General features: G+C 63.3%; 54 protein-coding genes and 1 tRNA gene (1 of these 55 cut by a window edge). 22 read left to right on the forward strand and 33 right to left on the reverse strand.

Going from position 1 to position 52,568, the window contains the following annotated elements:
- Positions 1 to 548 carry the 5' portion of a transcriptional regulator GcvA gene (locus XH80_RS14510; RefSeq protein ID WP_271599142.1) on the reverse strand. Its footprint begins 352 nt before the window's first position, so the window shows 548 of its 900 coding nt (coding positions 1–548); it begins with the start codon at positions 546 to 548; its stop codon lies beyond the left edge, outside the window.
- Between the two features lie 110 nt (positions 549 to 658).
- Here XH80_RS14510 and XH80_RS14515 point away from each other — a divergent pair, with 110 nt between their 5' ends.
- Both XH80_RS14515 and XH80_RS14520 read left to right on the forward strand, forming a co-directional pair.
- A complete protein-coding gene (locus XH80_RS14515) occupies positions 659 to 862 on the forward strand; it encodes a DUF1127 domain-containing protein (RefSeq protein WP_128954290.1) in 204 nt (67 codons plus the stop codon).
- Between the two features lie 68 nt (positions 863 to 930).
- Positions 931 to 1,554: a GNAT family N-acetyltransferase gene (locus tag XH80_RS14520; RefSeq protein ID WP_271599143.1), complete on the forward strand. Its 624-nt coding sequence runs from the start codon at positions 931 to 933 to the stop codon at positions 1,552 to 1,554.
- 208 nt (positions 1,555 to 1,762) lie between these two features.
- On the opposite strand, the gene XH80_RS14525 is transcribed toward XH80_RS14520, so the two are convergent.
- Positions 1,763 to 2,593, reverse strand: a complete 831-nt coding sequence (locus XH80_RS14525; RefSeq protein ID WP_271599144.1) for an enoyl-CoA hydratase — start codon at positions 2,591 to 2,593, stop codon at positions 1,763 to 1,765.
- A 133-nt stretch (positions 2,594 to 2,726) separates the two neighbouring features.
- Complete coding sequence (locus XH80_RS14530) at positions 2,727 to 3,428, reverse strand: SDR family NAD(P)-dependent oxidoreductase (protein WP_271599145.1); 702 nt, start codon at positions 3,426 to 3,428, stop codon at positions 2,727 to 2,729.
- A 234-nt stretch (positions 3,429 to 3,662) separates the two neighbouring features.
- On the opposite strand from XH80_RS14530, the gene XH80_RS14535 reads away from it, so the two are divergent.
- On the forward strand, positions 3,663 to 5,447 hold the full coding sequence (locus tag XH80_RS14535; RefSeq protein WP_271599146.1) for an acyl-CoA dehydrogenase family protein: 1,785 nt from the start codon (positions 3,663 to 3,665) through the stop codon (positions 5,445 to 5,447).
- A 44-nt stretch (positions 5,448 to 5,491) separates the two neighbouring features.
- Positions 5,492 to 6,580, forward strand: a complete 1,089-nt coding sequence (locus XH80_RS14540) for a Zn-dependent alcohol dehydrogenase (RefSeq protein WP_271599147.1) — start codon at positions 5,492 to 5,494, stop codon at positions 6,578 to 6,580.
- Positions 6,581 to 6,748: 168 nt separating this feature from the next.
- On the opposite strand, the gene XH80_RS14545 is transcribed toward XH80_RS14540, so the two are convergent.
- From XH80_RS14545 to mbfA, 4 genes are all read right to left on the reverse strand, one after another.
- Complete coding sequence (locus tag XH80_RS14545; protein ID WP_271599148.1) at positions 6,749 to 7,102, reverse strand: nuclear transport factor 2 family protein; 354 nt, start codon at positions 7,100 to 7,102, stop codon at positions 6,749 to 6,751.
- Positions 7,103 to 7,292: 190 nt separating this feature from the next.
- Complete coding sequence (locus XH80_RS14550) at positions 7,293 to 8,765, reverse strand: amidase (protein WP_271599149.1); 1,473 nt, start codon at positions 8,763 to 8,765, stop codon at positions 7,293 to 7,295.
- 101 nt (positions 8,766 to 8,866) lie between these two features.
- A complete protein-coding gene (locus XH80_RS14555) occupies positions 8,867 to 9,397 on the reverse strand; it encodes a cytochrome b (protein ID WP_271599150.1) in 531 nt (176 codons plus the stop codon).
- A 185-nt stretch (positions 9,398 to 9,582) separates the two neighbouring features.
- Entirely contained in the window at positions 9,583 to 10,554 is a 972-nt protein-coding gene (gene mbfA / locus XH80_RS14560) for an iron exporter MbfA (RefSeq protein ID WP_057746251.1), read from the reverse strand.
- Between the two features lie 180 nt (positions 10,555 to 10,734).
- Here mbfA and XH80_RS14565 point away from each other — a divergent pair, with 180 nt between their 5' ends.
- On the forward strand, positions 10,735 to 11,457 hold the full coding sequence (locus XH80_RS14565; protein ID WP_271599189.1) for a hypothetical protein: 723 nt from the start codon (positions 10,735 to 10,737) through the stop codon (positions 11,455 to 11,457).
- 124 nt (positions 11,458 to 11,581) lie between these two features.
- Here XH80_RS14565 and XH80_RS14570 read toward each other — a convergent pair whose 3' ends face one another.
- The 6 genes from XH80_RS14570 to XH80_RS14595 form a co-directional block, all read right to left on the reverse strand.
- Entirely contained in the window at positions 11,582 to 11,959 is a 378-nt protein-coding gene (locus tag XH80_RS14570; protein WP_271599151.1) for a hypothetical protein, read from the reverse strand.
- Positions 11,960 to 12,069: 110 nt separating this feature from the next.
- Positions 12,070 to 13,227 carry an alpha/beta hydrolase gene (locus XH80_RS14575; protein WP_271599152.1) on the reverse strand — a complete coding sequence of 386 codons (1,158 nt, stop codon included), beginning with the start codon at positions 13,225 to 13,227 and terminating at the stop codon, positions 12,070 to 12,072.
- 24 nt (positions 13,228 to 13,251) lie between these two features.
- Positions 13,252 to 14,124, reverse strand: coding sequence for an MBL fold metallo-hydrolase (locus tag XH80_RS14580; RefSeq protein WP_271599153.1), 873 nt, complete (start codon positions 14,122 to 14,124; stop codon positions 13,252 to 13,254).
- Between the two features lie 15 nt (positions 14,125 to 14,139).
- Positions 14,140 to 14,751 (reverse strand): glutathione S-transferase family protein, encoded by a 612-nt coding sequence (locus XH80_RS14585; protein ID WP_220005511.1) that lies wholly within the window; start codon positions 14,749 to 14,751, stop codon positions 14,140 to 14,142.
- 185 nt (positions 14,752 to 14,936) lie between these two features.
- A complete protein-coding gene (locus tag XH80_RS14590) occupies positions 14,937 to 15,779 on the reverse strand; it encodes a fumarylacetoacetate hydrolase family protein (protein WP_271599154.1) in 843 nt (280 codons plus the stop codon).
- A 270-nt stretch (positions 15,780 to 16,049) separates the two neighbouring features.
- Positions 16,050 to 16,910 (reverse strand): MBL fold metallo-hydrolase, encoded by an 861-nt coding sequence (locus XH80_RS14595; protein ID WP_271599155.1) that lies wholly within the window; start codon positions 16,908 to 16,910, stop codon positions 16,050 to 16,052.
- Positions 16,911 to 17,036: 126 nt separating this feature from the next.
- On the opposite strand from XH80_RS14595, the gene XH80_RS14600 reads away from it, so the two are divergent.
- Positions 17,037 to 17,468, forward strand: coding sequence for a DUF3775 domain-containing protein (locus tag XH80_RS14600; protein ID WP_271599156.1), 432 nt, complete (start codon positions 17,037 to 17,039; stop codon positions 17,466 to 17,468).
- A gap of 81 nt (positions 17,469 to 17,549) precedes the next feature.
- On the opposite strand, the gene XH80_RS14605 is transcribed toward XH80_RS14600, so the two are convergent.
- The 3 genes from XH80_RS14605 to XH80_RS14615 all read right to left on the reverse strand — a co-directional run bounded on the left by XH80_RS14605 (position 17,550) and on the right by XH80_RS14615 (position 20,770).
- Complete coding sequence (locus XH80_RS14605) at positions 17,550 to 18,332, reverse strand: SDR family oxidoreductase (protein ID WP_057746273.1); 783 nt, start codon at positions 18,330 to 18,332, stop codon at positions 17,550 to 17,552.
- Positions 18,333 to 18,451: 119 nt separating this feature from the next.
- Positions 18,452 to 18,964: a CvpA family protein gene (locus XH80_RS14610; RefSeq protein ID WP_271599157.1), complete on the reverse strand. Its 513-nt coding sequence runs from the start codon at positions 18,962 to 18,964 to the stop codon at positions 18,452 to 18,454.
- A 219-nt stretch (positions 18,965 to 19,183) separates the two neighbouring features.
- The gene (locus tag XH80_RS14615; protein WP_271599158.1) at positions 19,184 to 20,770 is read right to left on the reverse strand and encodes a GMC family oxidoreductase; all 1,587 of its coding nucleotides are present in this window, start codon (positions 20,768 to 20,770) and stop codon (positions 19,184 to 19,186) included.
- 456 nt (positions 20,771 to 21,226) lie between these two features.
- Here XH80_RS14615 and XH80_RS14620 point away from each other — a divergent pair.
- Positions 21,227 to 21,303, forward strand: a tRNA-Met gene (locus XH80_RS14620).
- A 163-nt stretch (positions 21,304 to 21,466) separates the two neighbouring features.
- Here the strand turns inward: XH80_RS14620 and XH80_RS14625 are convergent.
- A complete protein-coding gene (locus XH80_RS14625; RefSeq protein WP_271599159.1) occupies positions 21,467 to 22,060 on the reverse strand; it encodes a DUF1349 domain-containing protein in 594 nt (197 codons plus the stop codon).
- Positions 22,061 to 22,395: 335 nt separating this feature from the next.
- Between XH80_RS14625 and XH80_RS14630 the strand changes: the two genes are divergently transcribed.
- The 3 genes from XH80_RS14630 to XH80_RS14640 all read left to right on the forward strand — a co-directional run bounded on the left by XH80_RS14630 (position 22,396) and on the right by XH80_RS14640 (position 25,578).
- Complete coding sequence (locus XH80_RS14630) at positions 22,396 to 22,632, forward strand: hypothetical protein (protein WP_271599160.1); 237 nt, start codon at positions 22,396 to 22,398, stop codon at positions 22,630 to 22,632.
- Positions 22,633 to 22,790: 158 nt separating this feature from the next.
- Complete coding sequence (locus XH80_RS14635; RefSeq protein ID WP_271599161.1) at positions 22,791 to 23,783, forward strand: ABC transporter substrate-binding protein; 993 nt, start codon at positions 22,791 to 22,793, stop codon at positions 23,781 to 23,783.
- Positions 23,784 to 23,979: 196 nt separating this feature from the next.
- Positions 23,980 to 25,578, forward strand: a complete 1,599-nt coding sequence (locus XH80_RS14640) for an MASE4 domain-containing protein (protein ID WP_271599162.1) — start codon at positions 23,980 to 23,982, stop codon at positions 25,576 to 25,578.
- Positions 25,579 to 25,712: 134 nt separating this feature from the next.
- Here the strand turns inward: XH80_RS14640 and XH80_RS14645 are convergent, their stop codons facing one another.
- Positions 25,713 to 26,024 carry an ArsR/SmtB family transcription factor gene (locus tag XH80_RS14645; RefSeq protein ID WP_057746303.1) on the reverse strand — a complete coding sequence of 104 codons (312 nt, stop codon included), beginning with the start codon at positions 26,022 to 26,024 and terminating at the stop codon, positions 25,713 to 25,715.
- A 95-nt stretch (positions 26,025 to 26,119) separates the two neighbouring features.
- Here XH80_RS14645 and XH80_RS14650 point away from each other — a divergent pair, with 95 nt between their 5' ends.
- The 3 genes from XH80_RS14650 (at position 26,120) to XH80_RS14660 (ending at position 29,075) form a co-directional block, all read left to right on the forward strand.
- Positions 26,120 to 26,872, forward strand: coding sequence for an SDR family NAD(P)-dependent oxidoreductase (locus tag XH80_RS14650; protein ID WP_271599163.1), 753 nt, complete (start codon positions 26,120 to 26,122; stop codon positions 26,870 to 26,872).
- Between the two features lie 484 nt (positions 26,873 to 27,356).
- Positions 27,357 to 28,574: an OpgC domain-containing protein gene (locus tag XH80_RS14655; RefSeq protein WP_271599164.1), complete on the forward strand. Its 1,218-nt coding sequence runs from the start codon at positions 27,357 to 27,359 to the stop codon at positions 28,572 to 28,574.
- A 12-nt stretch (positions 28,575 to 28,586) separates the two neighbouring features.
- Positions 28,587 to 29,075, forward strand: coding sequence for a DUF2059 domain-containing protein (locus tag XH80_RS14660; RefSeq protein ID WP_271599165.1), 489 nt, complete (start codon positions 28,587 to 28,589; stop codon positions 29,073 to 29,075).
- Positions 29,076 to 29,080: 5 nt separating this feature from the next.
- Here XH80_RS14660 and XH80_RS14665 read toward each other — a convergent pair whose 3' ends face one another.
- The 6 genes from XH80_RS14665 to XH80_RS14690 form a co-directional block, all read right to left on the reverse strand.
- Entirely contained in the window at positions 29,081 to 30,577 is a 1,497-nt protein-coding gene (locus XH80_RS14665; protein WP_271599166.1) for a sugar ABC transporter ATP-binding protein, read from the reverse strand.
- A complete protein-coding gene (locus tag XH80_RS14670; RefSeq protein ID WP_271599167.1) occupies positions 30,574 to 31,671 on the reverse strand; it encodes a hypothetical protein in 1,098 nt (365 codons plus the stop codon). The genes XH80_RS14665 and XH80_RS14670 overlap by 4 nt, the downstream gene beginning before the upstream one ends.
- The gene (locus XH80_RS14675; RefSeq protein ID WP_271599168.1) at positions 31,668 to 33,791 is read right to left on the reverse strand and encodes an ABC transporter permease; all 2,124 of its coding nucleotides are present in this window, start codon (positions 33,789 to 33,791) and stop codon (positions 31,668 to 31,670) included. The genes XH80_RS14670 and XH80_RS14675 overlap by 4 nt, the downstream gene beginning before the upstream one ends.
- A gap of 74 nt (positions 33,792 to 33,865) precedes the next feature.
- Entirely contained in the window at positions 33,866 to 34,882 is a 1,017-nt protein-coding gene (locus tag XH80_RS14680; protein ID WP_057746322.1) for a sugar ABC transporter substrate-binding protein, read from the reverse strand.
- Between the two features lie 40 nt (positions 34,883 to 34,922).
- Entirely contained in the window at positions 34,923 to 35,894 is a 972-nt protein-coding gene (locus XH80_RS14685) for an ABC transporter permease (RefSeq protein WP_271599169.1), read from the reverse strand.
- A 20-nt stretch (positions 35,895 to 35,914) separates the two neighbouring features.
- A complete protein-coding gene (locus XH80_RS14690) occupies positions 35,915 to 36,667 on the reverse strand; it encodes a TetR/AcrR family transcriptional regulator (protein WP_271599170.1) in 753 nt (250 codons plus the stop codon).
- 298 nt (positions 36,668 to 36,965) lie between these two features.
- Here XH80_RS14690 and XH80_RS14695 point away from each other — a divergent pair, with 298 nt between their 5' ends.
- Positions 36,966 to 38,579 (forward strand): acyl-CoA synthetase, encoded by a 1,614-nt coding sequence (locus tag XH80_RS14695; protein ID WP_271599171.1) that lies wholly within the window; start codon positions 36,966 to 36,968, stop codon positions 38,577 to 38,579.
- Between the two features lie 31 nt (positions 38,580 to 38,610).
- Here XH80_RS14695 and XH80_RS14700 read toward each other — a convergent pair whose 3' ends face one another.
- Positions 38,611 to 39,804: an MFS transporter gene (locus XH80_RS14700; protein WP_271599172.1), complete on the reverse strand. Its 1,194-nt coding sequence runs from the start codon at positions 39,802 to 39,804 to the stop codon at positions 38,611 to 38,613.
- Positions 39,805 to 39,984: 180 nt separating this feature from the next.
- Between XH80_RS14700 and XH80_RS14705 the strand changes: the two genes are divergently transcribed.
- The 3 genes from XH80_RS14705 to XH80_RS14715 all read left to right on the forward strand — a co-directional run bounded on the left by XH80_RS14705 (position 39,985) and on the right by XH80_RS14715 (position 42,929).
- Positions 39,985 to 40,788: an MBL fold metallo-hydrolase gene (locus XH80_RS14705; RefSeq protein ID WP_271599173.1), complete on the forward strand. Its 804-nt coding sequence runs from the start codon at positions 39,985 to 39,987 to the stop codon at positions 40,786 to 40,788.
- Between the two features lie 152 nt (positions 40,789 to 40,940).
- Entirely contained in the window at positions 40,941 to 41,960 is a 1,020-nt protein-coding gene (locus XH80_RS14710) for an alpha/beta fold hydrolase (RefSeq protein ID WP_271599174.1), read from the forward strand.
- 15 nt (positions 41,961 to 41,975) lie between these two features.
- On the forward strand, positions 41,976 to 42,929 hold the full coding sequence (locus XH80_RS14715) for a fatty acid desaturase (protein WP_271599175.1): 954 nt from the start codon (positions 41,976 to 41,978) through the stop codon (positions 42,927 to 42,929).
- Positions 42,930 to 42,986: 57 nt separating this feature from the next.
- Here XH80_RS14715 and XH80_RS14720 read toward each other — a convergent pair whose 3' ends face one another.
- On the reverse strand, positions 42,987 to 43,226 hold the full coding sequence (locus XH80_RS14720; protein ID WP_271599176.1) for a hypothetical protein: 240 nt from the start codon (positions 43,224 to 43,226) through the stop codon (positions 42,987 to 42,989).
- 137 nt (positions 43,227 to 43,363) lie between these two features.
- Positions 43,364 to 44,344 (reverse strand): helix-turn-helix transcriptional regulator, encoded by a 981-nt coding sequence (locus XH80_RS14725; RefSeq protein WP_271599177.1) that lies wholly within the window; start codon positions 44,342 to 44,344, stop codon positions 43,364 to 43,366.
- Between the two features lie 86 nt (positions 44,345 to 44,430).
- On the opposite strand from XH80_RS14725, the gene XH80_RS14730 reads away from it, so the two are divergent.
- The gene (locus XH80_RS14730) at positions 44,431 to 45,075 is read left to right on the forward strand and encodes a glutathione S-transferase family protein (RefSeq protein ID WP_271599178.1); all 645 of its coding nucleotides are present in this window, start codon (positions 44,431 to 44,433) and stop codon (positions 45,073 to 45,075) included.
- A 93-nt stretch (positions 45,076 to 45,168) separates the two neighbouring features.
- On the opposite strand, the gene XH80_RS14735 is transcribed toward XH80_RS14730, so the two are convergent.
- From XH80_RS14735 to XH80_RS14750, 4 genes are all read right to left on the reverse strand, one after another.
- On the reverse strand, positions 45,169 to 45,954 hold the full coding sequence (locus tag XH80_RS14735; protein WP_271599179.1) for an enoyl-CoA hydratase/isomerase family protein: 786 nt from the start codon (positions 45,952 to 45,954) through the stop codon (positions 45,169 to 45,171).
- 11 nt (positions 45,955 to 45,965) lie between these two features.
- On the reverse strand, positions 45,966 to 47,075 hold the full coding sequence (locus XH80_RS14740) for a cyclic nucleotide-gated ion channel (RefSeq protein ID WP_057746353.1): 1,110 nt from the start codon (positions 47,073 to 47,075) through the stop codon (positions 45,966 to 45,968).
- A gap of 135 nt (positions 47,076 to 47,210) precedes the next feature.
- On the reverse strand, positions 47,211 to 47,429 hold the full coding sequence (locus XH80_RS14745; protein WP_271599180.1) for a hypothetical protein: 219 nt from the start codon (positions 47,427 to 47,429) through the stop codon (positions 47,211 to 47,213).
- 121 nt (positions 47,430 to 47,550) lie between these two features.
- Positions 47,551 to 48,999, reverse strand: coding sequence for a TAXI family TRAP transporter solute-binding subunit (locus XH80_RS14750; protein WP_271599181.1), 1,449 nt, complete (start codon positions 48,997 to 48,999; stop codon positions 47,551 to 47,553).
- A 404-nt stretch (positions 49,000 to 49,403) separates the two neighbouring features.
- On the opposite strand from XH80_RS14750, the gene XH80_RS14755 reads away from it, so the two are divergent.
- Together XH80_RS14755 and XH80_RS14760 are read left to right on the forward strand one after the other, a co-directional pair.
- Positions 49,404 to 49,751 carry a DUF3307 domain-containing protein gene (locus tag XH80_RS14755; protein WP_271599190.1) on the forward strand — a complete coding sequence of 116 codons (348 nt, stop codon included), beginning with the start codon at positions 49,404 to 49,406 and terminating at the stop codon, positions 49,749 to 49,751.
- A gap of 203 nt (positions 49,752 to 49,954) precedes the next feature.
- Positions 49,955 to 50,353 carry a hypothetical protein gene (locus tag XH80_RS14760; RefSeq protein WP_271599182.1) on the forward strand — a complete coding sequence of 133 codons (399 nt, stop codon included), beginning with the start codon at positions 49,955 to 49,957 and terminating at the stop codon, positions 50,351 to 50,353.
- Here XH80_RS14760 and XH80_RS14765 read toward each other — a convergent pair.
- Both XH80_RS14765 and XH80_RS14770 read right to left on the reverse strand, forming a co-directional pair.
- Positions 50,350 to 50,664: a YkgJ family cysteine cluster protein gene (locus tag XH80_RS14765; RefSeq protein WP_271599191.1), complete on the reverse strand. Its 315-nt coding sequence runs from the start codon at positions 50,662 to 50,664 to the stop codon at positions 50,350 to 50,352. The two genes, XH80_RS14760 and XH80_RS14765, sit on opposite strands and share 4 nt — an antisense overlap.
- Before the next feature lie 5 nt (positions 50,665 to 50,669).
- Positions 50,670 to 51,368: a helix-turn-helix transcriptional regulator gene (locus XH80_RS14770; RefSeq protein ID WP_057746364.1), complete on the reverse strand. Its 699-nt coding sequence runs from the start codon at positions 51,366 to 51,368 to the stop codon at positions 50,670 to 50,672.
- Positions 51,369 to 51,481: 113 nt separating this feature from the next.
- Between XH80_RS14770 and XH80_RS14775 the strand changes: the two genes are divergently transcribed.
- Together XH80_RS14775 and XH80_RS14780 are read left to right on the forward strand one after the other, a co-directional pair.
- A complete protein-coding gene (locus XH80_RS14775; RefSeq protein ID WP_220006057.1) occupies positions 51,482 to 51,745 on the forward strand; it encodes a hypothetical protein in 264 nt (87 codons plus the stop codon).
- 38 nt (positions 51,746 to 51,783) lie between these two features.
- Positions 51,784 to 52,512 (forward strand): glutathione S-transferase family protein, encoded by a 729-nt coding sequence (locus XH80_RS14780; RefSeq protein WP_271599183.1) that lies wholly within the window; start codon positions 51,784 to 51,786, stop codon positions 52,510 to 52,512.
- Positions 52,513 to 52,568: the final 56 nt, after the last annotated feature.

Raw genomic sequence — 52,568 nt, forward strand, 5'->3', positions numbered from 1 at the left:
GGTCGGCGCAGCGGCTTGTCGCCGCGCAGCAGCGACGGGCTGCACACCGGGAACAGCTCGTCCGCCATCAGCCAGTCGGCGCGCAGGCCCGGCCACTGGCCACGCCCGTAGCGGATCGCGGCATCGACATCGTCGCGCTGGAAATCGACTAGGCTGGTCGAGGTGGTGATGCGGACGTCGATGTCGGGATGCGCATCCTGGAAATCGGCAAGCCGGGGCAACAGCCATTTTGCGGCGAGCGAGGCCAGCGTCGAGACCGTCAGCACCTTGTCGTCGTCCCTGCGCAAGAGCCGGTCGGTGGCGAGCCGGAGGTCGTTGAAGGCGGCGCGAACGCCCGGGAGGTAGTCGCGCGCCTCCGGCGTCAAGGCCAGCGCGCGGTTCTGCCGGATGAAAAGCCGGATGCCGAGCTCCTCCTCGAGCCGGCGGATCTGATGGCTGATCGCGGTCTGGGTCACGTTCAGCTCGCCAGCGGCCAGCGTGAAGCTGAGATGGCGGGCTGCAGCCTCGAACGCCCGCAAACCGTTCAGGGATGGCAATCTGGCAGTCATTTGGCAGCATGATGCATGAGTTTATTTCATGCGAAGAGGTACAAATTGTCGTTTGTCGCGGCGCACCTGGAAGCAGATATTGGCCGTGAAGTTAGCTCAAGGAGCTCAACATGTCTACTTTAACCCAGAATTCGATGACAAATCATCATGCGCCAGGCCTGATCCAGCAGGTCAGTGAGACCCTCCATGTCTGGCACGAGCGCTACCGGACCCGGCGCGAGCTGACCAACTGGACCGCCCGCGATCTCCACGACGTCGGCCTGTCGTGGACCGACATCGCCTATGAGGCCGACAAACCCTTCTGGCGGGCCTGATAGGCCGTCAGGCCGGCGCCGCCTGACTGTTGGGGGCGCCGGCGGTCCCTCTTTTGAGGTCGCGTGTCATGAGCAGCTATCGTCTGGAAGACCTGAAGCAATATTCGGATACGCTGCGTACCCGCGACGGAGAGGCGGTCAACCTCCGCTTCGTCGTGCCTGGTGACACCGACGAGCTTCAACACTATTTCCGTTCGCTCACGACCCGCTCCCGCTACAACCGCTTCTTTGGCGCGATCAGCGAGCTGCCGAAGGGGCTGCTGAGCGAGTTTCTCGACATCGGCGCGCGCGAGCGTTTTTCGGTGGTCGCGACCAAGTTGATCGATGGCTTCGAGACCATCATTGCCGAGGCGCGCTACACCTTCCACGCCGAGACCGCGACGCTCGAATTCGGCCTGTCCGTCGACGACCGCTGGCAGCGCCATGGCATCGCCACCGCGCTGATGAAGAATCTCGAATGCCGCGCCGCCGCGCTTGGCGCCGAGCACATGTTCGGCGACACGCTGCGCTCCAACGAAACCATGGTCTCGCTGGCACGCAAATCCGGCTTTGCCTTCGTCAATCACCCCGATGACTGGAAGCTGGTGCGCTTCGACAAGGAGATCCATGTCGCGCCGCAGGACATCCCCTGCGCGAGTTGGCGTCTCGCCGCCCTTTCCCGTCAGGCCGAACGCCCCTCAGCCTCGGCCTGACACCACTCCGTGCCCGGCCTGGCCAAGCCAGCGCCGGGCATTTTTTTGCTTTTCACCCCGTCATCCTGAGGCGCGAGTGGCGCGATGCGATGCATCGCGCCGGGAGCCTCGAAGGATGAGCGGCACCGATGCATCCGGGCCGTCGCCCTTCGAGGCTCGCCGAAGAGGCGAGCACCTCAGGGTGACGGTCTACGATTTTCGAACGCTGCTACTTCCCCGTAAACACCGCCTTGCGCTTCTCGATGAACGCCTGCACCGCCTCCTTGTGATCGGCGGTCGTGGTGAGACGGATCAATCGCTCGGCTTCGTGATCGCGCGCCGTCTCGAAATCGAACAGCAGGGCCTCATCGAGATTGTCCTTCATGTAGCGCAGCGCCAGGCGCGGGCCTTCGGCGAGAGACTTTGCCAATGCGAATGCTTCGGTCTGCAGCTTGTCGTCGGGCACGACGCGGTTGACGAGCCCGATCGCCTCCGCGCGCGCCGCGTCGACGCGGTCGCCGGTGAACAGCAGCTCGCGCGCCCGTGCGGTGCCGACGAGGCGGGTGAGCAGCCAGGCGATGCCGTAGTCACCGCTCAGCGCGATGCGGGCATAGCCGGTGGCGACAAAGGCCGATTGCGCGGCGATGCGGATATCGCAGGCCATGGCAATCGCCAGCCCGGCGCCGACCGCAGGGCCGGGCAGGGCGGCGATGGTCGGCTTGCGCACCGACACCAGCGCGCCGGTGAGCAGCCGCTGCCGCTCCTGGAGATCGGCGACCTTCTCGTCAAAGGACATTTCCAGCTTCTTCGGATCGCGATGCGCGCCCATGCCCTTGACGTTGCCGCCGGCGCAGAACGCCTCGCCCGCGCCGGTGATGAGCAGCGCGCCGACATCGGGACTCTCACCGCAGGTGCGGATCATGGTCCGCAGCGCCGGGGTCAGCGTGTCCGACAGCGAATTGCGCGCCTCCGGCCGGTTCAGCGTGATCACGGCGACGCGGTCGCGGATGACGCAGAGGAGTTCATTGGTGCCGGTGTCGATGGTGGTTTCCGTGGTCATTGATCCTCCCTTTATTTCTTCATTGCGAGCTCTCGTAGGGTGGGCAAAGCGAAGCGTGCCCACCATTGGTTCTTGAGTTCGAGATCGTGGGCACGGCGCTATGCGCCTTTACCCACCCTACGGCAGCTCGACTTCAAAACTTCTCCACCCAGGGCCGCAGCTCGAGCTCCCAGCTCCAGGCGCTGCGCGGCTGCTGCAACACGTTCCAGTAGCTCTCGGCGATGGCATCGGGATCCAGCATCGAATCCGGCTTGTCCGCTGCTTCCGTGCGTGTCGCACTGCGGATGCCGCCGTCGATCACGAAATGCGCGACATGGATGCCTTGCGGCGATAATTCGCGCGCCATGCTTTGTGCGAGGCCGCGCAGCGCGAACTTGCCCATCGCGAACGGCGCCGATTGCGCATAACCCTTGACGCTGGCCGAGGCTCCGGTGAACAGGATCGCGCCGTGCTGGTTCGGCACCATGCGCTTGGCGGCCTGCTGCGCCACCAGGAAGCCGCCATAGGCGCTGACCGCGATGGCATTCGCGACATCGGCCGGGACCAGGTCGACGAACGGCCCGCGCGAACGGCCAGAGGCGTTGTAAACGACGAGGTCGGGCGTGCCGATCTCGCGCTCGACCAGGCCAAACAGGCGCTCGACCTCCTCAGGCTCGGTGGCGTTGCAGGCATAGGCCTTCGCGCCGGTCTCGTTGCAGAGTGCGCCCAGCTTCTCGATCTGGCGCGCGGCCAGCGCGACGCGGATGCCTTGCTTTGACAGCAGCCGTGCCAGCGAGGCGCTCAGGCCTTCGCCGGCGCCGACGATGAGCGCGACCTTGTATTTCGGATGTTCCATGATGTGATCTCTCGGGGACGGGACGCCGTTGATCTAGGCATCCGCCGTGCGGACAGCCAGCCGGCCCCATCGGCCTGCCGATCACAATTCCGCAGAGCGAATTGCTCCTTCACGGCAATCATGCCTCCCTGACAATTTGCAGCTTTATCGCCTCTCGCGACGGGAGCATGATCGACATCATCTCAAGCGGCAAGCGATAAGAATTGCCGCCGGGCGGAAACGAAGAGGACGATCATGCACAAGCCGGTCACAGCGCAGCCGAAAAGTGCCGCGGCCGCACCTTCCGGCCTGCTGGCGCCCGACACCTCTGGCATGAATTTCTACCGTGCCGATCCGGCGCTGACGGACCTCCTGCGCATCCATCTGCCGGATAATCTGTTTCGCCACATCGAGCCGCATCTCGACCGCCTCGGCGAGCTCGCCGGCGGCCGTCTCGATGAATGCGCGCGGCTGGCCGATCGGCACACGCCGATATTACATCAGCGCGACAAGTTCGGCCGCGACGTGCAGTGGATCGAATATCACCCGGCCTATCGCGAGCTGGAGAACGCCGCCTTCGGCGAATTCGGCATCCACGCGCTGTCGAACGCCAAGGGCATCATGGGCTGGCCCGACAAATACCCCGTCGTTGCCAAGCATGCTTTCACGTTTCTGTTCAACCAGACCGAATTCGGCATGGGCTGCCCGATCAATGTGACCGATGGCTGCGCCAAATTGCTGTCGAATTTCGGCAGTGAGGCGCTGAAGGCAAAGTATCTCGATGGCCTGACTTCGACCGACATGAGCAAGCTGACGCAAGGCGGCCAATTCATGACGGAGAAGGAAGGCGGCTCCGACGTCGGCATGCTCACCACGCGCGCGGTGCAGGAGGGCGATCACTGGCGCCTCCACGGCGAGAAATGGTTCTGCTCGAATGCGGACGCCAAGGTCGTGATGCTGCTGGCGCGCCCGGAGGGCGCCGGCCCGGGCACGCGCGGCGTCGGCCTGTTCCTGATGCCGCGCTTGCTCGATGACGGGTCGCAGAACCACTACCGGATCGTGCGTCTGAAGGACAAGCTCGGCACCCGCTCGATGGCCTCGGGCGAGATCAAGCTCGAAGGCGCGATCGCCTATGCGGTCGGCAAGCTCGACCGCGGCTTCGTGCAGATGGCCGAGATGGTGAACTCGTCGCGGCTCTCCAATGGCGTCAAGTCGACCGCGCTGATGCGCCGCGCCTATCATGATGCGATGACGGTGGCGACGAACCGCGTCGTGTTCGGCAGCCGCATCATCGATCTGCCGCTCGGCCGTCGCCAGATGCTGAAGATCATGCTGCCGGTCGAGCAGGCGCTGTCGATGAGCTTTCTCACCGCAGACGCGCTCGACCGCGCCGAAGCCGGCAGCCAGGACGCGGCGGCGCTGCTGCGCATCCTGACGCCAACCTTGAAATTCCGCGCCACGCGCGATGCGCGAAAAGCCTGCGGCGATGCGCTCGAGATGCGCGGCGGCATCGGCTATATCGAGGAATTCGCTACGCCCCGCCTGCTGCGCGATGCGCATCTCGGCTCGGTCTGGGAAGGCACCGGCAACATCGTGGCGATCGATGCGCTGCGGCGTGCCGTTGGCCGCCACGGCGCGGAATCCGCGCTATCAGCCGATCTGCATGCGCGGCTCGATGACAGTGCCTCCGTGCCGCAGGCCTGGCGCGACAATCTGCGCGGCTTCGTCGATCGTGCGGTCCGCTTCGCGCGCGAGGTCGCCGGCAAGTCCGAGAACGAGGCCGAGGCGCGGCGCGCCACCAGCCTGCTCTATCATGTCGCCAGCGCAGTGGCGCTCGCCTGGGAGGCGCATCGCATCCACGACAGGCGCGGCGATGCGCGCCGGCTGCTGCTGTCGCGGCTGGTGATCGACCACCGGGTGACGCCGGGCGATCCGTTCCGGCTGACGGAAAATGCCACGCAGGCAAAGATCGCAGCGCTGCTGCTCGGCGATAGCTCAGCCGGAATGAGCGAGGTTGGCGAACTCGTTCTGGCAGCGTAGGCTGCGCGTCACGATCAAGCAAAAAACGCGATAGGGAGTGCTCGATGAAGGCCGCCGTCCTCTACGAAGTCAACAAGCCGCTCGTCATCGAGGATGTCAGCCTGCCGAAGCCCGGCCCGCGCGAGGTGCTGATCCGCACTGCTGTCGCTGGCCTCTGCCATTCCGACCTTCACTTCATGGAAGGCCTCTACCCGCATCCGCTGCCCGCGGTGCTCGGCCATGAGTCCGCCGGAATCGTCGAGCAGGTCGGCTCCGATGTGACCTATGTGAAGCCGGGCGACCACGTCGTCACCTGCCTCTCCGTGTTCTGCGGCACCTGCGACAATTGCACCACCGGCCGCACCGTGCTCTGCACCGACACCACGGTGAAGATGCTGCCGGGCGTCTCAGATCGGATGCAGTGGTCGAAACCCGAGAAGCTGCACCAGTTCCTCAATCTCTCGTCCTTCGCCGAGCAGATGCTCGTGCACGAGAATGCCATCGTCAAAATCCGCAAAGACATGCCGCTCGAGCTCGCTGCGCTGATCGGCTGCGGCGTCATCACCGGCTACGGCGCGGTGGTGAATACGGCGAAGGTCACGGCCGGAGAGACGGTCGCGGTCATCGGCTGCGGCGGCGTCGGCATGGCCGCGATCAACGGCGCGCAGATCGCCGGCGCCGGCCGCATCATCGCCATCGACACCAATCCGGCCAAGCTGCAGCTGGCGACCAAGCTGGGCGCGACCGACATCATCAACCCCGCCGACGGCGACGTGGTGAAGCAGGTGCGCGACCTCACCAATGGCGGCGTGCATCATTCCTTCGAGGTGCTCGGCCGCAAGGAGACCGCCGAGCAGGCGTTCGCCATGCTGGCCTCGGGCGGCACCGCCACCATCGTCGGCATGATCCCGTTCGGCCAGAAGATCGAGCTGCACGGTTTCGACTTCCTGAGGGAGCGGAAGATCCAGGGCTCGTCGATGGGCTCCAACCATTTCCGCGTCGACATGCCGCGCCTGGTCGATTTCTACCTGCGCGGCCGGCTGCACCTGGAGGACTGGATCTCGGCCAAGCTGAAGCTCAGCGAGATCAACGAGGGCTTCGCCAACATGAAGGCCGGCAAGACGCTGCGCAGCGTGATCGTGTTTGATAGCTAGGCGCTGGTGCTCGTCCGTGCCGCCCCAACACAGGTGTCATCGCCCGGCTTGACCGGGCGATCCAGTACGCTGCGGCGATGATTGTGTGACCCAATTTCCGCCTCGGCGTACTGGATGCCCCGGTCAAGCCGGGGCATGACAGTGGAGAGGAGGCGGGCAGTGCCCTCCTCATCGCGACACGTGTGCCGACACCGCCAGCCACGTCCCGTTCTTCTTGGCCCAGCAATCGGTATATCGCCCGGTCGCCTGCTGGCCGTCCGCGGTGGTGTAGCTCGTCGCCGCATGGATGATGGCGAAGTCGCCCATGATGCGGATGATGACGTCGAACGCGTGCAGATTGCGGATCGCGATCGGCCGCGCCGTTTGCTCGAGGAAGGCGGCGCGGTCGACCAGCGTCTTGTCGGGATTGGAGCAGTAAAACTCCGGCGCCAGAATCTCGTCGAAGCGCTTGACGTCGCAGTTCTGCACGGAAGCGACGTAGTCGCGGTTGAGCGCGGTGAGCTGTTCGAGGTCCTGGCTCATGGTGCTTCCTCCCTCCTTGTCATTCCGGGGCGCGAACCCGGAATCTCGATGTTATTTTACTCCGTCATTGCGACTAGTCCGTAGCCCGGATGGAGCACAGCGCAAGCCGGGATCTTTGCCGCGGAAAGGCCGCCCCGGATTACGCTTCGCTCCATTCGGGCTACAGGCCTTTTGCGCAATGGCGAAGCCATCAATCGTCAAACATCTTCGGCGGCACGAACCCGCCGAACTCGCGCTCGATCAGCTCGGCGAGCTTCAGCGGCGTTCGATCTTCCAGCCACGGGCCGACGATCTGAACGCCGACCGGAAGTCCATCCGGCGCAAAACCCGTCGGGATCGCGGTCGAGGGCAGGCCGGGGAGCGTGGCGATGCCGGGCCAGGCGAGCTGGTCGGTATAGACGTGTTCCTTGTCGTCGATCTTGATTCGGCGCTGCTCCTGGTTCTCCGAGTGATCGTGGGGATAGGCCGGTGTCGGCATGATCGGGCAGATCACGGCATCGAACGTCTTGAACAGCTCGTGCCATTGCGCGCGCAGCCGTGTCCGGCCGCCGCGCGCTATCAGCCAGTCACGATGGCTGAGCGCGATGCCGCGCAGCCGTTCGGCCTGCAGGCTGTTGTTGCTGGCCGGCAGTGTGGATGCCGCCGCAACTGCGCCCGCATAGAATTCGGGCGTGAAGCTGGCGGCGAGGAACGACAGCAGCATCCGCATATAGAGCCGCGAGGACGCCGCGAAATCCGGCAGCAGCGGACTGTTGCGCTCGATCCTGACACCGGCCTTGGCAAGATTGTCGGCGAGCGTATTGATACTCCCGCGCACGACGGCGTCGGTCGGCAGCACCGGATCGGTATCGACCACGAGCACGCGGAAATCTTTCAGCGAGCTGTGGCGCGGCGCAGGCAGCTCGAGCCTGTAGGCCTTGCCGTTGTCGAGCGGGTCGGGCCCGGCCATGACGTCGAGCAACAAGGATAGATCGCCGGCGCTGCGCGCCATCGGGCCGACCACGGCAAGATCACGCTCATAGGCGAGGGGCGGAGCCGGCGGCGGCGTATGGCCGCGCGAGGGCAACAGATCGAAGGTCGGCTTGTGCGCGCAGACGCCGCAGTGAAAAGCGGGCACGCGCAGCGAGCCGCCGATATCCGAGCCGAGTGAAAGCGGGCCGTAACCCGCCGCCAGCGCCGCAGACGAGCCGCCGGACGAGCCACCCGGCGTGCGGCCGAGATCGTAGGGATTGTTGGTGGTGCCGTAGATGTCGTTGTAGCTCTGCCAGTCCGCGAGGGCGAGCGGCACGTTGGTCTTGCCGAGAACGATGGTGCCGGCCTCCTTCACGCGCGTCACCGGCAGCGAGTCTTCCCTGGCAATGAAGTCCTTGTGGGCGGGATTGCCCCAGGTCGTGGGCAGGCCGGCGATGTTGTAGGATTCCTTCACGGTCATCGGCAGGCCGAGCAGCGGCTTGCGCTCGCCGCGCGCCAGCGCCGCGTCAGCTGCGCGTGCCGCGTCGAGGGCGCGACCGAAATCCCGCACGCAGATCGCGTTGATCTTGCCGTCATGACGCTCGATGCGGTCGATCGCATCCTGCGTGAGTTCGACGGCGGAGACCTTTTTTGCTGCCAATGCGGCCGACAGCTCGACCGCGCTCTTGAAACTCCATTCCGATTTCGCCACGACATGCTCCTGCGCTTCAACTGATGGATGATGCGCAGTTTTAGCCGATGCCGCAACCGACGTTTGATCGCGGTTGATCTGCCCTGACGATATCCCGGGCGCTATCCTGGCAGCATTCGCTGCATCACGCGGTCGCGATAGATGAAGATGTGCGCAAGCGCGGCGGCGACGTGAACGACGATGGTGACGAGCAGCGCCCATTCCATCGCCTGGTGAAAGCCGTCAATGGTACGCCCTGCGGCGGCGTTGTCGGACGCCAGCATCGGCAGCGGCACGAGATAGAAGAACGACACCGACCAGCCCCGGAAGGAGGCAAACAGCCAGCCCGAGATTGTCGTCGCCAGCACCAGCGCGTAGAGCAGCCAGTGCACGACCTCGGAGCTCAGGCGCTGCCAGGCGGGAAGAGAACTTTCGGGCGCGACCGGATGAGCGAGCCGCCAGACCAGGCGGAGAGCCGTCAGCACGAGGATCGCGATCCCGATCGAGACGTGAAACGTCATTCCGGCACCTGGGCTCATGCCGCGATGGATGTCCGGCATCAGCCAGCCGATCGGGTATTGCACGGCGAGCAGCGCGACGATGCACCAATGGAAGACCTTGGCAGGTGTGCCGTATTGCAAGTGGCGCATCATGGAGGACCTGGAGTTGCTGCTGCGCCGATCAGGGCTGGAAGCCTCGTGTCGCAGCGTGGATGAGCGGATTGACCGGCCCGCTGCTCATGCGTGGGCACGGCTTCGACCGATGCCAGCAGCATCGATGCGCCGGCCAGGCTCGCGCGCGCGACAGTGCATGAACGACGTCGCATCATCATCGCCGCCTAGGCCGCCCCGATCAATATTCCCACGGCGAGCACAATCGCGCCGCCGAGCACGATCTGGAATACGGCCTGGAGGAACGGCGTGTCCATGTAGCGCGAGCGGATGAAGGCGATCGCCCACAATTCGAAGAACACGACGACGCCCGCGATTCCGGTGGCGATCCAGAACGCGTTGGCCCAGTGGTCGGGCACGAGATAAGGCGCGGTGTGACCGAGCCCGCCGAGCGTGGTCATCGCGCCGCAGGTAAGGCCGCGCAGCCATGGAGATCCGCGCCCCGTGAGCGAGCCGTCGTCGGACAGCGCTTCGGCAAAGCCCATGCTGATGCCGGCACCGATGGAGGCAGCAAGGCCGACCAGGAACGTCTGCCAGTTCTGGTGGGTGGCGAAGGCCGCGGCGAACAACGGCGCCAGTGTCGAGACCGAGCCGTCCATCAGGCCGGCGAGGCCCGGCTGCACATATTGCAGCACGAACATGCGGCGGTTGGTGCGGTCTTCTTCCGCGCGCACGTCGGAGCTCAGGATCTGGTCTGTCAGTTTCGCAGCGGTCTCTTCATGGCCTTTCTCCGCTTCCGCGAGATCGCCGAGCAGGCGGCGCACACCGACATCCTGGGCGTGTTCGGCGGCCTTCACGTAAAAGCGCTCGGCCTGCAATTCCATGGTCTCGACCTCCCTGCGGATGGTGTCGAGCGGCAGGTTCTTGGTGAGCCAAACCGGGCGGCGCTTCAGGAATCCCTTGACGTCCTCGCGGCGGATCGGCGGCAGATGCTGGCCGAAGCGCTGCTCATACATTTCCAGCAGCATGTGGCGGTGGCTGCGCTCCTCCTCGGCCATCTGCTCGAAGAGCTTGGCCGAATCCGGATAGCGCTCCTTGAGATCCTCGGCGAAGGTCATGTAGATGCGGCTATCCTCCTCTTCAGAGGAAATCGCGACCGCCAGCACTTCACGCTCGGTCAAATCGGCAAAATTCTTCACTGACTGCGCCTGATGTAGTTTAGAAGCATTCTAAACTGCTATAGGCTGCAATTCGTTCAGGGTCAATTCACGCGAGCCGCGCGAAGGCTTGCATCCGAACGTCACAACGGTGCGTGGGTGCACGGAACCGGGTCCCGTCGTACAGGTTCGAATCTTTGGATGTGGGTGAAGGGGTGAATGATGGACAAGGTCAAATTTCGTCTGAATGAACCCCGGCTGGCGCCGCGCCGCACCAAGCTCGAAATCCCCGGATGGGCCGGCAAGCGCGAACCACGTGCGAACGGTTCGCGTGAGCAGGTCTGGCACTGCGTGCCCTTTTCCGAGGGCGCACAATACGGCATCGAGCTGTTCTATCCCTATGATTTCGAGCTTCACGTCACGACCAGAGAGGGTCGCTTGATCCTCGAAGCCGATTGGGGCGAGCCGCCCGAAGGCGGCGCGGAATGGCCGCCGTTTCGCAAGTTCGGTGACGCCTTCTACACCTATCAGATCCTGCTCGATCTCAAGGTCGCAAAAGGCATGGCTGTTCGCACCGAGCCGCATCCGCGATTCTATGCCGATCCGACCGACACCGTGCCGATTGCCGTCCCCGCGCTGATCCGCAATTGGTGGCCGATGATGTTCTTTTGCGTCTTCAAGGCGCCGGCCGAGGGGCGAACCCATATCTTCCGACCCCACGAGCCCTTCGCGCAAATCATCGTCATTCCCGAGGAAGCGACCTTCGAGCTCGAGCCCATGGGCGAGGAGGAGGCGGCCGAGCGCGAGCTGCAGGCCCGCCGGATCTACACCAATCGGCCCAAGCTGGCGGCAGGCACCGAGTGGACGTCGTCGTCTGATACGGTATTCGACGGTACCTACCGGCACCTGCACCGCGCGGCCAAGGAGAAGGCTCGTAACGGGTAGGGCGGATGACCATTCCTGGACAGTGCCGCCCCCCTGCGATCTTGCCTATCTTTCCTGGTTTCCCGTCATCAAATGCAAACAGGACCCGCAGGTCCTGTTCATCTCCATCCTGGTATCGGCGACCTCAGTAGTAGTCGCGGCGATAGAAGCTGTGATGATGGTGGTGGTGATGGTGATGATGGTGGTGATAATACCGCCGATATCGCGGGACCACCACGACCGGCGCGTCGTAGTCGTAATAGCGCCGACGATAGAAGCTGTGGTGGTGATGGTGATGATGATGATGGTAGTAGAATTGAGCGAGCTGAACATTTTCGCTCGCTTTTGGCGGAGCCGCTTCATCGATCGCTTGCAGCAAGGCGCTCGCGTTCGCAATCGGCTCGAGCAGGTCCGCGTATGAATTCGCCTGGAGGACGTCCGTAGGCGCGGGCGCAGCCTGGGCGGCTCCTAGCGTTCCGAGCGCGGCCACGGCTCCCAATAGTCCGGCGATCTTCTTGTCCAATGTCGTTCTCCATGGTCGCCGGACCCAGCTCCGGTATGTCGCAACGTCAGATATTGCCGGATGTTCCCTGAACCGCCGATTAACGCCTTGTGGCGGGAGGGCGGCGTCGTTCAGCTTGCGGAGACTGCGGCGGCGCGGCGGAGGAATTGCAGCAGCAACCGGCCGACCTCCGCCGGCTGCTCTTGTTGCATCCAATGACCGGCACCGTCGACGAGATGGCAGCCGAGCAGCTTCGTGCAGCCGCGCCCCTGCATCGCCTCGAACGCACCGGGGCGCTGATAGGTGCCCCAATCCTGCTTGCCCGAGATGAAGCAGGACGGCACGTCGATGCTGCGCCCGGCGAACAGCAGCATCTCGTCGTTGAGCATGCCCGACGTGCCGTAGCGATACCATTGCAGCCCGCCCTGGAATCCGGTGCGGCCATATTCGGCGCTGTAAAAAGCAAGATCGCTGTCCGGCAGCCATGGGTTGGCGGCGATCGCATCGCGCGATGGCATCTCCTTCGCGACCGTCTCGGCCATGGTCTCGCCGAGATCCATCACATAATAGGTCGGCAGTTTTGCAAGCTCGTTCGCCGACCATGATTTCAGCGGATACGGCTTGTTGTCCGCCCAGTCCGCGCTCTTGTGATGATAATAGGCGCGCAGGAAATCATGCAGGCCTTGTGGCGCGTGCAGCATGTCGGCATTGGCCGCCCGTGTCGAATAGTACCATTGATAGTGGATGCGCGGGCGCGGCAGCGCGGCAAGCTCACGATGCACGGGATCTTCGACCGCAGGCTTCGCCGGCGCATCGACGGTGTTGAACGGCAGTGGCGGCGCACCGCCGAAGGGTGCGCTCATCAACGTCACCGAGCGAAACACGTCGGGCCGGATCAGCGCGCACCAGGCCGCGACCGGGCTGCCGAAATCATGCCCGGCGAGATCGACCTGCCTGTAGCCGAACGCCGATACGAGCGAGAGTGCATCGCGCACCAGATTAAGGAGCGAGAACGGCGCGAGATCGCCGTCGTAATCCGCGGTCCATCCGGTGGTGCGGCCATAGCCGCGCTGATCGGGTGCGAGCACGTGATAGCCGGCCGCGGCCAGCGCCGGCATCACCTTGCGCCAGGAGAAGGCGAGCTCGGGAAAGCCGTGCAGCAGCAGGATGCAGGGACGGCCCTTGGTCTCGAAGCCGGCCTCGAGCACATGCACGCGCAGCCCGTTGATGCCGTCGACATAACGCGAGCGGATGCCGGCGGGCAGGGGAATGTCGGGAAGTGATGTCATTGCTTCTCTCCACCCTACGGCATCTCACTCCACCGCTGCACACACGAACGCGTTGCCGTTGCGCCTGATCTTCCCCACCGACGGCGAGGGGAAATGCGCGGTGCAGCACAGCGTGTCGGTGTCGCAATAACGCTCGAGGAAGCTGCGGCGCGTCGTGGCCGCCTTGGCCGGATCGACGTCGAACTTGATCGACAGCTCCGGATAAAGCGTTTGCAAGGGCGAGTGCATGAGATCGCCTGAAAACACTGCATCGTCCTTGCCGCGGCCCATCGTAACAGCGATGTGGCCCGGCGTATGGCCGGGCGTCGGCAGGATACGAACGTGGTCGCCGATCTGGTGATCGTTGCCGACCAGCTCGTGGCGCTTGGCTTCGACCACGGGCAGCACGCTGTCGACGAAGGGCGGGATCGCCGTCTTTGTATTCTGCTCGAACCAGTGATCGTATTCCTGCTTGGCGAAGAGGTAGCGCGCCCTGGGGAAGGTCGGCACCCAGCGGCCGTTCTCCAGCCGCGTGTTCCAGCCGACGTGATCGACATGCAGATGCGTGCACATCACGAAGTCGATGTCGTCGACCGAGACGCCCGCGGCATTGAGCGCGCGCAAATACGTGTCGTCGGTCTTCATGTTCCATTTCGCGCGATTGGGGCGCGGCTTGTCGTTGCCGATGCAGCTGTCGATCAAGATGGTGTGGTGCGGCGTCTTCACCACATAGGACTGGAAGCACAGCAGCAGCACGTCCTGCTCATCCAGTGCTTTGGCCTGCCGCATCCACGCCCGGTTCTCGGCCAGGACCTCAGGCGTCAGTCCCGGCAGCATGTCGAGTGCCGGCACGAATGACGTTTCCTGCTCGATGACGCGATGGATGGTGAGGTCGCCGACGGAAAATTTCAGGCTCATGAGGACTCCCGCGTTTTATGCGGCCGGCGGGACCGAGATCTTCACCGAGGGCCGCTCCAGCATCTTCTGGTGGAAGGCATCGAGCTTCGGATAGGCCTTGCGCCAGCCGCAATCTGCGAAGCGGAAGTCGGCATAGCCGAGCACGCAAACAAGGCCGATCTGCGAGATGTCGAATGGGCCGTTCAGCACCTCGGGCATGTTCTCGAAGCGCGCCATGCCGGTCCAAGCCCGGTTCCAATGGTCGTCCGACCACGCCTGCCATTGCAGGCCCTGCGGCCTCACCATCTTCTCGTAGCGGCACAGCAGCATGGAATCGAGCATGCCGTTGATGAGGGAGTGATTGGTCTTGGTCTTCCAGCGCCGCGGGCCGTAGTCCGGGATCAGGCTGCCGCCGGCCATCTCGTTGAGATATTCGACGATGACGTAGGAATCCAGAATGACGTCGCCATCATTGGTGATCAGCACCGGCAGCTTCTTCAGCGGCGTGATCTTCGAATAGTCCTCGTTGGCCGTGCCCGGCGCGACTGTCGCCGGCATGAATTCGATCTTGTCGATCAGCCCGAGCTCGATCGCGGCGATGCGTACCTTGCGGGCAAAAGGGGAGGCGGCGGAGAAGGAGAGTTTCATTGTCGATGACCTCTATCCAAACACACAGACCTCATCCTGAGGAGCGCGCCCGTTGGCGCGCGTCTCGAAGGATGGGCAACGGGCGGGACTCTCGCGTCACCCGGCGCGAACGCCGGGCGACCGTGCTTGTGGCGCATCCTTCGAGACGCGCGCTTTGCGCGCTCCTCAGGATGACGGGAGCGGCCCTACGCCGCCACGATCGCCTGGCGCTGCTCGCCGAGGCCTTCGATGCCGAGCGTGACGACGTCGCCGACATTGAGGAAGGTCGGCGGCTTCATGCCGAGGCCGACGCCGGGCGGGGTGCCGGTAGTGATGATGTCACCCGGCAGCAGCGTCATGAACTGCGAGACGTAGGAGACGCACTTGGCCATCGAGAAGATCATGGTCTTGGTCGAGCCGGTCTGGCGGCGCTGACCATTGACGTCGAGCCACATCGACAGGTTCTGCACGTCCTTGATCTCGTCCTTGGTGGCGAGCCAGGGGCCGAGCGGGCCGAACGTGTCGTGCGATTTGCCCTTGGTCCACTGACCCAGGCGCTCGATCTGGAAGTTGCGCTCGGAGACGTCGTTGCAGACGCAGTAGCCCGCGACGTAGTTCAGTGCGTCGGCTTCCGAGACGTATTTGGCGCGGGTGCCGATGATGGCGGCGATCTCGACCTCCCAGTCGAGCTTGGTCGAGCCGCGCGGCTTCTCGACGTTGTCGTTCGGGCCCGACAGCGAGGTGTTGGCCTTCATGAAGATGATCGGCTCGGTCGGAATGGCAGCGCCGGTCTCCTTGGCGTGGTCGCTGTAGTTGAGGCCGATCGCGACGAATTTCGAGATGCCGGTGACGGGTGCGCCGAAGCGCGGCTTGCCGGAGACGGCGGGCAGTGAGGCGGGGTCGATGGCAGCGAGCTTCTTCAGGGATTCCGGGGAATAGGCCTCGCCGGTGAGGTCCTTCAGATGGGCCGACAGGTCGCGCAACTGGCCGGATTTGTCGATCAGGCCGGGCTTTTCCGCACCCTTTTCGCCGTAACGAACAAGCTTCATTCTGGTTTCTCCCTTGGGATGGACTGATCGGTTGAACAGCTTCATGGAACAGCACGGCGGGAAATTCAACCGCCGAAAAGGGATGCATTGCAGCCCTTACTTTGTGGGTGGGTTAGTGATCGTACCCCGGGATCGTAGGGTGGGTTAGCCCCGCAGACGCGCAAAGCGCATCTGCTCGGCGTAACCCACCCATTCTGCCTCTGCGGAAACAGAAGAGGCGGGTTACGCCCTCGACTGCGCTTCGCGCAGCTGCAGGCTAACTAACCCACCCTACGAAGACGACGATGCCAGCGCCTCGAACCTGAACGCTTCCCCATCCCGTTTGATGTGCCCGGCGGAGAAATGCCCGCCAATCACCAGCGTCGGGGTATCGGCAAAGCGCGAGAACACCTTGTGCCGGCTCGCGGCCGATTGAGCGGTGTCGGTGTCGACGACCGAGCACCAGTCGAGATGCGCCATCTGGCAGGGGTGATGGGCGACATCGCCGCTGAGCAGCGCCTCTTCGCCGCCGGATTCGATCAGCACGCTCATATGCCCCGGGCTGTGGCCGGGCGTCGGGATAACGCTGATCTCTTCGCAAAGCCGATGATCGCTCGGGATCAGCTCGGCCAGGCCCGCATCGATGATAGGCTTCACGGAATCGTTGAACACCGCGACCTTGTCCGGCTCGGCCGTATAGTCACGCCAATAGTCATATTCGGTCCTGCCGAACAGGTAGCGCGCCTTCGGGAAGGTCGGTACCCATTTGCCATCGACCAGCTTCGTATTCCAGCCGACATGATCGACATGCAGATGCGTGCACAGCACGGTGTCGATGCTGTCGGGCGGAAAGCCCGCTTCCGCCATCATCTCGAGGAACGGCGTGTTGCGGTTATTCCAGACCGGGACGCCGCGGCCCTGCTTGTCGTTGCCAAGGCCGGTGTCGACCACGATGCGGCGCGCCGGCGTCTCCACCACCAGCGAATGGATCGACATTTTCAGCCGGCCTTCCTCGGTGGCGAAATGCGGGATCAGCCAGGGCAGCTTCCGGATTTCGTCATTGGTGGCGGCCGGCAGGATGAAGCGGGTCGAGCCGACCGTCTCCATTTCGACGATCTTGGTAATCTTGACCTGGCCGACCCTCCACCGCATCGGGCGTACCCCCATTTTCTCTGTTTGCCGCCGAAAGATGCACATTTTCCGCCGCCAAGCGCAATGGATCATCTGTCGTGATGTTGCGTTATGTGAGGAACCCGTCGAGATCCACAGGGGGAGCCCATGCCCGAGCTTGCCATTTCCGCCGACAAGGTCGCCTTCATCATCGAGAAGGCGCGCGAATTCGACGTCAAGGAATCCGGGTCCGATCCGGATTCCGGCTCCAACCCCACCGATGACGACGAGATCGACGTGCTCGAGGACAACAATTCCGATCCGGTCGCAGCCGAGCTCGCCAGCTTCATCCGGGCGCTGAACGAGGATGAGCAGGTCGACCTGGTCACGCTGATGTGGCTGGGCCGTGGCGACGGCGATGTCGAGGAGTGGGACGATTTGCGCGCCCGCGCGATCGAAGCGCGCAGCGAGTACAAGGCGCCACGCCGCGAGACGGTGCGCTATCTCCTGGGTGAGCCGATGCTGGGCGATCTGCTCGCCGACGGCATGGACGAGCTCGGCATCGACTGGAGCGATGAGCGGATCACGCCGGTATCGTAAGGCAAATCGCTTCGAGTTTGATCAGTCGAGCCGCGAGCTCGCTTCAACCTCTCCTTTGGAGAGGTTGAAGCACCACTGGCCTCACAGCGTTCCCGGGAACGCACCACCGTCGAGCAAAATGTTCTGGCCGGTGATGAAGCCGGCCTTGGCGCCGCAGAGGAAGGCGCAGGCGTAGCCGAACTCGTCGGGCTGGCCGAAGCGGCCGGCGGGGTTGAGTTTTGCCCGCTCGGCCAGGATCGCTTGAGGCGTCGTGCCGCGCTTGTCGGCCTCGGCCTTGGCGGTGCCGGTCAGGCGATCGGTCTCGAACGGGCCCGGCAACAGGCCGTTGATGGTGACGTTGTTGATCACGGTCTTGCGCGACAGGCCGGCGATGAACCCGGTGAGGCCGGCGCGCGCGCCGTTGGAGAGGCCGAGAATGTCGATCGGCGCCTTCACTGCGGCCGAGGTGATGTTGACGATGCGGCCGAACTTGCGCGCCATCATGCCGTCGACAGTCGCCTTGATCAGCTCGATCGGCGTCAGCATGTTGGCGTCGATCGCCTTGATCCAGTCGTCGCGGGTCCAGTTGCGGAAATCGCCGGGTGGCGGGCCGCCGGCATTGTTGATCAGGATATCAGGCTCGGGGCAGGCCTTGAGCACGGCTTCGCGCCCCGCAGGCGTCGTGATGTCGCCGACGATCTCGGTGACCTTCACGTCTGGATAGGCCTTCCGGATCTCGTCGGCCGTCTTCTTCAGCGCATCAGCGCCGCGCGCGGTCAGCGTGACGTCGACGCCGGCTTCGGCCAGCGAGAAGGCGCAAGCGCGCCCCAGGCCTTTGCTGGATGCGCAGACGATGGCGCGGCGACCTTTGATCCCAAGATCCACTGTTTCACTCCCGAAAAATAGCAAGCAGGTTTTGGATGGCCGGCACTCTAGCCAACATCAGGGCCGCTGATAAGGGAAATGCCGGCGTCAAAATGCATGGCGCCGGCTGCGGCGATGCACTAGATGCGCCGCTCCTGCTTGAGGCGGTCGATCGCCTCGGCGGCCTCCGGCGGCAGCGACTTGAACCCCATCTGCCCGACCGCCGAGAACAGCGGCCGCAGATGCGAGTCGGCAAGGAAGGGCGGCTGGTGGTTGGCCGGCACGATCTGGTCGAATACCAGCACAAGTGTGGTGGCGACGAGCCCCACCCTGATGGCGCCGAGCGCAGCCCCGCCAAGGCGGTCGCCGATCCCGGCGTCGCGGATGGTGTCGCTCAGCGCGAGGTGGCCGATATGGCCGAACAGCATGCCGACGACGATGAAGATGCCGAAGAAGCAGATCGAGTTTTGAACGAGCGGCGCGTTCGGATTGCCGGCGACCTGCGGCACGATCAGCGGCATCAGTGCGACAGCGATGGGGGCGGCGAGCAGATAAGCGAGGATGGTCATGGCGCTGCCGATCAGGCCGGTCCTGAAGCCGAAGCCGATGGCAATTGCGAGCGCCGCATAGACCGCGAGATCGAAACTGTTCATGAGCGAAACCCTGCCAATGGAACGTATGAACGCCAAACCGATCGTTCCGGTTTCAGATCGCTAAAATCGTCCGTATTTTTTGTGGCTCCGGCGGCTGAGGAGTGTTGTTCGTTTCAGGTTTATTTGGGGTCAGTAAAGAAAATGTCTTAGGCGTCGTCCCGGCCTGGCGCGCAATTGCGCACGGGGGCCGGGACGCCGGCGGAGATTGCGGGCTTCGCTCTACCGCATCTCTCCCTTGATCATATCCGCCGCTTTCTCCCCGATCATAATGGTTGGTGCATTGGTGTTGCCGCCGATCAGCGTCGGCATGATCGAGGCATCGACGATGCGCAAGCCGTCCACGCCATGCACCTTCAGCTTCGGATCGACCACGGCCATCGCATCCGTGCCCATCTTGCAGGTGCCGACCGGGTGATAGACGGTGTCGACGCGATTGCGCAAAACGTTGCGGATGTCGTCGTCGGTGCGGACATCCGACGTGAACATGTCCTTCTTCTGCAGCGCGCGCAGCGCGGGCGTCTCCATCAGGCGCCGCGTGGTCTTGAAGCCTGCGACCATCGCCTCGAGATCCTCCGCCTCGCCCAAGAAGTTTGGATCGATCATCGGTGCAGCCAGTGGGTCGGCGCTTTTCAGCCAAACGCTGCCGCGGCTCTTCGGCCTGAGCAGGCAGACGTGGCATGAGAAGCCTGGCTCCTTGTGCTTCTTGCGGCCGTGATCGTCGAGCATCGCGATGACGAAGTGGAGCTGAATGTCAGGCACGTCGAGGTGGGCCTGCGTCTTCAGGAAGCCGCCGCATTCGGCGAAATTGGTGGTCATCAGGCCACGTCTCTCCTTGCGGTACTGCTGGATGCCGCGGAGCAGGGATGGCAACCGACCGAGCGAGGCGTGAACGAAATGCGGGTAGTCGGAGGCGTAGACGAACACGAAATCCGGATGGTCCTGCAGATTGCGGCCGACGCCCGGCAGATGTCTGATGACGCCGATGCCGTGCTTGCCCAGCGCTTCGCCATCGCCAATACCCGACAGCATCAAGAGTTGCGGCGATTGGAACGCGCCGGAGGCGAGGATGACCTCGCGGCGCGCGCGCAGCTGCTTCTTTTGCTTGCCCTGCACATATTCGACGCCGACCGCACGCCCACCTTCGAACAGAATGCGCGTTGCGTGCGCCCCGGTCTCGACGCGCAGATTGCTGCTGATGTCCAGATTCACATAGGCCCGCGCCGCGCTCCAGCGCTCGCCCCTGTGCTGCGTCACCTGATAGCTGCCGAGGCCTTCTTGATCCTCTGCGTTGAAGTCCTCGCGGATGCGGAACTGCGCCTCGCGCGCGGCCTGACGAAAGATCTCATGGATCGGATTGTCCGAGCGCAGCCTGTTGACATGCAGCGGGCCGCCCTTGCCGTGATATTCGCCGTCGAAGTCGGAATTGTTTTCCGAGCGCTTGAAATAGGGCAGCACGTCCGCGTACGACCAGCCTTGATTGCCGAGCGAGGCCCAGTGGTCGTAGTCCGATTTGTGGCCGCGGATATAGACCATGGCATTGATCGCCGAGGAGCCGCCGAGGCCCTTGCCGCGCGGCTGATAGCCGATGCGGCCGTTCAAGCCCTTCTGGGGCACCGTATCGAAGGCCCAATTGGCCGTCTTGTACGGCAAAGCGAGCCCGAATGGCGTGGTGATCCGCCAGCTGTCGTTGCGCCCGCCGGCATCGAGCAGCGCCACTGACGTCGCCGCATCCTCCGACAGCCGCCCCGCCACCGCGCAACCGCCGGAGCCGGCGCCCACCACGATGAAATCGAATGCGTCAGTCATTGATGATTCCCCCCTTGCACTTTCTTCTCGTCATTCCGGAGCGCGACGAAGTCGCGAGCCCCGGAATGACCGATCACTACGACATGAACCGCATCATTCTCTCCAGCCGCGCGACCTTGCCGCCCTAGGGGAACCGTCCATGCCACTCCTCCCCTCCCCTTCAGGCGTTTCGCCGCCGTTTTGTTGCGGCAAGCTGGCGGTTTGTGGAACTTCTGGCAAGTGTGCGGCAAATCGGCCGGAATCCGCGCCCGTTAGCTGTCATAAAGTCGAAAAAAACGTCCCCGCAGCCCTTTCCAAAGACGGTCCGGGTTGGTACATACCCCCCGCACCCGACGGGCTTGGCCCCGGGGTTGCCTTCCAGGGAAGCCTTCGGGACGGGAGAAGCAAGCCACGCGCACCGCGTTGGCCCTCAATCCACCGTCCCCGGCATTTTGACGAAGGCGCGCAACGGTTTAACGCGGGGTGGAGCAGCCCGGTAGCTCGTCAGGCTCATAACCTGAAGGTCATAGGTTCAAATCCTATCCCCGCAACCAAATTCGGACTTCACCGGTTCCGATACGAAAATGGCCCGCTTGATGCGGGCCGTTTTTGTTTGGGCCGGAAGCTGCGACGGCTTGTTTCTCGGACGAATTTTACTGTTCGGTTGTCATCGCTACGGCGGACGGCCGTCGCCGCGAACAGGTCACACTGGTCGCGCTAGCTGAGATCGTGCAGATCCTTGCCGAGCGGCGGCTTCAGCGAAAATCCGCTGAACCTGACCGGCAATCCCTCGCGTTCCGGTGTGCAAGCCATTGGACCGACGAGACAGGATCGCGCCGCGGCGAACGGAGCCAGTCGGACGAGGGGCCAGGTCTTGCCGTCAGCCGAGGCCTGCAATCGCACAACGCCGTCGGCGACGGTGACGCGCATCCAGAAATCGCCGGCCTCGTGCTCATAGGGCGCTGTTGCCCAATCCGACTGCCCAATGGTCAAGACGCTCGAGAGCATCGCGCGCCCGTCCGAAAATTCGATTCCGGCTTTGATCCAATGCTCCGCATCGATACGCACCATGATGCCGGCTTGATCGTAGAGTTCCCGAAAATCGCTCTGGATGCGCAGCTCGGCGGTGAACGCCTCCGCGGTCGGAAAACCCAGAAAATGGCCGCTGTCGCGGCAGAAGCCGTAATGCGTTTTCTGCCAGAAATCGGTGGCCTTGTCGGTGACGAGCTCGAGGCTGTCGCCCTGCGCGGTCCACCGTTTTGGTTGGTTCAGCCAGACACCATCGTGTCTTGCGAAGATGGCAGCGCTCATGTCGAACCTCGGCTCGTAGCTCTTGCGAAACCGATAGCCTGACGGGGGAGCCGGTACCAGCAATCGTTGGTGGGATCTGTTCGAAAGAGCAAAGTTTGCCGGGGGTCTCTTCGCTCAAGCCATCCTCCACGCGAACTGCACGCCTTAGTGGAGAAGCGCCCTTCTTCGAGAGTTAGCCGGCGGTGGGTCCTCTAAATCCGCAATCACTGTCCCATCCGCTCCCACCGCAGACCGCTCCCGCGTGAGCAGGGTCACGGTCTGCCGTTTGGACTTCCCTTAGCGTCCTTCCCGGATGACCGGCACGGTGCGCGGTCATATCTTTTGGAGGACACAACATGAAAGTCTCCCGCATCACCCTGCTTGCTTTGGCCGCCGCCGCCAGCCTCGGCTTGGCGGCTCCCGCTTCCGCAACTGACTGGAGCTGGCTATCGAACAAGGACTACATCGCGTGCCTGCAACTCTACGCCTACGGCAATTTTCAGATGCCTCCGAACCTCTCGCCAGCTCAGCAAGCCGCCTACCATGAGAAGGGGCGCCAGTTCTGCAACCGGACCTACTACGGGCATAATTGATATGGCTATATCGGCTTCGACGCGGCCAGGCTATCGCCGGTCTCAGCCGCGTCGGACGCCCCGGTTGCTTCCAGCGGTCAAGCAGGTATCGTTGTGCGCTGTGTTGTCTGTAGCCGTTGCCGCCCACAGTTCGAACAGAGATTTGCTGGTTAAACGGGATGAGACGGCGGGATTTTCTTCGAGCTATGGGCCTGGCGGCGGCATGGCCGCCAGCGGCGCTGGCAGAGCAGGATGCATCCCGTCACGTGCCGACCGTCGGCTTCATGGGCTTTGCGACAGCGGAGGCTGATGCGCCGGCCCTGCAGCATTTTCGCAAGGGCCTGAACGATCTTGGCTATGTCGAAGGACGCACGATCTTCATCGATGCACGCGCGGCCAACGGCGACGTGGCGCGCGGGCTCGCGATCATCGACGAATTCGCGGCCAAGCCGGTCGATGTCCTGTTGTCGCCGGGTCCCGCTGCAGCGCGCGCGGCCGTGCGCAAGACCAGGATCCCGGTGGTCGCCGTGGCGCTGCCCGCCGTGCAGTCTGATCCGGACCTGTTCCAGAGCCTCGCGCGTCCCGGCGGCACCCTGACCGGCTTCGCAGCTTTCGGTGAACAGATGTCGTCCAAGCGGATCCAGATGTTGAGGGAGATCCTGCCCGAACTGAAAAAGTTGGGCGTGATGAACAACGCAACCGATCCCACGTTCAGCGCCTGGGGCGCGCAGACGATGCTGGAAGCACGCTCTGCCGGCATGGAGCCGATGCGTCTCGGCCTCACGGCTGCCTCGCAGGCAGCCGTGTCGGAGCAGATCAAGGTGTTGGCGGACGCGGGCGGTGCCGCAATGGTGGTGATCCGCGATTACATGACGTCGGCGATGCGGGACGAAATTTGCCAGGCCGGCATCGAGAGGAAGATTGCCGTCGTCGGCGAACAGGCCGAGTTCGCTCGCGCCGGCGCACTGCTCAGCTATGGCGCCGACATCGGCGACCTGTTTCGCCGTGCGGCCGGCTATGTCGATCTGATCCTGAAAGGGCGAAAGCCGGCAGAGATGCCGATCCAGCTGCCAACCAAATTCCAATTGGTCGTGAACCTCAAGACGGCCCGCGCATTGGGGCTGACGGTCCCACCCTCGATCCTCGTGCTGACGGATGATGTCATTGAGTAGTTCGTAGGATGGGTCGAGCTCTTGCGAAACCCATCACCTGATGGGCGAAGCTACCACCTGCAATCTTTGGTGGTATCCATGCGAGAGAACCAAGTAGGATGGGTTTCGCTTCGCTCAACCCATCCTCCGCGCTGCGCCTGCGATATGGATTGTTTCGGCACAAAATCCTATCATCCACGCGAACGAGGGGCACCGCGTGGAAAACAAGACCATCTCCCGCGAGCATTCCATCCTGGCGGTCGCGGACTTGCCCGCGACGCCCCGGCAACGTCGTGTGGTCCTCATCCTCGCCGTCGTGCAACTGGTCGCATTTGTCGTCGTAGCGCCGCTCGCGGAAATACCGCTTAAGCCGCTTCCGGCTTTCATCCCTTCGGTGCAAGCGGTCATGTTCGCCAATGATCTCATCACCGCTGTGCTGCTATTCGCGCAATATTCGATCACACGATCAACTGCGCTTCTGATATTGGCCAGCGGCTACGTCTTTACGGCGTTGATCGTCATCCCCCAGGCACTCACATTTCCGGGCGCTTTCGCGGAGGACGGCCTCTTGGGCGCGGGCCCTCAGAGCTCAACCTGGCTCTACATCTTCTGGCATATTGGCTCGCCGGCTTTCATGGCGGCCTACGGTTGGATCAAGGACCGCGATGGTCCTCACGCGAAGAAATATGGTTCCGCGGTGCCCGCGATTGGTTGGTGCGTGGCGCTTGTCGGCATTCTTGTGTGTGCCCTCACTTGGGTTGCCACCGCGGGGGAGCCATTTTTGCCCGCCGTCTTTGCCCCGGATCGCATCCACATGATCCCCACGCGGGCCGCGATTGCTTCCGCTGCGGAACTATCAGTCACTGTCGCCGCAATGGCAGTCCTCTGGATGCGCCGGCGCTCGATCCTCGATTACTGGCTCATCCTGGTTCTGGGTGGGATGGTGCCCGACAAGATACTTCCGATTTTCTTCAGCATTTCGCGTTGGACTCTCGGCTATTACGCAGGCCGGGCGTTCTTGCTCGCGACCTCGGTCTACGTTCTGGTGCGGCTGCTTGGCGAAACGACCAGGCTTTACGATCGATTGGCCCGCGCAAACATGCAGCTCCTGCGCGAGCACGACAACAAGCTCATGACCTTGCAAGCGGCGTTGGCGTCGATTTCGCATGAGATCAAGCAGCCGCTCAGCTCCGCCAGGCTCAACGCGGAGGCGGCACAAGCAATGTTTCAAGTTGATCCACCCGATCTCGAAGAGGTTCGACCCGCGTTGAATGACGTGGTCGCCGACGTCGATCGGGTGAATGAAATTCTGAACAATATACGTCAGCTCTTTGGGAGAGCTGGCACGGAGAAGACTCCGATCGATCTAAACGCCGCTGGGCATGCTGTATTGCAGCTTCTCCGCGAGGGCCTTGGACACATAGAAACAACCGTTGAATTCGACGGCAGATTGCCACGAATCATGGGTAACCGCATTCAACTTGAGGAAGTCATCGCTAATCTGATCCGCAACGCGATCGAGGCTATGGAAGCGGTCGAGCCCGCTCGTCGGACATTGAAATTGAAAACCAATACGGATGGCAGCGGAAACGCCATTTTGGAGATAGCCGACACGGGGCCTGGAATTGTCCCAGAACGGTTGGAGGAGATATTCGACGCGTTCGTTACGACCAAAGCTAATGGCACAGGGTTGGGACTCGCCATCTGCCGCTCGATCGTCGAGAATCACAAGGGTACTCTTATCGCCTCGTCCGACGGCAAGCGTGGAGCGTCATTCCGAGTGATTCTACCCACCGTGCACATTGGTAGCTCGTAGGATGGGTTGAGCTTTTGCGAAACCCATCGCCTGACGGCCGGTACCCAAGCGATCGTTGGTGCGATCCGATCAGAAACGATTTTGATGGGCTTCGCTTCGCCCGACCCATCCTGCGCGTGACTGCGCCTCCGCATTCAGTCCGGAAAGCTCAGGATCATCTTGAGCAGCTTCGGAAATCGCGCGTTGATGTCTTCCTCGCGCAGGACGTTGCGGTGCTGGACGCCTTGCTTTGACGTCCGGACCAGGCCGGCCTCCCGCAGAATGCGAAAATGGTTCGAGAGCGTCGACTTCGCCATATCGGGGCAAGGCGCCGCCTCGGTGCACGACATGCAATCCTTCTGTGCGGCCAGGCTCTTGACGATACGCAGCCGCATGGGATCCGCGAGCGCGCCGAGCACCCCCGCCAGTGTGATCTCCTCCCGCGCCGGGTGAACGAACTGGGCCATGCCCAAAATATAGCACGTCCCTTGAATTGGTCCAATAGTTCACTAGTATTGAACTATTGAATATCGGCATCCCGCCGAACAATGGAACACATGCGATGACCAAGAGACTCGAAGGTAAAGTTGCCCTGGTGACCGGCGCATCCAAAGGCATAGGTGCCGAAATCTCCGCCCGGCTTGCGGCCGAGGGCGCGGCGGTTGCCGTCAATTACAGCTCCAGCAAGCAGGCCGCCGACCGCGTGGTCGCCGGCATCATCGCCAGGGGCGGCAAAGCCGTCGCGGTCCATGGCAATCTGGCCGACGCCAAGGACGTGAAGAACGTCGTCGCGGAGACCGTGAAGGCGTTCGGTGCGATCGACATCCTCGTCAACAACGCCGGCATCTACGAGTTCGCGCCGCTCGAGGCCATCACGCCCGAGCATTTCCACAAGCATTTCGACCTCAATGTGCTTGGCCTGCTGCTGGTCTCGGGTGAAGCGGCGAAGCACTTCAACGCCAATGGCGGAAGCATCATCAACATCTCCTCCGGCGTATCGACCATCGCGCCGCCAAACACCGCCGTTTACACCGCGACCAAGGCCTCGGTGGATGCGATCACCGCCGTGCTGTCGAAGGAGCTCGCGCCGCGCAAGATTCGCGTCAACGCCGTCAATCCCGGCATGATCGCAACCGAAGGCGTCGTGTCGGCGGGGCTGCACGAGGGCGACATGCGCAACTGGATCGAATCCGCCACCCCGCTCGGCCGCATCGGCAAGGTCGAGGAGATCGCCGCCGCGGTGGCCTTCTTCGCATCGGACGATTCGTCCTACGTCACCGGCGAGACACTTCACGTCACCGGCGGGCTTCGCTAGCGAGCAAAGCTGCCCCGGCGGCCCAGGATGGCTTTCGCTCTTGCGAAACCCATCGCCTGACGGGCGGAGCCAGCGTCCGCAATCGTGGCTCGATCGAGCCCGGTCGCCGCTCCAGCGATCCTCGGTGGTTCGACAAGAAAGCGGGCCGGCAACATACCGGCCCGCGCCTTGATGTCTTCCAACACACCGCCGACCGGGGGCGATCAGCTCGCCTGAGGCGGCAATCGCGCTCGCCGCCGGTTTGCCCGACGGGCAGAACGATTTTTGTAAGATATGCAAGGGTTTAGCTACTGTGCATGGGGTTGTTCCGGGCTTTGCGCGCGCTGCCGACGCATGTGACGACAAAGTCCCTTGCGCGGCCACCAAGGTCGGCTACCGTTGGCGCTCTAACCGCAGGGTTAGGTGACCTTTTGATTGATCTTTTTTAGCATCCGATTTCGCCGGCGCCGCGATGGCGCGACGCCTACCTGACGAGGCGGGGGCCATGAGCATACGGGATCAGGCAGCACTGTTGGCGCCGGTCGAGCGCGACTTGCGGCTCGACCTCTTCCGCGGCATCGGCCTGTGGATGATCTTCCTCGATCACATCCCGCACGACGTCGTGGCCTGGCTGACGCTGCGCAATTACGGCTTCAGCGACGCCGCCGAGTTCTTCGTCTTCATCTCCGGCTATCTGGTTGGCTGGATCTACGGGCCGATCATCGCCGGCGGCTGGTTCCTTGCCGCGCTGAAGCGGCTGTGGCGGCGGACGGCGGAAATGTATGTCGCCCACATCATGCTGTTCCTGCTGTTCACGGCGCAGATCGCCCGCACCGCCCGCCGCTTCGACAATCCGATGTACGAGCACGAGTTCAACGTCTTCAATTTCCTGGCGCATCCGGACGAGTTGATCGGGCAGGCGATCCTGCTCAAATACAAGCCGGTCAATCTCGACGTGCTGCCGCTCTACATCACGCTGATATTTGCCTCGCCCTTCATCGTCTGGTGCCTGGTGCGCCTGCCGAACCTGACGCTTGCGGGGTCCGTGGCGCTCTACGTGCTGTCGCGCTGGTTCGACTGGAACGTTGCCTCCTACCCGCCGGGCACGACCTGGTATTTCAATCCGTTCTGCTGGCAGCTGATGTTCGTGTTCGCCGCCTGGTGCGGCATCGGCCAGATTGAGAAGATCAGCCAGTGGGTATGGTCGAGGGCCGCAATGACGCTGGCCGCGGCCTGGCTCGTCTTCGCCTTCATCATCGTGATGACCTGGCACATCCCCGCGCTCGAGGCCATGATCCCGAAATGGATGATCAAGGCGATCTACCCGATCGACAAGACCGACCTCGACATGCTGCGCTTCACGCATTTCCTGGCGCTGGCGATCTGGGTGACGCATTTCCTGCCGCGCCATTGGAAAGCGCTGCATACCTCCTGGCTGCGTCCGATCATCCTCTGCGGCCAGCACTCACTGCCGATCTTCTGTCTCGGCGTGTTCCTGTCGTTCTCCGCGCACTGGATCCTGACGCAATACACCAAGGGCGTCTGGGAGCAGCTCGCGGTCTCTTTCCTCGGCATCATCATCATGATCGTCGTCGCCTGGCTGCTCGATCGGGCCGAGCGTGTGCCGAACCTCTTCGTGAAAGTGTCGGAAGTCGAAGAGCCCCAAACCGCCGCCGTCGAGATCGTGCCTGCTGCAACCGCCGCCGCGCCGGCGCGCCGCTGAGGGGAGAGGTCCATGTCCAGACGTTTGCTCGCGATCGCCGGTATCCTCCTGCTCCTCGTTGGCCGCGCTTCCGCGCAAGCGCCGTCGCCCGAGGCGATGAATGCGGCGCGCAAGCTCGTGGTCACGCTGAAGATCGCCGATCAATACCGCGCGCAGCTGCCGCAGCTGCTGCTCAAGCTGCGGCCGGTGGTGACGCAGGAAAGGCCGGAGATCGAGCGCGACTATGACGCGATGACGGCGCCGGGTGCCGAGATCTTCCCCCCGCTCTTCAACGCGATGGTCGACCAGATCGCCGCCGTCTATGCCGCAAGCTTCACCCCGGACGAGCTGCGCCAGATCGAGGCGTTCTACGCCCAGCCGGCCGGACAGAAATTCCTGGCGCAATCCGATGCGCTGGCGCAGGCGAGCGCGCAGATCGCTCAGGATGTCAGCCAGAAGGCCGGTGACCAATTGAAGCAGCGCCTGATCGAGGCGCTGCGCCAGAAGGGACACAAGCTGTAGGCCCCTCAGTGGATCGCCGCGTACATGATCTTCTCCTCCGTCGCTTCCAGCGCGGAGAACTCTTCCACCACCTTGCCCTGGCGCGACACCAGGATGCGGTCGGACAGCGCCATGATCTCGGGCAGATAGGACGAGATCACCACCACCGCCTTGCCCTCGTCAGCGAGCCGGTTGATCAACTCGTGGATCTCGACGATGGCGCCGACATCGACGCCGCGGGTCGGCTCGTCGAAGATGATCAAGTCGGGCTCCTGCACCAGCGACTTCGCGATCACCACCTTCTGCTGATTGCCGCCCGACAGTTCGACCACCTTGACCTGATCGCCGATGGCGCGAACCTTGAGCTTCTCGATCCAGGACTTGCCGACCGCATCCGTCTCCCGCCGCGACAGCATCATCCGGCCCCGCGGAAACTTCGACAAAAGGCCGAGATAGATGTTGCGCGCGATCGAAGACGTCTCGAAGAAGCCCTCGACCTTGCGGTCCTCCGTGACATAGGCGATGCCAGCCTTCACCGCCGGCGCCGGCACGCGGTAGCGCACCGGCTGGTCGTGCAGCAGGATCTCGCCGCCATGGAAGAAGTCGCGCTTGAGCACGCCGGCGACGATCTTGAAGGTTTCGGTGCGGCCTGCACCAACGAGGCCGAACACGCCGGTAATTTGACCAGCGAACACCGATAGCGAATTGTTCTTCACCATTGGTGCCATCTTTAAATTCTGCACCGTGAGCACGCGCGCGCCGGCCGGGCGCACGCTGTTCTTGCGTGCGCCGTAGAGGGTGTTGGAGAGGTCGCGTCCGACCATGGCTTGCACGATGGCGGCGCGATCGAACTTGGCGACATCGTCGGTGACCACATGCTTGCCGTCGCGCAGCACCGTGATGCGGTCGGCGAGCAGCAGCGCTTCTTCAAGCGCATGCGAAATGAAGACGATCGAGACGCCGCGCTTCTTGAGGTCGCGGACAAGGTCGAAGAAATATTTCTTTTCTTCCGGGGTCAGCGATGCGGTCGGCTCATCGAAGATGATGACCTTGGCACGGTGCAGCACCGCGCGCGCGATCTCGACCATCTGCTTCTTGGCCGCGCCAAGGCCGCTGACGGTGGCGGTCGGCGTCACGTCGAAATTGAGCGATTGCAGGAACTGCTGCGCGGCGATGTAGATCCCCCGCAGGCGGTTGTAAAACTTCTCCTGCCCCAGAAACAGGTTTTGCGCCACCGTCATGGTCGGCACCAGGCTGTTCTCCTGGAACACCATGGCGATGCCGAGATTGCGCGCCTCAAGCGGTGTCTTCGGCGCGACCTCGGCGCCGTCGACTGTCATGGTCCCCGAGGTCAGCGTCACCACGCCCGCCATCACCTTGGTGAGGGTCGACTTGCCGGCACCGTTCTCGCCGACAAGTGCATGGATCTCACCGCGGCGCAGATCGAAGTCGACCCCGTCGATGGCGGGCACGCCGGCATAGAGCTTTGTTGCCTCGCGCAGCGAGAGTGCGATGTCGCTCATGTCCGAAACTCCTCGGCAAGGCCGGCAATGGGCAGCCTCAAAATGCGGCCCGGTCCCTTGGCGATCAGCACGAGATCGCTGCCCATCTCGACGGCCGCGACGACGCCGTGATTGATGCCGTCGACCCGGCTGTGCAGCGAATAGAGCGGCTGGCCGTCGGCATCGAGACGGATGACGAGGCCATAGGAACGCGGCGGCGCCCACGGCTTGATGACGCCCATGGTCTTGATGTGCGCGCCCTGCATTGGCTCCTTGAACGAGCGCCCGGAACGCAGCCGCGGTGCAACCCAGTGCTCGGGTGCGATCTCGGCCATCATGCGGCGCCGATAGCCGGGTTCGCGCAGCACGAACTCGACAAGCTGGGTCCGCGCGGTGAAGGCGGTGAGCCAGTAGCCTCCGCCCGAGGCTTTCGACAGCCGTGATGGATAGACGGGCAGGTGAGCGAGCACGATCTTCGGCGATGCACCTGGCGAGACAAGAACGAGGCGATGGCGCCAGCTCTCGCTGACCAGCATGGCGTTACCATGCGCGCAGGCACCGAAGGCATAGCCGAGGCCTTGGGCCAATCGCGTCACGGTCCTGCTGCCGGGATCGAGCCGGTACACGCGGCCGCTGCGGTTGAGCTCCAGCAGGTCACGTGCCCAATCGTCGACACTGCATGTTGCAGAGCCGTCTGTCGCAATCAGCGCACTGTCCTCCGCCAGCGCGAGTGCATTGATCGCATTGAACGCGGTATCGGCAAAGCTTACGCTCGGCTGCTCGGCCGAGGGGCTTTCGTAGACGCGGACCTCACGCCCACCGAGCGCGACGGCGAGGCCGCCACAGGGCAGGGCACAGAGTGCGGAGATTGGCTGCTCGAAGCGGCGCAATTCAGAGGCCGAGCCGCCGTCCAGAGACAACAGCCTTCGTCCGTCTGCAATAAAGAGCTTGTTGCCGTCAGCGGCAAGATCCGCAGGTGACTCGCAGGTCAGCAAGGTTTCGGCCGATTCCAGCTTCTGGTTCGGCTTCAACGCGCCGTCGAAGGACGGCACGGTGATGGTGGCGTCGCCGCGTCCGAGAAAGCGGTTGGCGAAGTCTCTGACGGCCGCGATCACGACTGCTTCCCCCACCTTTTGTCATACTGAACGAAGTTCGGATCGGCGTTGTCGAGCTTGTAACGGCCGATCCGGTTGTTGAGGATGCCGCCGAGATAGAGGTAGCCGCGATGCTCGCGCATCGAGGTGATCATCGGATGGTTCTCGCCGTGCAGATCCCAGAACGATTCGAGGATCCTGCCCTGCTCATTGAATTTAACCACGCAGCCGGTGTTGATGTTGGGAAACAGCCACTCATCGACTGGTACGCGCTTGGCCATGCGGCGGCGGAAGCCCGGCATCTTCCAGGCGAGGTCGAGCGAGGGGCTGCGCATGCCGACCAGCGCCAGCCAGTAATTGCCGTCCGAGGCGAGGTTGATGTTGTCGGGGTATCCAGGCAGATTGTCCATGACGACCTCAACCGCGCCTTTCTTCGGCCCGGCGAACCAATAACGCTTGATCGAGCAGCCGAAGGTCTCGGCGAACAGGATCGACTGGCCGTCGCTGGCGACGCAGATGCCGTTGGGGAATTTGAGTCCGCGCAGCTCGGTACGCGTTGTGCCGGTCTTGGTATCGTAGCAGATGATGCGGCCATTGCCGCGCGCCTCTAAGCCATCGATGGGCCATTCGTCCATCTCGTAACGGACCGTCGCTTCGGAGAAGAAGATCAGGCCATCCTCGGTGATGTCGAGGTCGTCAGCGAGGCGCAGGCGGCTGTCGTCGTTGACCGAGCGTAGGCTGCGGTTGGTCTCGTCGGTCGCCTTTTCCACGGTGCGGTCAGGCTTGATGCGATAGAGCCCCATGCCGCCGATGCAGACATAGAGATTGTCCTCGCGGTCGAAGGCCATGCCGAGTGGCTGGCCGCCGATATGAGCGAACACTTCCATCTTTTGGTAGTCGGGCGCGAGGAAGCGCATGATGTCGCCGTGGCGGGAGCCGGCATAGAGATTGTCATGGCGATCGAGGATGACGTCTTCCGGCGCCTCGATGCGGCCAAGGCCGATCGCCTCGACATCACGGAGCTTGTCGTTCTGCTCAAATGGGCCGCCTTGCCCGATCTCGGTCGGTGGTGGAGGCGGCAATTCGTGATAGGTCGGGGCGACATAGACCTTGCTGATGATGCGGGTCCGGTTCTTCTGCCAGCGGATGTCGACCATGGCGGCGACAAGCAGGATGCCCGCGAGTGCCATGCGATTGACGCCGCCGCGTGCGTTCATCGTCGTCAGGCCATTTGTGATCAGCAGCACGATCAGCACACCCACTGCCGATTTGGCGACCGAGCCCTTGCCGCCGCCGAGCGTGATGCCGCCGAGCACGGTCGCGGTCAGCACGATCACCTCCAGGCCGACGCCGATGTCGCCGCCGACGGTGCCGAGCCGGGAGGCGAAGAAAAGCGCGCCGACGCTGGTCAGCGCGCCGCTTGCGACGTAGCAGAGCGCGATGGTGCGGCGAACCGGAATGCCCGAATTGTAGGCCGAGCGGCGCGAGCCGCCGATCGCGGTGATGTGCCAGCCCGGGCGCAGCCGCGTCATGAAGATGTGGCCGAAGATCGCGATGACGATATAGGCGAGTGCCACGGTGGGAATGCCCAAGACAGAGCCGGAGCCGATAAAGTCCCAGGACGGGATGTCGGGGAAGGCAGAGGCGATCGCGTTGGAGTAGCGCTGGATCAAAAGGTCATAGGCCGAGCGGTAGATGATCAGCGTGATCAGCGTGGTGATGAAGGCGCGGAGTCGCAGATATCCGACCAGAATGCCGTTGACGGCGCCAAGCAGCGCGCCGCACAGCAGCGTAGCGATCACAACGGCCGGAACCGGCCAGCCCGCGACGTCGAGCAGATAGAGCGCGCAGAAATCGGTCAGTGCGAAGATCGACCCGACGGAGAGGTCGATGCCGCCGACGATGACCACCAGGGCAAGCCCGAGCGCAATGAAGCCGATCTCGCCGGCCTGGCGCGCGGTGTCGGCGAGGCTCGCCGGCGACAGGAAGTTGTCGATGGACCGGCTGAACGCAAAGCCGACGATCAGGAGCAGGATGACCGGGATGGCTGTCTCGGTCCATCGCTTGGACAGGATTTCTCCGAGAAGATGATCAGGCCAGTAGCGGTAACGCAGGCTTGTGATTGTGTCGCGCATCGGCATTCCAGCAGGGCATGGAAACTATCGGGGGCAAGGTCCCCGGGCATAGATCCCGGGGACCGCGAGCCCTGGCGGGACTATTTCTTGAGGTCGCTGAGATTCCAGCAGGCGGTCTGGCTGTCGGCGTTCTCCTTGGTGATCGGAATCAGCGTGGTGTATTCCGAACCCTTGATCGAGCCGGGCTTGGCGCCCGAGGACAGCAGCCACTTGATCGTGCCGGCCATTTGTGTGGCCTGGGTCGGTACGTCGTAGCTCAAGTTGAGGTCGAACGCGCCCGACTTCACCAGCTCGCAGGCGCCCTTGCGTTCGCCGCCGCCCGATGTCGCCAAGAACACCTTGCCGGTGAGCCCTGCTTCCTTCACGGCCGCTGCGGTACCGATGTCCATGCCGTCCCAGAAGCCGACGATGCCGCAGAGATCGGGATTCTGCTTCAGCACCGTTTGCGTGATCGCCTTGGCCTTGGCGGCATCCCAATCGGCGGCCTGGCTCGATACCACCTTGATTTCGGGATGCTTGGCCAGAACGTTCTCGACGCCCTTGAGCGTATAGGCGCTCGCGGCGGCCGACAGCGCACCCTGGATGATCGCGATCTTGTTCGACTTGCCCTCGCAGGCCTTGACCACGCCTTCGGTCTGGCGTTCGCCGATCTCGACCCAGTTGGCACCGACGAAGGCGGAGCTGCGATAGGCCGAGCCCATGTTGATCTGGATGACGTAGATGCCCTCGTTCTCTGCGCGCTGGAGCAGTTTTGCGTAGGTCTGGACGTCAGGATTATGCACGACCATCACCGCCGGCTTCTCCGAGATCAAGGAGGTCACGGCCTGTGCGCCGGCGTTGGTGTTCCAATTGGCGTCGCGGATCACGAACTTGACGCCGTAGGGCTCGAGCTCCTTCTTCAGGCCGGCATACCAGCCCTCCGTGAGGTCGAAGTTCATCGCGACCGGCACATAGGCCACGGTCTTGCCGGCGAGCGCCTCCTTGAACGGCTTCTGGAACGGCTCGTCGAGGCCCTGCTGGGCGAGCGCCGGTCCGGTGAGTGCGGTGAGAGCCAGTGCGGCGAGGGGTACCCTGGTCGAGTTGCCAAAGATCTTCATTGCTTCCTCCTTGGTTGTAGTTGTCGTTGCTGTCGATCGTTCAGATGTCGCCCTGCTGTGCCGTTTCTTCGTTGCGTGGGTTCAGGAAAGAGTCCGTGATGACGGCGAGCAACAGCACCACGCCCTTGATGAGATTTTGCCCGGCGTAGGAGATATCCATGATGGTCATGCCATTGAGCATGGTGCCGATCAGCAGTGTGCCGATGATGACGTTCAGCACGCCGCCGCGGCCGCCGGAGAGACCGATGCCGCCCAGCACGACCACCAGGATCACGTCGTAGATCAGCGTCGAGTTGAAAACGCGCGTCGGCATCGAATTGACCGATGCCGCCATCACGAGACCTGCGAAACAGCCGATCAGGGCCGCGATCACGTATTGCAGCACGATGATCGGGCGGGACGGAATGCCGGTGACACGTGCAGCGTAAGGATTATCGCCGATCGCGTAGATGTAGGCCCCCCAGCGCGTCTGGCGCAGCAGGAATGCGACCACCATGCAGGCGATCGCGAACATCACGATCGAGGTGGGAATGCCGAGAATAGTGCCCTGTCCGAGTCGCTCGAAGCCGTCCATGCCCGAACTCCATTGCACGACGTCGAGCTGGAACAGCACGGCTTGCCCAAGGCCTGCGAGCAACAGGCCCGTTGCGAGCGTCGCAAACAGCGACGGCACCTCGGCATAGGCGATCAGCCAGCCATTGACGAGGCCGAAGGCGATCGTGATCAGGGCGGCCGTCAGCAACGAGAAGGGGAGTGAATGGCCGTTCTGCACCATTTGCAGCACGAGCCCGGGGGGCACCGCGAGCGCTGCGATCAGCGAGATGTCGATGCCGCGGCCGATCACGACGATCGCCATGGCGAGGCCGAGGATGCCGAGCACTGCCACGTTCTGGAGCAGCGTCAGCATGTTGTCGGCCGTCAGGAAGCCGTTCAGGAAGACCGAGAACACCAGGAACAGCAAAGCAAAGACGGCAAAGACGATCTCTTGCTGGCTGAATCGGAAGCGCTTCATCGTCCGGTCCTTCCTGCGTTCTATGGCTGCGCCATTTGCTTTGGCCTCGGGCGAACCCCGGCGGACGTTCGTCCGCTGCTGCGGTTTCCGCGCGACAAGGCGGCGCTTACGAAATTGTCGACGCCGTCGATATATCCGTCGATCGACGTGCCGCGTTTGCGGTATTTGGCGCGTTTGACGTACCAGTCCTGCAGCAGCGGCTTGATCAACGACGCCGTAAGCCCGACATGTTCGACCGTGAAGGCGCCGCTGGCGACGCCTTGCCGGAGCACGTCGGCGATGATCTTCTCGGTGGTGGCTTCCATGTCGATCGCGCGCTGGCGTTCCGCCGGCGGGAAGGACTTCGCTTCCATGAAAGCGAACACGAACCAGGGTTGCATCGCCTCGCTCATGCGGATGTGAGTCGCGATGATCCAGCCGAGGTGCTTGTTGGCGTCATTCCTGACGTCGTCGGGAGGCGCCGTCAGAACCTCGGTCGCCGTTGCCGCGACCTCGCCGAGGATCATCGAGAGCAGCCTGGGCTTGCTGTCGATATAGGTATAGAGGCCGCCCATGCTGAGGCCGGACGCTTCCGCAAGCTGGCGCAGCGTGGTGGCGTGGAAGCCCTGCTTGTTGGAGAGCGCGAGGGTGGCGTCGATGATGCGTGTCAAATTTGCGATGGCGAGCCGCGGCTTCCGCACGCGAATGGAGTCGCGATGACGTTCCAGAATGCGCGTGCACAGCGCTTCTGTCGAGAACGCATTCGTCCAAGGTCGTCGGCGCGCGAGGTTCACGCTGCCTCCCCTTATGTCTTCCCGGACCTTTGGCGTTGTTGTTGACCCAGGCGTGGGCTTTGCACCCTTATCGTTATTCCTAGCGCAGAGAGTGGCAGTCCGGAAAGGGGGCATGCCAGAATTTTCCGAGAGAGCGCTCGCTCGCTTTTTCCGGCCGATAAAATCACCCTGACCGATTTGACGTGGCCAGTTGCGCCGAATACTTTTCTTGCGAACTCGAAAAAGCGCGTAAACGCAAGAGTCTGGCGGCGGCCAAGGCTGGCGTGTACGCGGATGACGGATTGCGGGAGGAACGAACATGTCGAACGACATCGGAGCCACCATCGCGAAAGCGCGCGAGCATTCGATCGGCGATCTCCTGCGCCGATCGGCGGCCCGCGAGCCGAGCAAGCTCGCGGTGAGCTGCGGCAGCGTGAGCTGGACCTTCGCGGAGATGGACACGGTCTGCAACCGGCTCGGCCGCGGCCTGCTCGGGCTTGACGTGAAGAAGGGCGATCGCGTTGCCGTGCTGTCGCGCAATTCCCACGCCTTTGCTGCGCTGCGCTTTGCCGTGGCGCGGATCGGTGCGGTACTGGTGCCGATCAACTTCATGCTTAACCCGGACGAGATCAATTTCATCCTCAAGAGCTCCGGCGCCAAGCTGCTGGCCACGGGCCCTGATTTCGTCGAGCCGGCCCGCGCCGCTTCAGCCAAGGATTGCGCGGTCGAAAAAATGATCTGGCTGCCGGGTGAGGATCCCGCCACGGCGCCTGCAGACCTCGCCACCTTCGACGGTCTGCTTCATGCTGACGGCTCGGGCCTCGAGGCCTCCGTCGATAGTCGCGATCTCGCGCAGATCGTCTACACCAGTGGCACCGAATCCCTGCCCAAGGGCGCGATGCTGACCCATGAAGCGGTGATGTGGCAGTATGTCAGCTGTATCATCGACGGCGGCATGAGCATGGACGACAAGTTCTTACACGCCCTGCCGCTCTATCACTGCGCCCAGCTCGACGTGTTCTTGGGTCCGCAAATCTATCTCGGCGCCTCCGGCGTCATCACGGGCAAGCCGACCGCCGACAACATCCTGGCGCTGATCCAGGCACACAAGATCACATCGTTCTTCGCGCCGCCGACGATCTGGATCGCGATGCTGCGCTCGCCGAACTTCGACAAGACCGATTTGTCGACGCTGCAAAAGGGCTATTACGGCGCCTCGATCATGCCGGTGGAGGTGCTGCTTGAGCTCCAGCGCCGCCTGCCCGCGGTAAAATTCTGGAATTTCTATGGCCAGACCGAGATCGCGCCGCTCGCGACCGTGCTGCGGCCGGAGGACCAGTTGCGCAAGGCCGGCTCGGCCGGCAAGCCCGTGCTCAATGTCGAGACGCGGGTGGTCAACACGTCGATGGAGGACGTCAAGGTTGGCGAGGTCGGCGAGATCGTGCACCGCTCGCCGCATTTGCTGTCGGGCTATTACAATGATCCCGCGAAGACCGCGGCGGCGTTTACCGGTGGCTGGTTTCACTCCGGCGATCTCGCCACCGTCGATGAAGAGGGCCACATCACGGTGGTCGATCGCGTCAAGGACATGATCAAGACCGGCGGCGAGAACGTCGCCAGCCGCGAGGTCGAGGAGATGATCTATCGTATTCCCGCGGTCTCCGAGGTTGCCGTCGTCGGCCTGCCTGATCCACGTTGGATCGAGGCGGTCACGGCCATCGTGGTGGTCAAGAGTGGGGAGACGCTGGATGAGGACAGCGTCATCCAGCATTGCGCCGGCCAGATGGCGCCTTTCAAGGTGCCGAAGCGCGTGATTTTCGTGGATAGCCTGCCGAAGAACCCGAGCGGCAAGCTGCTCAAGCGCGAGCTGCGCCAGCGCTTCGTCGGGGGCGAGACGCTCGACAAGGCGATCCAGAAGAACTTTGGGACGTGAGGCGTTTCTTTTCGGAGAAGAGGACGCCGGCTCAATACTTCTTCACGTGCGCGCCGAAGGCCAGCCACAGCGCCGTCGATGCAAGGCCGAAACCGCCGAGCAGCAAAAACGTCGGGCCGTAGCCGATCCATTGCGCGATCCAGCCGCCGAGCGCGGGGCTCAGGCTCGCACCGACGCCTTGCACGGTGATGACGGCACCTTGGCCGAGATTGATGCGACCGGTGCCGTCCAGCGAGCGCGCGACCATGCCGGGAACGGCGACCGTCTGTAATCCGGTGCCCATCCCGTCCAATATCTGCATCGGGACCACGCCCCACCATCCCGTCACGAAGAACGCAAGCACGCCCCGGACGGGTAAGAACAAGAAGGAGACCAGGATCACCGGCCAGTAGTTGCGCTTTCCCGCGACCTGCATGGCAACCAGCGACGTCACGACCATGACGCCCTGCGCGATGACGACGGTGGTCGCGACGAAGCTCGGACCGTTGGCCTGACGTTCGGCCACCGCTGCAAGGCCATAGAGCGGGACGATGGCTGCATTGCCGAGATGGAAGATGGCAAGCGCGAGCGCCAGCACGAGGAGTGGCTTGTGCTTGAGGAGGACGGATATGGCATCCGGCGGATTCTTGCTCTCATCCTCCTTGCTGCCGCGGGCCTGACGATCGTCGATCGCCTTGGCGGGAATCATCAGCACGCAGGCGATCGCGATGGCACCGAACACGGCCGCCAGCACGAACACGGCGACGTAGCCGAAGGTGTAGCCGAGATAGCCCGACAGCGCCGCGCCGACCATGTTGCCGGCATGGTTGAAGGCCTGGTTGCGCCCGTTCAGCGCATTGAAACCCTTTTGCTTGGCCATGCCGAGCGTGATGCCAGTCACCGCCGGCACGATCGCAGCGCTCGCCAGCGATTGCGCGACTTGCGAAAACGTCACCGCCCAGAAATTCTGCGAGATCAGGATGATGGCGGAGGCAAGGACCACAAAGATTCCGGGAATGACCACCCACAGCCGCTTGTTGTGGCTGGAATCGATGAAGCCGCCGATCGGCGTCGTCACCAGCATGCCTGCGACATTGCCGATCGTCAGCGCAGTGCCGATCAAGCCGGTGGTCCAGCCGCGCTCTTGCAGGAAGACGCCGACGAATGGGCCGATGCCGGACTGCATGTCCGCCATGAAGAAATTGACGGCGAACAGCGGCCAGATGCGCGAGGGACGCGATGTCATCGAAACGCTGAACGTGATGCTGCCGATCGCATGAGGTCTCGCGCAGGTGGAAATGGCCGACTGTTTGTGCCGGAGCGGTCCGAAAAGTAACATGCGCTAACCGCGTTGGTTCCTCCGGACTTGCAATTGGAGGGACGCGACGTCACCTCATCGGCGTCCACTCTCGTTCCGGATCACGCCATGCCCCTTTGGACCTGCGAAACCTGCGGTGCGCAATTTCCGGACACCGGAAATCCGCCCGCGTCCTGCCCCATCTGCGAAGATGAGCGGCAATATGTGAACTGGAAAGGCCAGGCCTTCCTCACGCGGGATGCGCTGGCAGAGCGTCACCGCCTCGTCTGGCGCGACGATCTCGGCCTGACCGGCATCGCGCTCGAGCCGAGCTTTGCGATCGGCCAGCGCGCGCTGCTTGTCCCCGATGGCGGAGGGTACGTGATGTGGGACTGCATTCCGCTGGCAACGCCGGAGGCGGTCGCCCATGTCAAATCGCTCGGCGGCCTGACAGGGATCGCGATCTCGCACCCACATTATTATGGTGCGCTTGCGGACTGGAGCGAAGCGTTCGGCGGGGTGCCGGTCTATCTGCACGCTGACGACCGGCAATGGGTGACACGGCCGCATCCGTCGATCGTGCACTGGACCGGCGATCAGCATCGCATCTCGGACGATGTGCTGCTGTTGCAGACCGGCGGCCATTTCGGCGGTGCCACCATGTTGCATGATGCGCGCGGCGCCGATGGCAAGGGCGCACTTCTGACCGGCGATATCGCGCAGGTGACGATGGATCGCCGATTCGTCAGCTTCATGTATTCTTATCCCAATTACATGCCGCTCAACGCCGCCGCGGTACGGCGGATTGCGGCTGCGGTCGCGCCTCTCGCGTTCGACCGCATCTACGGCGCCTGGTGGGGTCGCAACATCGCCAGCGGCGCCAAGGCCGCCTTCTCGGCATCGGTCGAGCGGTACATTGCTGCCATCGCCTGAGCCGGCCGGAATGCCATTGCCTATCGCTATTAACTGTACTATAAGTATAGATATTCGGCGCGACGCAACGATGCGTTTGCTGGTCCGGCACGATCAATGCTTCGTGGCTTTGGCTGGCGCGTTTTGTCGCCGTGCGAGCGGGAATCGGACGCATGACCGGGCGGCGCGACTACGAGATCTTTGAGGCCGGCAATTTCGTGCTTCAGTCCGGCGCTGTCTTCCCCGCGATGAACCTCGCCTACAAGACTTATGGCGCGCTGAATTCGGCCAAAGACAACGTCATTCTCTATCCGACCTCATTCAGCGCGCAGCATTTCGACACCGAGTGGTTGATCGGGTCCGATGGCGTGCTCGATCCCACCAGCTATTTCATCATCATCCCGAACCTGTTCGGCAACGGTCTGTCGTCGTCGCCATCGAACTCCGGCAACGAACCATTCCCGCAGCTCACCTATCACGACGCCGTCGCGGTCCAGCATCGGCTGCTGACCGAGCGCTTCGGCATCACAAAGCTGGCGCTGGTCTATGGCTGGTCGATGGGAGGCATGCAGGCGTATCACTGGGCCGCGCTTCACCCCGACATGGTCGAACGAGCAGCGGTCGTCTGCGGCAGCGCGCGATGCGCGCCCTACAATTACGTGTTCCTGGAAGCCGTGAAGGCTGCGCTGTCAGGCGATCCCGCCTTCCGCGACGGCCGCTTTGTCGAAAGGCCCGTTGCCGGCTATCGCGCCATGGGGCGCGTCTATGCCGGCTGGGCCATGTCTCACGGCTTCTATCGCGACGAGCTCTGGCGCGAGGCCGGCTTCACTTCGCTCGAGGACTATCTCGTCCGCGCCTGGGACGCGACCTTCGCCCGGCGCGATGCCAACGATCTGCTGGCGCAGATCGGTATCTGGCAGACTGGCGATATCAGCCGGTGCGCTGCCTTCGGCGGCGATTTAGATCGCGCGCTCGGGGCGATCAAGGCGCACATGCTGCTGATGCCGGGCGCCACTGACCGTTACTTCGACGTGCGCGACAATGAGGACGAGCTCGGCCGCCTCGTTAATGCAAAATCAGCCGTGCTGCATCCGATCCCGTCGCTGCACGGCCATCGCGCCGGCAATCCCGTCAACAATCCGCGCGACCGGGCCTTCCTGAAGGCCGAGATCGCAGAGCTTCTCAACACGTAACGCAGGTCCCTGATCATGACTGACGCGACCGTTTCCGTTTCAGAACCGGGCCACCGCCTGAAGCCGCTGACGCCGGCGATGCTGCGCCAATTGTCGGTTCGCTCCGATCTCAAGGGCGCGGTGCGCAGCCTCTGCCACTACGCAATGGTCGTGCTGGTCGGATCGTTGATCTGGAAGGTCAGCTCGCGCTATGGCGTCCTCTGGGCGTTGCCGCTGATGGTGATACAGGGCTATTTTGTCGCCTTCCTGTTCATGGCGCTGCACGAGACCGCGCACAAGACCGCGTTCAGGAGCCGCGGCCTCAACCTCGCGGTCGGCTATCTCTCGGCCTTCATCATCGGGCAGCCTTACGAATATTACTGCCTGTTCCATTGGGACCATCATCGCTACACCCAGGATCCCGAGAAGGACCCGGAGCTGATCGTCGGCGTGAAGCCGAAATCCGACACCCAGGTCGCGCTTGCCTATAGCGGTCTGCTCCAGGTTGCCGGGCGGCTGCGGCTGATGCTCGGTCATGCCGTCACCGGCAAGGTCACGGTACCCTGGATCCCCGAGAACAAGCGCGCCGTCATCGTGGCCGAAGCGCGCGTCTATGCCGCCCTTTATGTCCTGCTGTTCGCGCTCTCTGTGTGGTTCTCCTCGACCCTGCTGCTCAAGGTCTGGATCGCTCCGCTGGTCATCGGGCAATTCTTCCTGCGGCCCTATCTGCTGGCCGAGCACACCGGCTGCGAGCGCACCCGCAGCGCCTTCCAGAACACCCGCACCACCTACACCGGCGCGATCGTCAAATGGATTGCGTGGAACATGCCCTACCATGTCGAGCACCACGCCTACCCGTCGATTCCGTTTCACGCATTGCCGAAGCTCAACGCGATCGTCGACGGCGAGATCGTCTATCGCGGCAACGGCTATATCAGGACGACACTTGAGACTTGGGCGTGGTTTCGAAGGCAGCTGAAGGGCGCTTGAACCTAGCGCAGAACTCCGGTCGCAGCGCGACCGGAGCTTTGTCGTGAATGCACGCTATCAGTAGACGGTATAGCCGCAGACATTCACGACGCGGACACGCAGGCCGTGACGGGTCTGGAGGACGCGCTCCTGGTAGCAATTGTCGATGCCGGTGTTGACGTAGAGGCCGCCATAGCCAAAGCCCCAACCGGGACCCCAGTGGTGGTGGAAGCCGTGAGCAGACGCCGCGGTCGGCAAGAGAGCGGCGGCGCCGAGCGAGCCGGCGGCGATCAGACCAAGTGCAAGCTTACGAAACATTCTCATTCTCCGGTGTGGCGCGAGGCCTTTGTTATGTCCCTGCTTCTCGGTCGAGCCGAAGCGTGATTGCGTTCACACGGCGAGGTGAGAATCGTGTTTCAGAATGATTTCGTCGGGCGCGGCGAAACCCGCCGCGGTCAGGCTTTCCGCGCCGCGCGATAGCGCGCGGCCATCGCCCGCGTCATCTCGGCCATCTTCTCGCGGAGATCGGCGGGCTCCAGCACTTCGGCTTCGGCGCCGAGCCGCAACAATTCCGCGGCGGCATGCCATGATGTCTTGCCCGTCGGGACTCTGGCGATACGCCAGCCGTCCGCATCAGCGGCCTCTTCAATCTGCGTGCGCGCCCTGACGTAAGGCTGGCTCAGCGCGTCGAGCAGTTTTACGCCGAATGGCGAGAGCCGCACGACCGCGACGTTCGGGTGCATCTCGGCCTCTAACCGCAGCGTCGCATCCCGCCAGTAGGCCGCGAGGTCGAAATCGGCAGGGCGATCGAAGCTGTCGTCGAGTGCCGTGCAGTCAAGCACGCGCGCGACGCGATAGGTACGCACGCTGCCATCGACTTGACCTGCGAGATACCAGCTGCCACCCTTGAGCACGAGACCGAGCGGGGCAACACGGCGCTGCTTCTCCGAGCGCCAGCTCTGGTAGCGAATCCTGATCAATGTTCCGCGCAAAGCGGCGCCGGCAATGGTGCGCAGATGCGTTGGCTCCTCCGTTTCGCCAAACCAGCCCGGCGCGTCCAGATGAAAGCGCTCCTGCATCCGGCCGGCGTCTTCACGCAGATTCGCCGGCAGCGCCGCCATCAGCTTGTTCTGTGCAGCGATCATCGCGGCATCCAGCCCCAGCGCCGCCGCCGGGCCCGGGAGCCCTGCGAGGAAGAGCGCGCCCGCTTCGCTCTGAGACAGCCCGTTCAGCCTTACGCGATAGCCATCGAGCAGGCGGTAGCCACCCTCCGCACCGCGGTCGGCATAGACAGGGACGCCGGACGCCGCGAGTGCGTCGATGTCGCGATAGATCGTACGCACCGAAACTTCGCAGGCCTCTGCGAGCTCGGGTGCGGTGACCTGCCCCTTGGCCTGGAGGGTGGTGAGGATCGACAGCATCCGGCTCGCGCGCATGCTTCCTTAAACCATACCTGACAAAGGATGTCAGGTATGGTCGGTTAGAGATGCGCCATCGCAAGCCGACCCGAGGGAGACCTGCCATGACCGACCCGAATCGCATCACGCTGTATTATTCGCCGCAGAGCCGGGCCACCGGCACACGGGTGCTGCTGGAGGAACTGGGGGCGCCCTACGATCTCCATACCCTCAACATGAAGGCGGGCGAGCAGCGGCAACCGGCCTATCTCGCCATCAATCCGCTCGGCAAGGTGCCGGCAATCCATCACCACGGGGAGCTCGTGACCGAGCAGGTCGCGATCACCATCTATCTCGCCGATCTCTTCCCCGAGGCGGGGTTGACGCCCACCCTGAATGATCCGCTGCGCGGTCCGTACCTGCGCTGGATCGCCTATTATGGCGCTTCGTTCGAGCCGGCCCTGATCGACAAGTTCATGCGACGCGAGCCAGCCCCGATCACACAGTCGCCTTATGCCGACTACGACACCATGCTGGGGGCGCTCGAGACGCAATTGTCGAAGGGGCCGTATCTGCTCGGCGAGCGGATGACCGCCGCCGATGTCCTGTGGGGTGTCGCGTTCAGCTGGACCATGATGTTCGGCATCGTGCCGAAGAAGGACGTCTTCGTTCGCTATGCCGAGCGCATCACCTCGCGACCGGCGTTCCAGCGTATCAGCGCGGCGGACGATGAGATGGCTGCGCAGCATGCCAAGGCTGTGGGAGCCTAGCAGACACCTCACTCCGTGTCGTCCCGGGCTCGCGCTTCGCGCGCCCCGGGACGACCACCGAGCATGAGGCGCGCCCTCGGACGCCCTGCCTCCTCAAAACCTCGGTGCCCGCTTCTCGGCGAACGCCTTGATACCTTCCTTGATCTCGTCGCCGCGCATGCTGTCGCGATGGCGCTGCTCTGCGGCCGCCTCGTCCAGTTCGCCGCGAGCGAATTCATTGATGGCGCGCTTCATGCCGCGCATCGCATTCGGTGCGTTGCCGGCGAGGATGTTGGCGAGCTTGTCGACTTCCTCGTCCAGAAACTCGACCGCCACCATGGCGGTGAGGTAGCCGATCCGCAGCATTTCCGGCGCAGTAATCTTTTGCGCGGTGAGGAACAGCTTCTTGGCATTGTCGACGCCGAGCCGGGTCACGTAGCGTTTGATGCCGCTGCTGTAGTAATGCAGCCCGAGCCGGGCCGCCGGCATGAACATCTCGGCGGTGTCGACGCCGATACGGAAATCGCAGGCGAGCGCGAGATCGGTCGAGCCGCCATACACGCCGCCATTGAGTCGGCAGATCGTCGGCACGCCCAGATCCTCGAGCCGGTTGACCACGACTTCGAAGGCCGAGCCCGCGCTCTGCTGCTCGTTGGCGCTGACCGCGCGCTCGGCGACCGAGTTGAGATCGTAGCCGGCCGAGAAGGCGCGTCCCGTGCCGGTCAGCACCAGGACGCGGATATCGGGATCGGCCTCGATCCGGTCGAACAAGTGGACGAGCTCGCCAAGGTCTTCGGCCTGGAGCCGGTTGAGATGCTTGGGCCGGTTGAGGCGGATGGTCGCACGGGCCCCGTCGATTTCGAGCAGGGGGCTAGAAGCCGCGTCGGCTGTCTCCGACATTCTTGTCTCCACTACCTGTTTTCGAGCGCGCGCCGTTTGGCTTCGGCGTCGATGGTCTCGGCCAGATCGGGGTGCCGGGCCATCAGCACGCGGAAGTCGACGAGGTCGAGCACGAGCAGCCGCGACACTTTCGTGGTCGAAACGTTGGCGCCGCGCATGTTGTTGCCGAGCAGCGCCATCTCGCCGAAGAAGGCGCCTTCCCCGAGCTGGACCTTCTTGCCGGGCAGGTCGACCTCGACTTCGCCGGCGGCGATGAAATACATGCAGTCGCCCTGCGTACCCTTGCGGATGATCATGGTGCGCGCCGGCAGCTCCATCGTGCGCAGCATGTGGGTGACGTCGGCGATGGCCGCAGGTCCCAGCGCCGCGAAGAACGGCACCTTGCTGACGGATTCCCAGGTCTTGAGGAAATTGTCACGGCGGGTCTCCGCTGCGAACCCGGTCGCCAGGATACCGGTCCAAAGGCCGAACACGCCGAGGCCGGAGATCATCACCAGCGCCGCCACCATGCGGCCGAGCGGCGTGACCGGCACGACGTCGCCATAGCCTGTCGTGGTCAGCGTGACGACCGCCCACCACAGAGCGGCGGGGACGCTGCCGAATGTTTGCGGTTGCACGTCCCGCTCCAGGAAATACTCCGCGACGGAAGCGAGAAAGACCACCATCAGGAAAATCACGAGCACGCTGAGCAGCGGTCCCGATTCCAGCACGAGCACGCGGCGGAGCTGGCGCAGGCCAGGAATCCCCGGCACGACCTTCAACACCCACAGCACGCTCAGCAGCCAAGCCGTCTTGGGCTCGGCGCCGAGGATCAGTGCGATCGGTACGGCCAGTGCCCCGACGGTGTCGACCAGCCCGGCGGAGGAGGACATATAAAGTCCCAGCCGCCCTTGCCGTCTCATATGGCGCAGCCGGACCAGCCATTCGAACACGAAATAGGCGAGGCTGGCCCACAGCAGGAGATCGACCCAGTGGTGTGCCGTTTCATAGGCCGGGTTGAGCGTCAGCAGCACCATGCTGAGCACGCCGACGGTCACGGCCACATAGGCCGCTTTGGTCATGTTGCGGCCGGCGGTCGCGGCCACGAACTGGGCCAGGGCGGGAAACATCGGCTTCAACATGAGGGATGACGGCTCGGTCTGGCTCTTGCGGTCCCCGGGGCTGGGACTTCAGCGCCAAAGTGCCCGTCCGCACGAGGGCCGTCAACGACAGGCGCCGGCCCTCGATGCGGGTGGCTAATCCGGGCAGGTCAGCCGTCACTTGAAATGGGGTGGCTCGTCATAGCCGCGGCGGCTGCTCAAGAACAGCAGCATCATCAAGCCGATGCCGACCACAAGGGAGAACCCCGCTCCGAGCGCCAGGGCCACATAGCCTTCCGTCGGGATCGGGTCGCCGCCGATCGACATGGCCGAATAGGCGAAGTAGCCAACCGCAACCAGCATTCCCAGCAAGACGATGAGAAGGAGCATACGCATGGCGCGTTCTCCGGTTGTGTCCCTAACCAACGGTTGCTTTGGGAGACGGTTCCGCTCGAGACCGGCCCGCGATTGGCCGGGAAAAACCAGCGCCGGAGTCCCCCCGGGCGCGATCGATAGGTCAGGCACTCTGAGCTGTCTTCACCGCCACGACATTGGTGTCGTCATGAGGGGGAGGGAGGGCCTGTCGGGGGGCCTTCTCGAGCTCGCCGGCATGGCGCTTCAGGTAGTCGCGGCGCATACCGATCTCGTCGCGGACAAATTCGTAACCGAGCTTGAAAGTATCGAGCCCGTCGGTACTGATCGTGCCGTCGCGCAGGCCGATGACCGCGCCGCGCAAGATGCTCTCAAGCTCGTCCTGGAGGCATTCGAGCTCATCCGGTGAATGGGCGTGTTCGATGCGTTCGCCGATGTCGAGGATGGCGGTGGAGAGCTCACTTGCCTTTTCCGGCGCGATGCGGGTGATCTTGGCGTAGATTGCGGCGAAGATCGAGCCGATGACGCTGAGCGCGGCGGCGCCCAGATACATCATGTCGCTGTATTTATCCATGAACGACTTGGTGTCGTCGTTGATGTAGTCGGCCGCGCCCTGATGCGCCATCACGTAGGCGTCCTTCTCGACGGACGCCGGCTCAATGTGGGTCGCAAAGCCGTTGTCGAGCCCGAGCGCGGACTTGTTCTCGTAGACGATGCGCGCGATGTCGCCGGCGGTGGTACCCGACATTTTGGATTGAGCGACCAGGAGCCATTCGAGCCCGATCGTATCGAGATCGTCGTCGGGAATCTCGGGAGATGCCGACAGCGTGCCGGCCGTCAGCGTCTCGTCGGAAATGCCGGGGAATTTGCGCGCCAGCGCCTTGGCCTCATCGATCGCATTCAGCGTGAAGCCGCCGCGCTTGGCGACCTGCTCATAGGCCTTCTCGCGCACGGCCTTGGAGGCGTGGACGATTGCGATCACCGCGCTGAAGCCGCTGGCGGGCGCGAACAGCTTGTCCAGGGTCATGCCTTGCGGCGCCATCTGGATCTTGGCGGCGTCGGGGCTGTCGGGCGCGATATCGAGTAGGTTGCGGACGAAGGCGAGCGAGGATTCGCTGTCGGCGCGAACCGCGACCTTTTTCTTCTTCAGCTCGGCCAGCGACTTGATCTTCTTATTGCCGGGACCGAGCAGAAGCACGAAATCGTGCTCCAGCAGCGCCAGAGTGCGCGCCCGCGCCGGCACCTTGGCGTCGGTGCGCAGGATGGCGAGATCGGCCTGCCTGCGGTCGAATTGCGCGATTGCCTTGGCGTTGTCGGGATTGTTGACGATCTTGATCCGGAAACGCGAGCCGCTGTTCTTCAGCAGCGTGGCGAGCTTGTTCGCGAACAGGGCTTCGTCGCCGTCGGGCCCGCCAACAGCAAAGGTCAGCGTCTCCGAATTGTGCAACCAGGCGCGGCCCGCCCAGACGGTCGCCAGCGACAGCAGCAGGGTGAGCACGACATACAGCAGCACCTGCTGCTGATTGGTCTTGATCACTTTGGGACGCCGTGGCGGCGGGGGTTCGGTCGACGAGGTCGGGCCTTCAGCACTCATGGCAGCACCTGGCCTTATTCCTTGAATGGCGGGCGGCCGAATCATCGCCGGCAGCCTGCGCAAAAATTTCGTAAGCGTTTAAAAAAGAACGATAATCCTCTACTCCAGGATGATAGCGCTCCAGTTGCGGAAAGCAAATTCCGCGCCGGAGGTAACCTTACTCGGGGCGGCCTCTGGTCTTGTTGATCCTATCACCGTTTAGCCACACTTAGCGATTTTCCGGTTCCCCTGGCTGCATTCCGGCGCAGGAAATGTCATAAATCGCCGGTCCCGATGGATTTGACGGGACCAAGAAGAAGTTGCGCTGAACGCTCCATTTTTTTCTTTTCGAGTCAACGAGGGCGTCAGCTTTGTCGTTTCCACCTCTGTCATCGGCGGTTCCGGTCGAAGCGCTCATTGGCTGGATGTTGCTGCTTACCTTCAAGCACATCATCGCCGATTTCGTCCTGCAAACGGCGTGGATGGCGCACGGCAAGGACCAGAAGCACGGCTGGGCTTTGCCGCTCCTGGTGCATTGCCTGATTCACTTTGCGGTTGTGTTGCCATTGATCCTGATCGTGGCGCCAAAATTCTGGTTCGTGGCGCTGATCGATTTCGTCATCCACATCACCATCGATCGTGCCAAGGGATTCGTGTCGGCCAATTTCGGCGTCAACCAGGAGCACCCCTGGTTCTGGACCCTGATCGGCGTCGACCAGGCGCTGCACCATCTGACCGGCTTCGGCCTCTCCATCTTCATGGCGGCGAACTGAGCTTGGACCTCCGTTCGGAGGACCCCGCCGGCGGCGGGGATCTTGAAGGACTGCCGCAAGGCCACCGCCGACGCCGTCAACCCGGTAGGGCTGCGCTCTGATTCGCGGCATAAGAGCATGGACACCGGGTGACTACCGCCCAGGGTGGTTAACCTTTCATTAGAGAATTGCGCGGCATCTTCCGGACACGAGGGAGAACTGCAATGTTTTCAAGCCGCGACGCTTTTGAAAGCGATTTCTGCCCGGTTCGTGACGAGCTTCTTGGCGAGATGTACCGCGCCAATGCAAGCGGTCTGCCGAGGCTGGTTGAGAGTGTTTCCCCTGACGTCCGCGCCAGGCTGGCGCTGTTTTGCTATCGCCGCAGCCATCTGCACTCGTTGGCCGTCGCGATCGCGAGCAGCTGTAGCGAGCGCGACCTGATCGAGAACGGTGGCCGTGTCGGCTCGACGCTCTACGCGTTGTCGCGCGAAGGCTCGGCCAAATCATCGCCCTCGCTGTCGGGAAGCCGCAAGCCGATCACGTTGTCGACCAAGCCGCTCTCGGTGCTCGCACCGCTGGACGACGAAATCGACGACGAGATCAGCGAAGCCGTTCCCGCCTAAGCGGTCTCTATCACAGGCAGCCCGAACTTCCGCCGCGCCATCGCGCATTCGGCATCTCCAGGCATGCAGGTGCGGCACACCTCCGGCCGCACCGCATAGATGCCGCACGTGGTCGCCTTGCCGATATCTCCCTGCAACGCCGAACAGCGATCGCCCTCGCAGCGCATGCCGGACTGACGCGCGTTGACGAGGCCCGAAGGGATCAACGCAAGCTCCTCGTCGCTCTCGATCGAGAAGCGCGGCCAGTTTTGCGAATAGCCGCAGCAGGCGCCGCAGCTCTGGCAGCAGCTCGATTGATCGATCTCTTCCATCGGCATCATGTGTCTTTCGGCGGTCCCCAGACCAGGCTCTGCCGCCATTTCGCGCGCAGCACGTCGCGCCTTTCAGGATATCGCTCGTCGAGATAGGTCGCCTCCACGACGCGGTCGGTGCGGAAGCTGCGGAAGTCTCCGCGTAGCTCGCACCACGCGGCGAGCAGACGCACGGCTTCGAGATAGCCGACCGAGATCGGCCAGATCATGCGCTCGCTGGGACGACCCTGTTCGTCGCGATAGCGCAGCATGATCTTCTTGCCTTCGTGGATCTGCGTGCGCGTACGCGCCATGTCCAGACGGTCAGGCTCCCTGTTCCAGCTCGGCCGCGCCCGGCTCGCCGGCTCCAGCACGAAGGGCCGCAGCCGCTCGGGCACAGTGTCGGCGATCTTGGCCATCAAATCTTCGGCCGCGCGCGCCAGCGTGGAATCGGCATGGCCCGCGACCCATTGCGCGCCCAGCACCGCCGCCTCGATCTCGTCCGGCGTCAGCATCAAGGGCGGCAGGTCGAATCCTTTTTCCAGGATGTAGCCCATGCCGGCTTCGCCGCGGATCGGCACGCGCTGGCCTATCAGCGTTGCGATGTCGCGATAGATGGTGCGCTTCGAGGTCTCGAGCTCGGCTGCAATTGCGTCCGCGGTCAGCGGCTTACGGGTGCGCCTCAGCACCTGGATGATCTGAAACAGCCGGTCGGCACGTCTCATGACAATTCTCTCATCGAACGGCGGATCAGAAATCGGCGCGCGGCTGCTGACAGGATGTTGGCAGCAGGGGAGTTCTATACCGGGACAACACATCGACTGAAGAGGGTTTGTTCATGATCACTCCGATCCATCTTGGCCTGGCTGGCCCGCTCTGGCGAGCGCAAGCCTCGTTGCATGCCAGAGTCTTCGGCCGCTTCATGTTTCTCGAACTCACTGCCGTCGACCTCCGCCTCGCGATCGCAACCGTGGTGACACGTTCGTTGATCCAGGCTGCGGACGCGCTCGTCCGCCATGTGATGGGCCGCGCCTGGCGGGGGGCCCGTTTCGCAGAAGATATCACGGCTGCTGCCACCATGGTGGCAGCAGCCCGGCACTAGGTTCCGTCAACTCTTTCGGCAGGTTCAGGAGAGCTCACATGATCACGCTTTACGGCTTTGGCACCGGCTTCGGCCTGCCGGAAATCAGCCCCTTCGTCACCAAGACCGAGGTGCAGCTCAAGATGGCGGGGCTGCCCTACCGGAAGGAGCGGGCGATGCCGCCGGCCTCACCCAAGGGGCAGCTGCCCTTTATCGACGATGGCGGCGAGGCCGTGGCCGATTCGACCTTCATCCGCGCCCATATCGAGCGCCGCTACGGCTTCGACTTCGATGCCGGCCTCTCGTTGCAGGAGCGTGCACAGGCCTGGGCCTTCGAGCGCATGATCGAGCATCACGTCTACTGGGCGCTGATCGGCGCCCGCTGGGTTGATCCAGTCAATTTCGCCAAGGGACCTGCGCATTTCTTCGACGGTGCGCCGGAGCACAATCGGGAGAAACTGCGCGAGGATGCCCAGTTCCGCGTCGCCGAGAACTATCTGCTCTCCGGCCTCGGCCGCCACGCCCCCGATGATGATGTCGATCTCGCAGTGCGTTCGCTGTTCGCACTGTCGGTGCAGCTTGGTGACAAATCCTATCTGATGGGCAACAAGCCCAGCGGTGTCGACGCGACTGCGTTCGGCGTTCTCGCTGGCATTTTGACACCGTTCTTCGAGTCCAACCTGCGCGACCGCGCGGAAGGGTTTCCGAACCTCACCGCCTTTGTCGACCGGATGATGGACACCTACTATCCGGAGTTCGCCTGGACGCCGCTGCGCCAGGCGGCGTGAGGCAAGCGCGCCGGACGTATAAAAGAAAAGAGCCGGCCTGATGGGCCGGCTCTCGT

The organism is Bradyrhizobium sp. CCBAU 45384 (assembly GCF_028128665.1).
In the GTDB taxonomy this organism is placed as follows: Bacteria; Pseudomonadota; Alphaproteobacteria; order Rhizobiales; family Xanthobacteraceae; genus Bradyrhizobium; species Bradyrhizobium manausense.

Coding starts and splice junctions, on each gene's coding strand:
- XH80_RS14515 (WP_128954290.1), top strand. CDS start 659: ATGTCTACTTTAACCCAGAATTCGATGACAAATCATCATGCGCCAGGC.
- XH80_RS14520 (WP_271599143.1), top strand. CDS start 931: ATGAGCAGCTATCGTCTGGAAGACCTGAAGCAATATTCGGATACGCTG.
- XH80_RS14525 (WP_271599144.1), bottom strand. CDS start 2,593: ATGACCACGGAAACCACCATCGACACCGGCACCAATGAACTCCTCTGC.
- XH80_RS14530 (WP_271599145.1), bottom strand. CDS start 3,428: ATGGAACATCCGAAATACAAGGTCGCGCTCATCGTCGGCGCCGGCGAA.
- XH80_RS14535 (WP_271599146.1), top strand. CDS start 3,663: ATGCACAAGCCGGTCACAGCGCAGCCGAAAAGTGCCGCGGCCGCACCT.
- XH80_RS14540 (WP_271599147.1), top strand. CDS start 5,492: ATGAAGGCCGCCGTCCTCTACGAAGTCAACAAGCCGCTCGTCATCGAG.
- XH80_RS14545 (WP_271599148.1), bottom strand. CDS start 7,102: ATGAGCCAGGACCTCGAACAGCTCACCGCGCTCAACCGCGACTACGTC.
- XH80_RS14555 (WP_271599150.1), bottom strand. CDS start 9,397: ATGATGCGCCACTTGCAATACGGCACACCTGCCAAGGTCTTCCATTGG.
- XH80_RS14565 (WP_271599189.1), top strand. CDS start 10,735: ATGGACAAGGTCAAATTTCGTCTGAATGAACCCCGGCTGGCGCCGCGC.
- XH80_RS14575 (WP_271599152.1), bottom strand. CDS start 13,227: ATGACATCACTTCCCGACATTCCCCTGCCCGCCGGCATCCGCTCGCGT.
- XH80_RS14580 (WP_271599153.1), bottom strand. CDS start 14,124: ATGAGCCTGAAATTTTCCGTCGGCGACCTCACCATCCATCGCGTCATC.
- XH80_RS14585 (WP_220005511.1), bottom strand. CDS start 14,751: ATGAAACTCTCCTTCTCCGCCGCCTCCCCTTTTGCCCGCAAGGTACGC.
- XH80_RS14590 (WP_271599154.1), bottom strand. CDS start 15,779: ATGAAGCTTGTTCGTTACGGCGAAAAGGGTGCGGAAAAGCCCGGCCTG.
- XH80_RS14595 (WP_271599155.1), bottom strand. CDS start 16,910: ATGCGGTGGAGGGTCGGCCAGGTCAAGATTACCAAGATCGTCGAAATG.
- XH80_RS14600 (WP_271599156.1), top strand. CDS start 17,037: ATGCCCGAGCTTGCCATTTCCGCCGACAAGGTCGCCTTCATCATCGAG.
- XH80_RS14610 (WP_271599157.1), bottom strand. CDS start 18,964: ATGAACAGTTTCGATCTCGCGGTCTATGCGGCGCTCGCAATTGCCATC.
- XH80_RS14615 (WP_271599158.1), bottom strand. CDS start 20,770: ATGACTGACGCATTCGATTTCATCGTGGTGGGCGCCGGCTCCGGCGGT.
- XH80_RS14625 (WP_271599159.1), bottom strand. CDS start 22,060: ATGAGCGCTGCCATCTTCGCAAGACACGATGGTGTCTGGCTGAACCAA.
- XH80_RS14630 (WP_271599160.1), top strand. CDS start 22,396: ATGAAAGTCTCCCGCATCACCCTGCTTGCTTTGGCCGCCGCCGCCAGC.
- XH80_RS14635 (WP_271599161.1), top strand. CDS start 22,791: ATGAGACGGCGGGATTTTCTTCGAGCTATGGGCCTGGCGGCGGCATGG.
- XH80_RS14645 (WP_057746303.1), bottom strand. CDS start 26,024: ATGGCCCAGTTCGTTCACCCGGCGCGGGAGGAGATCACACTGGCGGGG.
- XH80_RS14650 (WP_271599163.1), top strand. CDS start 26,120: ATGACCAAGAGACTCGAAGGTAAAGTTGCCCTGGTGACCGGCGCATCC.
- XH80_RS14655 (WP_271599164.1), top strand. CDS start 27,357: ATGAGCATACGGGATCAGGCAGCACTGTTGGCGCCGGTCGAGCGCGAC.
- XH80_RS14660 (WP_271599165.1), top strand. CDS start 28,587: ATGTCCAGACGTTTGCTCGCGATCGCCGGTATCCTCCTGCTCCTCGTT.
- XH80_RS14665 (WP_271599166.1), bottom strand. CDS start 30,577: ATGAGCGACATCGCACTCTCGCTGCGCGAGGCAACAAAGCTCTATGCC.
- XH80_RS14675 (WP_271599168.1), bottom strand. CDS start 33,791: ATGCCGATGCGCGACACAATCACAAGCCTGCGTTACCGCTACTGGCCT.
- XH80_RS14680 (WP_057746322.1), bottom strand. CDS start 34,882: ATGAAGATCTTTGGCAACTCGACCAGGGTACCCCTCGCCGCACTGGCT.
- XH80_RS14685 (WP_271599169.1), bottom strand. CDS start 35,894: ATGAAGCGCTTCCGATTCAGCCAGCAAGAGATCGTCTTTGCCGTCTTT.
- XH80_RS14695 (WP_271599171.1), top strand. CDS start 36,966: ATGTCGAACGACATCGGAGCCACCATCGCGAAAGCGCGCGAGCATTCG.
- XH80_RS14700 (WP_271599172.1), bottom strand. CDS start 39,804: ATGACATCGCGTCCCTCGCGCATCTGGCCGCTGTTCGCCGTCAATTTC.
- XH80_RS14705 (WP_271599173.1), top strand. CDS start 39,985: ATGCCCCTTTGGACCTGCGAAACCTGCGGTGCGCAATTTCCGGACACC.
- XH80_RS14710 (WP_271599174.1), top strand. CDS start 40,941: ATGACCGGGCGGCGCGACTACGAGATCTTTGAGGCCGGCAATTTCGTG.
- XH80_RS14715 (WP_271599175.1), top strand. CDS start 41,976: ATGACTGACGCGACCGTTTCCGTTTCAGAACCGGGCCACCGCCTGAAG.
- XH80_RS14720 (WP_271599176.1), bottom strand. CDS start 43,226: ATGTTTCGTAAGCTTGCACTTGGTCTGATCGCCGCCGGCTCGCTCGGC.
- XH80_RS14725 (WP_271599177.1), bottom strand. CDS start 44,344: ATGCGCGCGAGCCGGATGCTGTCGATCCTCACCACCCTCCAGGCCAAG.
- XH80_RS14730 (WP_271599178.1), top strand. CDS start 44,431: ATGACCGACCCGAATCGCATCACGCTGTATTATTCGCCGCAGAGCCGG.
- XH80_RS14735 (WP_271599179.1), bottom strand. CDS start 45,954: ATGTCGGAGACAGCCGACGCGGCTTCTAGCCCCCTGCTCGAAATCGAC.
- XH80_RS14740 (WP_057746353.1), bottom strand. CDS start 47,075: ATGTTGAAGCCGATGTTTCCCGCCCTGGCCCAGTTCGTGGCCGCGACC.
- XH80_RS14745 (WP_271599180.1), bottom strand. CDS start 47,429: ATGCGTATGCTCCTTCTCATCGTCTTGCTGGGAATGCTGGTTGCGGTT.
- XH80_RS14750 (WP_271599181.1), bottom strand. CDS start 48,999: ATGAGTGCTGAAGGCCCGACCTCGTCGACCGAACCCCCGCCGCCACGG.
- XH80_RS14755 (WP_271599190.1), top strand. CDS start 49,404: ATGTTGCTGCTTACCTTCAAGCACATCATCGCCGATTTCGTCCTGCAA.
- XH80_RS14760 (WP_271599182.1), top strand. CDS start 49,955: ATGTTTTCAAGCCGCGACGCTTTTGAAAGCGATTTCTGCCCGGTTCGT.
- XH80_RS14765 (WP_271599191.1), bottom strand. CDS start 50,664: ATGGAAGAGATCGATCAATCGAGCTGCTGCCAGAGCTGCGGCGCCTGC.
- XH80_RS14770 (WP_057746364.1), bottom strand. CDS start 51,368: ATGAGACGTGCCGACCGGCTGTTTCAGATCATCCAGGTGCTGAGGCGC.
- XH80_RS14775 (WP_220006057.1), top strand. CDS start 51,482: ATGATCACTCCGATCCATCTTGGCCTGGCTGGCCCGCTCTGGCGAGCG.
- XH80_RS14780 (WP_271599183.1), top strand. CDS start 51,784: ATGATCACGCTTTACGGCTTTGGCACCGGCTTCGGCCTGCCGGAAATC.